Source organism: Ectothiorhodospira sp. PHS-1 (assembly GCF_000225005.1).
In the GTDB taxonomy this organism is placed as follows: domain Bacteria; phylum Pseudomonadota; class Gammaproteobacteria; order Ectothiorhodospirales; family Ectothiorhodospiraceae; genus Ectothiorhodospira.
In genome coordinates this window covers 1-56,289 of record NZ_AGBG01000001.1, presented here as the reverse complement: position 1 = coordinate 56,289, position 56,289 = coordinate 1, and the positions used below count along the sequence as shown (strand labels likewise).

Annotated in this window: 56 protein-coding genes (1 of these 56 only partly in view); 29 read left to right on the top strand and 27 right to left on the bottom strand. The window is 64.0% G+C overall.

The features are described 5' to 3' along the window. Positions 1-134 carry the start of an acetyl-CoA C-acetyltransferase gene (locus ECTPHS_RS00280; protein ID WP_008930659.1) on the bottom strand. The gene continues 1,051 nt to the left of window position 1, outside the view, so 134 of the gene's 1,185 nt are visible here — the first part of the coding sequence; it begins with the start codon at positions 132-134; the stop codon falls past the left edge of the window. A 422-nt stretch (positions 135-556) separates the two neighbouring features. Here ECTPHS_RS00280 and phaE point away from each other — a divergent pair, with 422 nt between their 5' ends. Further along, positions 557-1,675 carry a class III poly(R)-hydroxyalkanoic acid synthase subunit PhaE gene (gene phaE, locus ECTPHS_RS00275; RefSeq protein WP_008930658.1) on the top strand — a complete coding sequence of 373 codons (1,119 nt, stop codon included), beginning with the start codon at positions 557-559 and terminating at the stop codon, positions 1,673-1,675. 15 nt (positions 1,676-1,690) lie between these two features. Then, complete coding sequence (locus ECTPHS_RS00270; protein ID WP_008930657.1) at positions 1,691-2,758, top strand: class III poly(R)-hydroxyalkanoic acid synthase subunit PhaC; 1,068 nt, start codon at positions 1,691-1,693, stop codon at positions 2,756-2,758. On the opposite strand, the gene ECTPHS_RS00265 is transcribed toward ECTPHS_RS00270, so the two are convergent. Together ECTPHS_RS00265 and ECTPHS_RS00260 are read right to left on the bottom strand one after the other, a co-directional pair. Then, complete coding sequence (locus ECTPHS_RS00265) at positions 2,755-3,222, bottom strand: NUDIX hydrolase (protein ID WP_050814171.1); 468 nt, start codon at positions 3,220-3,222, stop codon at positions 2,755-2,757. The genes ECTPHS_RS00270 and ECTPHS_RS00265 overlap by 4 nt on opposite strands. A gap of 4 nt (positions 3,223-3,226) precedes the next feature. Further along, complete coding sequence (locus ECTPHS_RS00260; RefSeq protein WP_008930655.1) at positions 3,227-3,619, bottom strand: RNA-binding S4 domain-containing protein; 393 nt, start codon at positions 3,617-3,619, stop codon at positions 3,227-3,229. A gap of 63 nt (positions 3,620-3,682) precedes the next feature. Here ECTPHS_RS00260 and ECTPHS_RS00255 point away from each other — a divergent pair, with 63 nt between their 5' ends. Further along, positions 3,683-4,354 carry a glutathione S-transferase family protein gene (locus tag ECTPHS_RS00255; RefSeq protein WP_008930654.1) on the top strand — a complete coding sequence of 224 codons (672 nt, stop codon included), beginning with the start codon at positions 3,683-3,685 and terminating at the stop codon, positions 4,352-4,354. Positions 4,355-4,362: 8 nt separating this feature from the next. Here ECTPHS_RS00255 and ECTPHS_RS00250 read toward each other — a convergent pair whose 3' ends face one another. Both ECTPHS_RS00250 and ECTPHS_RS00245 read right to left on the bottom strand, forming a co-directional pair. Then, positions 4,363-4,830 carry a YcgN family cysteine cluster protein gene (locus tag ECTPHS_RS00250; RefSeq protein ID WP_008930653.1) on the bottom strand — a complete coding sequence of 156 codons (468 nt, stop codon included), beginning with the start codon at positions 4,828-4,830 and terminating at the stop codon, positions 4,363-4,365. Continuing rightward, entirely contained in the window at positions 4,827-5,507 is a 681-nt protein-coding gene (locus tag ECTPHS_RS00245; RefSeq protein WP_008930652.1) for a hypothetical protein, read from the bottom strand. The genes ECTPHS_RS00250 and ECTPHS_RS00245 overlap by 4 nt, the downstream gene beginning before the upstream one ends. Positions 5,508-5,665: 158 nt before the next feature. Here ECTPHS_RS00245 and ECTPHS_RS00240 point away from each other — a divergent pair, with 158 nt between their 5' ends. The 3 genes from ECTPHS_RS00240 to ECTPHS_RS00230 all read left to right on the top strand — a co-directional run bounded on the left by ECTPHS_RS00240 (position 5,666) and on the right by ECTPHS_RS00230 (position 8,264). Further along, positions 5,666-5,902, top strand: coding sequence for a hypothetical protein (locus tag ECTPHS_RS00240; protein ID WP_008930651.1), 237 nt, complete (start codon positions 5,666-5,668; stop codon positions 5,900-5,902). Positions 5,903-5,920: 18 nt separating this feature from the next. After that, positions 5,921-6,421 carry a hypothetical protein gene (locus ECTPHS_RS00235; RefSeq protein WP_008930650.1) on the top strand — a complete coding sequence of 167 codons (501 nt, stop codon included), beginning with the start codon at positions 5,921-5,923 and terminating at the stop codon, positions 6,419-6,421. A gap of 163 nt (positions 6,422-6,584) precedes the next feature. Beyond that, positions 6,585-8,264 (top strand): glutamine--tRNA ligase/YqeY domain fusion protein, encoded by a 1,680-nt coding sequence (locus ECTPHS_RS00230; protein ID WP_008930649.1) that lies wholly within the window; start codon positions 6,585-6,587, stop codon positions 8,262-8,264. A gap of 106 nt (positions 8,265-8,370) precedes the next feature. Here the strand turns inward: ECTPHS_RS00230 and ECTPHS_RS00225 are convergent, their stop codons facing one another. The 14 genes from ECTPHS_RS00225 to ECTPHS_RS00160 all read right to left on the bottom strand — a co-directional run bounded on the left by ECTPHS_RS00225 (position 8,371) and on the right by ECTPHS_RS00160 (position 24,239). Then, positions 8,371-9,117, bottom strand: a complete 747-nt coding sequence (locus ECTPHS_RS00225; protein WP_008930648.1) for a hypothetical protein — start codon at positions 9,115-9,117, stop codon at positions 8,371-8,373. 14 nt (positions 9,118-9,131) lie between these two features. Next, positions 9,132-12,767 carry an LAGLIDADG family homing endonuclease gene (locus ECTPHS_RS14130; RefSeq protein ID WP_008930647.1) on the bottom strand — a complete coding sequence of 1,212 codons (3,636 nt, stop codon included), beginning with the start codon at positions 12,765-12,767 and terminating at the stop codon, positions 9,132-9,134. Positions 12,768-12,960: 193 nt separating this feature from the next. Further along, positions 12,961-14,847, bottom strand: a complete 1,887-nt coding sequence (gene htpG, locus ECTPHS_RS00215; protein ID WP_008930646.1) for a molecular chaperone HtpG — start codon at positions 14,845-14,847, stop codon at positions 12,961-12,963. Between the two features lie 79 nt (positions 14,848-14,926). After that, entirely contained in the window at positions 14,927-15,781 is an 855-nt protein-coding gene (locus ECTPHS_RS00210) for a 23S rRNA (adenine(2030)-N(6))-methyltransferase RlmJ (RefSeq protein ID WP_008930645.1), read from the bottom strand. A gap of 166 nt (positions 15,782-15,947) precedes the next feature. Next, positions 15,948-16,661 carry a sulfur oxidation c-type cytochrome SoxX gene (gene soxX / locus ECTPHS_RS00205; protein WP_008930644.1) on the bottom strand — a complete coding sequence of 238 codons (714 nt, stop codon included), beginning with the start codon at positions 16,659-16,661 and terminating at the stop codon, positions 15,948-15,950. 20 nt (positions 16,662-16,681) lie between these two features. Beyond that, positions 16,682-17,485 carry a sulfur oxidation c-type cytochrome SoxA gene (gene soxA, locus ECTPHS_RS00200; protein ID WP_008930643.1) on the bottom strand — a complete coding sequence of 268 codons (804 nt, stop codon included), beginning with the start codon at positions 17,483-17,485 and terminating at the stop codon, positions 16,682-16,684. 136 nt (positions 17,486-17,621) lie between these two features. Further along, on the bottom strand, positions 17,622-18,137 hold the full coding sequence (locus ECTPHS_RS00195; protein WP_040404587.1) for a methylated-DNA--[protein]-cysteine S-methyltransferase: 516 nt from the start codon (positions 18,135-18,137) through the stop codon (positions 17,622-17,624). A gap of 22 nt (positions 18,138-18,159) precedes the next feature. Continuing rightward, on the bottom strand, positions 18,160-19,914 hold the full coding sequence (locus tag ECTPHS_RS00190; protein ID WP_141565200.1) for a tol-pal system YbgF family protein: 1,755 nt from the start codon (positions 19,912-19,914) through the stop codon (positions 18,160-18,162). A 121-nt stretch (positions 19,915-20,035) separates the two neighbouring features. Further along, positions 20,036-20,383 (bottom strand): 50S ribosomal protein L19, encoded by a 348-nt coding sequence (rplS, locus tag ECTPHS_RS00185; RefSeq protein ID WP_008930640.1) that lies wholly within the window; start codon positions 20,381-20,383, stop codon positions 20,036-20,038. Between the two features lie 13 nt (positions 20,384-20,396). Next, positions 20,397-21,161, bottom strand: a complete 765-nt coding sequence (gene trmD, locus ECTPHS_RS00180) for a tRNA (guanosine(37)-N1)-methyltransferase TrmD (RefSeq protein WP_008930639.1) — start codon at positions 21,159-21,161, stop codon at positions 20,397-20,399. Positions 21,162-21,171: 10 nt separating this feature from the next. Then, positions 21,172-21,678, bottom strand: coding sequence for a ribosome maturation factor RimM (rimM, locus tag ECTPHS_RS00175; protein WP_008930638.1), 507 nt, complete (start codon positions 21,676-21,678; stop codon positions 21,172-21,174). A 29-nt stretch (positions 21,679-21,707) separates the two neighbouring features. After that, on the bottom strand, positions 21,708-21,968 hold the full coding sequence (rpsP, locus tag ECTPHS_RS00170) for a 30S ribosomal protein S16 (RefSeq protein ID WP_008930637.1): 261 nt from the start codon (positions 21,966-21,968) through the stop codon (positions 21,708-21,710). Between the two features lie 90 nt (positions 21,969-22,058). Continuing rightward, the gene (gene ffh / locus ECTPHS_RS00165) at positions 22,059-23,420 is read right to left on the bottom strand and encodes a signal recognition particle protein (protein ID WP_008930636.1); all 1,362 of its coding nucleotides are present in this window, start codon (positions 23,418-23,420) and stop codon (positions 22,059-22,061) included. Between the two features lie 51 nt (positions 23,421-23,471). Continuing rightward, complete coding sequence (locus tag ECTPHS_RS00160) at positions 23,472-24,239, bottom strand: 3',5'-cyclic-nucleotide phosphodiesterase (RefSeq protein WP_008930635.1); 768 nt, start codon at positions 24,237-24,239, stop codon at positions 23,472-23,474. A gap of 145 nt (positions 24,240-24,384) precedes the next feature. Between ECTPHS_RS00160 and ECTPHS_RS00155 the strand changes: the two genes are divergently transcribed. From ECTPHS_RS00155 to folE2, 8 genes are all read left to right on the top strand, one after another. After that, positions 24,385-25,203, top strand: coding sequence for an inner membrane protein YpjD (locus ECTPHS_RS00155; RefSeq protein WP_008930633.1), 819 nt, complete (start codon positions 24,385-24,387; stop codon positions 25,201-25,203). Positions 25,204-25,344: 141 nt separating this feature from the next. After that, positions 25,345-26,625 (top strand): HlyC/CorC family transporter, encoded by a 1,281-nt coding sequence (locus tag ECTPHS_RS00150; protein ID WP_040404585.1) that lies wholly within the window; start codon positions 25,345-25,347, stop codon positions 26,623-26,625. 6 nt (positions 26,626-26,631) lie between these two features. After that, positions 26,632-27,990 (top strand): DNA repair protein RadA, encoded by a 1,359-nt coding sequence (radA, locus tag ECTPHS_RS00145; protein ID WP_040404583.1) that lies wholly within the window; start codon positions 26,632-26,634, stop codon positions 27,988-27,990. Between the two features lie 104 nt (positions 27,991-28,094). Further along, positions 28,095-28,361: an exodeoxyribonuclease VII small subunit gene (locus ECTPHS_RS00140; RefSeq protein ID WP_008930630.1), complete on the top strand. Its 267-nt coding sequence runs from the start codon at positions 28,095-28,097 to the stop codon at positions 28,359-28,361. Beyond that, the gene (gene ispA, locus ECTPHS_RS00135) at positions 28,362-29,246 is read left to right on the top strand and encodes a (2E,6E)-farnesyl diphosphate synthase (protein ID WP_008930629.1); all 885 of its coding nucleotides are present in this window, start codon (positions 28,362-28,364) and stop codon (positions 29,244-29,246) included. A gap of 91 nt (positions 29,247-29,337) precedes the next feature. After that, positions 29,338-31,194, top strand: coding sequence for a 1-deoxy-D-xylulose-5-phosphate synthase (gene dxs / locus ECTPHS_RS00130; protein ID WP_040404582.1), 1,857 nt, complete (start codon positions 29,338-29,340; stop codon positions 31,192-31,194). A gap of 67 nt (positions 31,195-31,261) precedes the next feature. Then, the gene (gene queD / locus ECTPHS_RS00125) at positions 31,262-31,639 is read left to right on the top strand and encodes a 6-carboxytetrahydropterin synthase QueD (protein WP_008930627.1); all 378 of its coding nucleotides are present in this window, start codon (positions 31,262-31,264) and stop codon (positions 31,637-31,639) included. Between the two features lie 15 nt (positions 31,640-31,654). Beyond that, positions 31,655-32,470 carry a GTP cyclohydrolase FolE2 gene (gene folE2 / locus ECTPHS_RS00120; RefSeq protein WP_008930626.1) on the top strand — a complete coding sequence of 272 codons (816 nt, stop codon included), beginning with the start codon at positions 31,655-31,657 and terminating at the stop codon, positions 32,468-32,470. A gap of 53 nt (positions 32,471-32,523) precedes the next feature. Here the strand turns inward: folE2 and bamC are convergent, their stop codons facing one another. Then, positions 32,524-33,672, bottom strand: coding sequence for an outer membrane protein assembly factor BamC (bamC, locus tag ECTPHS_RS00115; RefSeq protein WP_083838719.1), 1,149 nt, complete (start codon positions 33,670-33,672; stop codon positions 32,524-32,526). Beyond that, positions 33,669-34,562, bottom strand: coding sequence for a 4-hydroxy-tetrahydrodipicolinate synthase (gene dapA, locus ECTPHS_RS00110; protein WP_008930624.1), 894 nt, complete (start codon positions 34,560-34,562; stop codon positions 33,669-33,671). Before dapA ends, bamC begins: the two co-directional genes overlap by 4 nt. A gap of 186 nt (positions 34,563-34,748) precedes the next feature. Between dapA and ECTPHS_RS00105 the strand changes: the two genes are divergently transcribed. From ECTPHS_RS00105 to ECTPHS_RS00095, 3 genes are all read left to right on the top strand, one after another. Further along, positions 34,749-35,306, top strand: a complete 558-nt coding sequence (locus ECTPHS_RS00105) for a glycine cleavage system protein R (protein ID WP_040404581.1) — start codon at positions 34,749-34,751, stop codon at positions 35,304-35,306. Between the two features lie 68 nt (positions 35,307-35,374). Then, on the top strand, positions 35,375-35,851 hold the full coding sequence (locus ECTPHS_RS00100; RefSeq protein WP_008930622.1) for a peroxiredoxin: 477 nt from the start codon (positions 35,375-35,377) through the stop codon (positions 35,849-35,851). Between the two features lie 31 nt (positions 35,852-35,882). Beyond that, on the top strand, positions 35,883-37,295 hold the full coding sequence (locus tag ECTPHS_RS00095; RefSeq protein WP_008930621.1) for a PhoH family protein: 1,413 nt from the start codon (positions 35,883-35,885) through the stop codon (positions 37,293-37,295). Between the two features lie 10 nt (positions 37,296-37,305). Here the strand turns inward: ECTPHS_RS00095 and ECTPHS_RS00090 are convergent, their stop codons facing one another. From ECTPHS_RS00090 to ECTPHS_RS00075, 4 genes are read right to left on the bottom strand one after another with little or no spacing between them, the layout of a single operon-like run. Beyond that, complete coding sequence (locus ECTPHS_RS00090; protein ID WP_008930620.1) at positions 37,306-38,403, bottom strand: AI-2E family transporter; 1,098 nt, start codon at positions 38,401-38,403, stop codon at positions 37,306-37,308. Next, complete coding sequence (locus ECTPHS_RS00085) at positions 38,400-38,765, bottom strand: Crp/Fnr family transcriptional regulator (protein ID WP_371200049.1); 366 nt, start codon at positions 38,763-38,765, stop codon at positions 38,400-38,402. Before ECTPHS_RS00085 ends, ECTPHS_RS00090 begins: the two co-directional genes overlap by 4 nt. 2 nt (positions 38,766-38,767) lie before the next feature. Next, on the bottom strand, positions 38,768-39,511 hold the full coding sequence (locus ECTPHS_RS00080; RefSeq protein WP_008930618.1) for a type 1 glutamine amidotransferase: 744 nt from the start codon (positions 39,509-39,511) through the stop codon (positions 38,768-38,770). Positions 39,512-39,568: 57 nt separating this feature from the next. After that, positions 39,569-40,498, bottom strand: a complete 930-nt coding sequence (locus ECTPHS_RS00075; RefSeq protein ID WP_008930617.1) for a selenium metabolism-associated LysR family transcriptional regulator — start codon at positions 40,496-40,498, stop codon at positions 39,569-39,571. 69 nt (positions 40,499-40,567) lie between these two features. Between ECTPHS_RS00075 and ECTPHS_RS00070 the strand changes: the two genes are divergently transcribed. Continuing rightward, positions 40,568-41,062, top strand: a complete 495-nt coding sequence (locus tag ECTPHS_RS00070) for a hypothetical protein (protein ID WP_008930616.1) — start codon at positions 40,568-40,570, stop codon at positions 41,060-41,062. A gap of 19 nt (positions 41,063-41,081) precedes the next feature. Here ECTPHS_RS00070 and ECTPHS_RS00065 read toward each other — a convergent pair whose 3' ends face one another. Beyond that, positions 41,082-41,381 (bottom strand): hypothetical protein, encoded by a 300-nt coding sequence (locus ECTPHS_RS00065; protein WP_008930615.1) that lies wholly within the window; start codon positions 41,379-41,381, stop codon positions 41,082-41,084. Continuing rightward, positions 41,378-43,972 (bottom strand): ATP-dependent chaperone ClpB, encoded by a 2,595-nt coding sequence (gene clpB, locus ECTPHS_RS00060; protein WP_008930614.1) that lies wholly within the window; start codon positions 43,970-43,972, stop codon positions 41,378-41,380. The genes ECTPHS_RS00065 and clpB overlap by 4 nt, the downstream gene beginning before the upstream one ends. Before the next feature lie 276 nt (positions 43,973-44,248). Here clpB and ECTPHS_RS00055 point away from each other — a divergent pair, with 276 nt between their 5' ends. From ECTPHS_RS00055 to hemG, 11 genes are all read left to right on the top strand, one after another. Further along, positions 44,249-45,697, top strand: a complete 1,449-nt coding sequence (locus ECTPHS_RS00055; RefSeq protein ID WP_246828281.1) for an isochorismate synthase MenF — start codon at positions 44,249-44,251, stop codon at positions 45,695-45,697. Positions 45,698-45,706: 9 nt separating this feature from the next. Further along, a complete protein-coding gene (gene menD, locus ECTPHS_RS00050) occupies positions 45,707-47,398 on the top strand; it encodes a 2-succinyl-5-enolpyruvyl-6-hydroxy-3-cyclohexene-1-carboxylic-acid synthase (protein ID WP_008930612.1) in 1,692 nt (563 codons plus the stop codon). Further along, positions 47,395-48,207, top strand: coding sequence for a 2-succinyl-6-hydroxy-2,4-cyclohexadiene-1-carboxylate synthase (gene menH, locus ECTPHS_RS00045; RefSeq protein ID WP_008930611.1), 813 nt, complete (start codon positions 47,395-47,397; stop codon positions 48,205-48,207). Before menD ends, menH begins: the two co-directional genes overlap by 4 nt. Then, positions 48,204-49,052 (top strand): 1,4-dihydroxy-2-naphthoyl-CoA synthase, encoded by an 849-nt coding sequence (gene menB, locus ECTPHS_RS00040; RefSeq protein ID WP_008930610.1) that lies wholly within the window; start codon positions 48,204-48,206, stop codon positions 49,050-49,052. Before menH ends, menB begins: the two co-directional genes overlap by 4 nt. A gap of 4 nt (positions 49,053-49,056) precedes the next feature. Next, positions 49,057-50,085, top strand: coding sequence for an o-succinylbenzoate synthase (gene menC, locus ECTPHS_RS00035; protein WP_256364665.1), 1,029 nt, complete (start codon positions 49,057-49,059; stop codon positions 50,083-50,085). Then, the gene (menE, locus tag ECTPHS_RS00030; RefSeq protein ID WP_040404613.1) at positions 50,082-51,488 is read left to right on the top strand and encodes an o-succinylbenzoate--CoA ligase; all 1,407 of its coding nucleotides are present in this window, start codon (positions 50,082-50,084) and stop codon (positions 51,486-51,488) included. The genes menC and menE overlap by 4 nt, the downstream gene beginning before the upstream one ends. A gap of 2 nt (positions 51,489-51,490) precedes the next feature. Next, positions 51,491-51,919: a hotdog fold thioesterase gene (locus ECTPHS_RS00025; protein ID WP_008930607.1), complete on the top strand. Its 429-nt coding sequence runs from the start codon at positions 51,491-51,493 to the stop codon at positions 51,917-51,919. 30 nt (positions 51,920-51,949) lie between these two features. Continuing rightward, on the top strand, positions 51,950-53,425 hold the full coding sequence (locus ECTPHS_RS00020; protein ID WP_008930606.1) for an SDR family oxidoreductase: 1,476 nt from the start codon (positions 51,950-51,952) through the stop codon (positions 53,423-53,425). 72 nt (positions 53,426-53,497) lie between these two features. Beyond that, positions 53,498-53,959, top strand: a complete 462-nt coding sequence (locus ECTPHS_RS00015; RefSeq protein WP_008930605.1) for an SRPBCC family protein — start codon at positions 53,498-53,500, stop codon at positions 53,957-53,959. Between the two features lie 31 nt (positions 53,960-53,990). After that, entirely contained in the window at positions 53,991-54,716 is a 726-nt protein-coding gene (gene ubiE / locus ECTPHS_RS00010; RefSeq protein ID WP_008930604.1) for a bifunctional demethylmenaquinone methyltransferase/2-methoxy-6-polyprenyl-1,4-benzoquinol methylase UbiE, read from the top strand. A 100-nt stretch (positions 54,717-54,816) separates the two neighbouring features. Beyond that, positions 54,817-56,160 carry a protoporphyrinogen oxidase gene (gene hemG, locus ECTPHS_RS00005; protein WP_008930603.1) on the top strand — a complete coding sequence of 448 codons (1,344 nt, stop codon included), beginning with the start codon at positions 54,817-54,819 and terminating at the stop codon, positions 56,158-56,160. The last annotated feature ends 129 nt before the right edge of the window (positions 56,161-56,289 follow it).

Genomic DNA, 56,289 nt, shown 5'->3' with positions numbered 1-56,289 from the left:
GCCAGACCGGTACGGGCCAGCAGGGCCTTCATGACCATGGCCCCCAGGGTCGAGGCCGGAATCTGTGACAGAGAACCGTTGAAGGTACCGACCGGGGTGCGCGCCGCATCGACGATGACAATAGATTCAGCCATGTAAATCCTCCTGATCAGGGGCGTTTTTCTCAATTAGGATATGCCTGTGGCCACCCCTTCACCGGGTTTTCGGGCCGGACACCGGGGTGTGATTCACACTTTCAGGGCACTGTGGTCTTGCTTTACTGGCATATTTGATCCAAAAGGAATGACAGCCTCAAGGATCAAGGCATTGCTCCGGCAGTTTATACCAGATGCGCCGCCTGCCTGACCAACATGAAGCATCACCCCGGCAGAATTGTTGCACCGCACAAAATCTATGCTAACCTTATCCTCACGATGCTGTACCCTGTAGGATCGTCCCAAGCACCGACCGCCCAGGCCCGGGAATGCCCGTTGGCCCGGGTGATTGACTGGGCGGTCATGACGGCGATCCCGGCTGATAAACACCTGGCCCAGAATGGACCCAAAGGAGATGATTGATGGCTGACTCAAACCCCTTCAACCCAGAAGACTGGATGGAAGCCCAGCGCAAGTACTGGTCTGCCTGGATGGACATGAGCCGCAAGGCCATGGGCGGCAACGAAGGCACCACCCACTGGGGGGATGGCCTGGACCAGTGGTGGAAGACCGTATCCAGCGGCATGCCCCTGTCCGGCAATGACGCCATGGACCAGATGATGAAGATCGGCCGCAATTACTTTTCCATGGCGGAAAACCTCTATCGTGGCGCGGAAGGCAACAATGCCGCCGAGGCCGTGAACAAGTGGCTCGACCAGATGAGCAATGCCTTCCAGGGCTTCACCAACATGCCCGGTGCCAGCCGGGATGCCAATGCCTTCTGGCAGATGCCCCTGGACACCTGGCGTCGCGCCACGTCGTCCTTCATGCCCATGCCGGGCGACTACATGCAGGCCTTGCGGCCGCCGGCCCGCGCGCCCTACGGTGATGCCGTGCAGGAACAGCTGGACCGTTTCCTGTCCGTGCCCGGCGTCGGTTACACCCGCGAATCCCAGGAGCAGTACCAGAACCTGGCCAAGCTGATGGTCAATTACCAGCAGGCCATGCAGAACTATCAGGCCGCCTTCAACAAGGTGGGCATGGACTCCATCGACCGCTTCCGCGCCCGTCTGGACGACGCCGGTCGTCAGGACAAGCCCATCACCTCCATGCGCGCCCTCTACGATGAGTGGGTGGACGTCTGCGAAGAGGTCTACGGCGAATTCGTCATGTCCGAGGAGTACGCCAAGATCTACGGCGAGATGGTCAACAGCCTGATGGCGGTAAAGCACCAGGGCACCCGCCTCATGGACGAGGTCACCGAAAGCCTGAACATGCCCACCCGCCGGGAAGTCAACACCCTGCACCGCCGCCTGCAGGAAAGCCGCCGTGAACTGCAGGCCCTCAAGGCCGCAGTACGCAAGCTGACCGACCAGGTGAATGACCAGCCCGCGCCGGCAAAGGTGGAAGCCCCGGTGGAAAGCAAGGCCGAAGGCAAGGACAGCGCCAGCGCTTCCCGCGCCGCCACCGGCACCCGCAGTCGCGCCACGGCCACAAAACGCCAGACCGCAACCACCACCAAGGCCAAGCAGAGCGATTAAAAGGAGATCCGGCCAATGATTCCGATTCAGATCAGACCCGATCAGGTCATGGACGAACTGACCACCTTCCAGAACAAGCTCACCCAGGGCCTGCAGAACCTGGCCGATGCCGGTGACATCCCCGCCGGCGTGACGCCCAAGGAAGCGGTTTACAAGGAAGACAAGCTCACCCTTTACCGCTTCCAGGCACCGGCCTCCGTGGTCCAGCACCCGATACCGGTACTGATCGTCTACGCCCTGGTGAACCGCCCCTACATGACGGACCTGCAGGATGACCGTTCCACGGTCAAGGGCCTGCTGGAAGCCGGCATGGATGTCTACCTGATCGACTGGGGCTACCCTGACCGGGCCGACCGTTTCCTGACCATGGACGATTACCTCAACGGTTACGTGGACCGTTGCGTGGACGAGATCTGCCGTCGCCACAACCTGGACAAGATCAACCTGCTGGGCATCTGCCAGGGCGGCACCTTCAGCCTGTGCTACAGCGCCATGCATCCGGAAAAGGTACAGAACCTGATCACCATGGTGACCCCGGTGGACTTCCATACTCCGGGCAACATCCTCTCCCACTGGGTCAAGCACGTGGACATCGACACCCTGGTGGACACCATGGGCAATATCCCGGGCGAACTGCTCAACTGGACCTTCCTCAACCTCAAGCCCTACCAGCTCATGGGCCAGAAGTATCTGGACATGGTGGAAGTGCTGCAGGACAAGGACAAGCTGGACAACTTCCTGCGCATGGAGAAGTGGATCTTCGACAGCCCGGACCAGGCCGGCGAGACCTACCGCCAGTTCATCAAGGATTTCTACCAGCAGAACAAGCTGATGAACGGCGACCTGCACATCGGCGAGTACGAGGTGAATCTGGCCAACGTGACCATGCCGGTACTGAACATCTTTGCCGAGCAGGATCACCTGGTACCGCCGGACGCCTCCAAGGCCCTGGCCGGCAAGGTGGGCACCAAGGACTACACCGAACTGTCCTTCCCCGGCGGCCACATCGGCATCTATGTGAGCGGCAAGGCACAAAAGACCGTGCCGCCGGCCATCGGCAAGTGGGTCAAGGAACGGGGTTAATCAATCCCCTGTCGTCCCTCTCCCCCATCGGGGGGAGGGAGCGGCGCCGCCCGGCCCGTGCGCCGGAACTCCAGATAGTCATCCAGTATCCGGCGATGATCGAAGGCCAGGGGCCGGTCCACTTGGTCCGCGGCCACGACCCAGACCGCCTTGGCATCATCCGCCGCCACCGGCATCCCCCGGGCCACCGCCGCATAGACGGCACTCACCGTATGCCCCCGTTCATCCCGACCGGGATCCGAATAGCAACCCAGCAAGGCTTCCAGTCGCACTGCAAGCCCGGTTTCCTCTTGGGCCTCGCGGATCGCCGCCTGCTCCAGTGACTCCCCCACGTCCATGAAGCCACCGGGCAAGGCCCAGCCATGGGGCGGATTGAGGCGCTCGATCAGCACGATGCGATCAGCCTGATCCTCCAGGCGGATGATCACGTCGGCGGCGATGAGCGGTGTCACGGGTCTGGGCACGGGGCTACTCCTTGCCGATGAAGCGACGGATATGACGCCGGTCACGGCGATCCGGGCGATGTTCGGTATGGGGCACCGCCAGGCGGGCCAGACGCCGTGCTTCGGCCTCCTCGGTACGGCGAACCTGACTCTGTTCCGACTCCCGGTACAGGGCCTGAGCCTCGACGGCGGGCCGACGCCGATCATTCAGCCCCACGACCTCCACCTCCCAGGCCTCGGCATTGCGGGTGATGCGAAGCCGGTCCCCCACCTTGACGGCCCGGGCCGGCTTGACCCGCTGCCCGTTCACATGGACGTGTCCCCCGCTCACCGCCTCGGCGGCCAAGGCGCGGGTCTTGAAGAAACGGGCGGCCCAGAGCCATTTGTCGATTCGCACAACATCCAGTGGGTCACTCATGAATCCTGCCTGCGTGGGTTGATACACTGTCCAGCTTACCAAACCAAGGAGCCGCCTCTCCCCATGCATCTGAGACTTATCAGCTTCGAACTGTGCCCCTTCGTCCAGCGCAGCGTCATCACCCTGCGCTACAAGCAGGCCCCCTACGAGATCGACTATATCGATCTGGAACACCCGCCGGAATGGTTTCTTGCCCTCTCCCCCACCGGCAAGGTCCCGGTGCTGCAAGTGGATCGACAGACGGTTCTGTTCGAATCCGCCGTCATCAACGAATTCATCGACGACATCACCCCGCCCAGCCTCAAGCCCAGCGACCCGCTGACCCTGGCCCTGAACCGGGCCTGGATCGAATTCGGCAGCCAGGCGATCATCGACCAGTACCGGCTCATGATGTCGGAAACCGAGCATGACCTGGAACACCACCTGGCCGCCGCCATCGCCGGCCTGCGCCGCCTGGAGGCCAGCCTGGGAGAAGGCCCCTGGTTCAATGGCGAGGCCTTCTCCCTGGTGGATGGCGCCTACGCCCCCCTGTTCATGCGCTATGCCCTGCTGAACCAGGCCATGCCCCTATTCGACGGGGCCGATTTCCCCCGCATCCAGGCCTGGGCGGACCGGCTCAATGCTCTGGAGGCGGTCAAGGGATCCGTGGTGCCGGATTTTGCCGCCCGTCTCAAGGCCTATCTGCAAGCCAGGGAGGGGTACGGTCCCCGGCAATTCGCCGGGATTCCGGGCTAAGGCACGGATCAGTCCGGCCCGTCCCGGCAGGGCCAGAGGACGATCCGGGACTCCCAGTCATCCCCCATCTTCTGCTCGCAGAGGATGCGGCCGCGCACGGACACGCCCGCCCGGTGCACGCTCTCCGGGTCATGGGTGAGCAGGGGATGCCACGAGGGCAGCCCCCTGCCCTCGTGCAACCGCCGATAGGCACAGGTGGGCGGTAGCCACGCCACCTGGCTCACCTCATCCGGACTCAGCCGGACACAATCCGGCACCTGGGACAGACGATCCTCATAATGGCTGCAGCGACAGGTCAGAGGGTCCAACAGGCGGCAGGCCACGTCGGTGTAGTAGATCTCGTCGGTATCCTCGTCCTGCAGCTTGTGCAGGCAGCAGCGTCCGCAGCCGTCGCAGAGGGCTTCCCATTCATGAGCGTCCAGGTCGGCCAGCGGCCGCCCCTCCCAGAAACCGGGCCTGCACCATGCCCCGGTCATGGCTGCAACCGGTCCAGACCCTCGCCGGCCAGGATGCGGCCCTGGGCCTCGTCGAAACGGGCCGGCGCGACATAGTACAGCACATCCCGCCCCCGGCGATTGAACATCAGCACCAGTCCCTGCTCCGGATAGAGCCAGTAGCGGCGGCCGTCATCCATGGGCAGGCGCCGCACAGGCTCACCGAAACGGGCCAGCACGGAATCCTCGTCATACCGGGCCCTGGGGACATAGGTGATTTCCACCACCGGCAGGGCCAGCGCGGCCCGGGTGTCGTTTTCCGACAGTTCGAGGCGGCGCGCGCCGCTGGGGGTGGCCTTGCCATGGACCGCGCGCTCGGCAAACCCGGCCAGGGTCTGCTCATCCGCCGCCAGCACCGCCAGGAAGTTGGCCTCGAAAGGCCCCAGTTTCACCGGCCCGAAATAGGCTTCCAGGCTCTGCCCGTCCTCCCGGCTCTGAAACAGGGCCAAGCTGGGAAACACCATGAACCGATCACGCAGTTCCGACAGGGGCGTCTGTTCCAGATGGATACCGAAGACACTGGAGGTCCCATCGGCATGGACTTCCACATCCCAGGGCAGATTGTCGTAATGGGTCCGGGGTGGCGAGCCGGTCAGCAGAAAGGCCAGCCCGAAAAAGGGGATGGCAACGGTCAAAGTCAGCAGGATCTTTTTGAACATGATGGGGTCACACAGGGAAACGCCGTGGGATGGACAAGATTAACATTCCCCGAGCAGCCGGGCGCGGCCGCCGGACGGCACGAAGCATCCGCCCGATGGGAAGACAATCACCCATCATTCAACTAAACTCTTAGTAAGCCTCAATCCAAGACAAGCCGATGGTCATCACAACCGCAAGCCAGAGTGCACTGTCCGGCATCCATGCCGGCATGCAGGGGCTGCGCAAGAACGCGGCGGAAATCGCCAGTGCCGGACAGATGGACGGCACGGCACGGCGAGGTCTGACGGCACCCCTGGTCGAGCAGGTTCAGCACGCCAACCAGGTGGAAGCCGCCGTCAAGGTCCTGCAGACGGAAGACCGGATGCTGGGCGCACTCATCAACGTGAAGGCCTAACGGCGAGGAGTCCAAGCCATGATGGTCACGACCCCAGTCATGAACCCGGTTCAGCCGGTGATTCCCAACCCGGTGGTCCCCGCGCCCGTGGAACGCGAAGGCGGCGGCGGCACGGTAACCGCCACCGAAATCGACCGGGCCGTGCTCAACAGCGAGGAGGTCGAACAGGGACGTCCCGACGCGGCGCGTTCACAGGAAGAAGCCATCGCCCGTCAGCAGGGCGGCAGTGAGCTGGCGGCTCAGGCCCGACTGCAGGCGGCCCGCGAAGCGGAAACCGCACCGGCCGGCTTCGGTGTCGATCCCGCCCGGCAGGCAGTGGCCGGCCCCGAACAACAGGCACCCGCTGCTGCCGACACGAACGATAGCCGCGGGCCGATGTCCGGCACCGTGCCCGGCAACGACACCGGCCCGCAGACCGTGACCCAGATGCAGGAACAGCTGGAATCACGCATCGTCCGTGACATGTTCCCCGACCCCAACCGGCCGGCGGAATCCAATCGGTTCTTCGACGTCACCTGAGGTCGGTCGAGGTCGCTCGTGTTCCTGCCCCAAGCCCCCTGATTCAGGGGGCTTTTTGTTTGATCCTGCCGACCCCCGCATCCCTCTCCCATCATGACCCATATTGGCGCCGCACCGACCTCCCCCGTATACTGAGCGGCTTATCCCAAGCACGCATCAGGCAATGACCGAACCGGACACCCAGGGCCCCACCCATTTCATCCGCAACCGCATCCGCAAGGAACTGGAAGCGGGCCAGTATCAGCAGATCATCACCCGTTTTCCGCCGGAGCCCAACGGCTACCTGCACCTGGGTCATGCCAAGTCCATCGCCTTGAACTTCAGTGTGGCCGAGGAGTTCGGCGGCTATACCAATCTGCGTTTCGACGACACCAACCCGGCCAAGGAAGAGCAGCGTTACATCGATGCCATCAAGGAGGATGTGCACTGGCTGGGCTATGCCTGGAAGCATGAGCGCCATGCCTCCGACTACTTCGAGCAGCTCTACGAGTGGGCCCTGCACCTGATCGACCACGGTCTGGCCTATGTGGACAGTCAGGACGCGGACACCATCCGCGCCCAGCGCGGCACCCTCACCGAACCCGGCGTGGAAAGTCCTTTCCGCAACCGCCCCAGGGAAGAGAGCCGTGATCTGTTCCAGCGCATGCGGGCTGGCGAGTTCGCGGACGGCGCCCATGTGCTGCGGGCGAAGATCGACATGGCCTCCGGCAACATCAACCTGCGGGACCCGGTCATTTACCGCATCCGCCACCTGACCCACCCGCGTACCGGCAACCAGTGGTGCATCTACCCCAGTTACGACTACGCCCACGGCCAGAGCGATGCCATCGAGCACATCACCCACTCTCTGTGCACCCTGGAATTCGAGGATCACCGCCCCCTGTATGACTGGCTACTGGCACACCTGCCGGTGCCGTCCCACCCGGTACAGATCGAGTTTTCCCGGCTGAACCTGGACTACACCGTCCTCTCCAAGCGCCGCCTCACCCGCCTGGTGGATGAAGGCCATGTGAGCGGCTGGGACGATCCCCGCATGCCCACCCTGGCCGGGGTCCGTCGCCGGGGCTTCACCCCCGAGGCCATCCGTGCCTTCTGTGCCGAGATCGGCGTCACCAAGTCCGACTCCATCATCCCCTTCGGCGTGCTGGAAAACGCCCTGCGCAATGACCTGAACGAACGCGCCCCCCGTACCATGGCCGTCCTGCGCCCCCTCAAGCTGGTGCTGACCAACTTCCCGGAAGGCGAGACGGAGTGGCTGGAAGCGGCGGTCCATCCCCAGAAGCCGGACATGGGAACCCGCCGGGTCGCCATGTCCCGGGAAATCTTCATCGAGGCCGACGACTTCATGGAAGAAGCGCCGAAGAAGTTCTTCCGTCTCAAGCCCGGCGGCGAAGTACGCCTGCGCAATGCCTTCATCATCCGCTGCGACGAAGTGATCAAGGACGCGGACGGCCAGGTGGTGGAACTGCGCTGCACCCTGGACCCGGACACCCGCTCCGGCCAGCCCGGCGCCAACCGCAAGGTCAAGGGCACCATCCACTGGGTCTCCGCCGTCCACTCAGTACAGGCCGAAGTCCGGCTTTACGACCGTCTGTTCCAGACGCCCGACCCCGCCGGCGACAAGGCCGTGGACTTCATCGAACATCTGAACCCGGAATCCCTGGTGGTGATCCCGGATGCCCGCCTCGAACCGGAGACGGCCCAGGCACGTCCGGGCGAGTCCTTCCAGTTCGAGCGCCTGGGGTATTTCGCCGCCGACCCGGACGGCACCCCGGAGCGCCCGGTATTCAACCGGGCCGTCACCCTGCGGGATACCTGGGCAAAGATCGAGAGTCAGGCCTGATCCGCCCCCCGAGGGAGTCAAGCCGCCAGGCGCACCTAAAAAAAGCCCCCGCCGATGATCCATCGGCGGGGGCTTTTTTCATGTCACATCATTATTTCATTTCCCATCAGCCGCACTTGCTGTCGCCGCAGTTCAGGCAGGTGAGGCAGTTGTCCATCACCACCACCGCCTTGGTGTGGCACTTGCCGCAGAGCTGGGCACCGGGAGGAAAGCTTTCCCGGGCCTGGGGATCGTCGCTGGCCTGGTGCACGCTGGCCTCGTACTGGGCGCGCTTTTCCTCCACCAGGCGGCGCTGGTGCTCGTCCAGGCCCTCGTCCTTGATCAGGCCGATCATCCGCATGTGGCTCTCGATGGCATCGCCGATCTCGGCCACCAGCGAGGGCATGTACTTGCCGCCCTTCTTGAAATAGCCACCCCGGGGATCGAACACCGAGCGCAACTCCTCCACCAGGAAGGTGACGTCACCGCCCTTTCTGAACACCGCCGAGATGATGCGGGTCAGGGCCACGATCCACTGGAAGTGATCCATGTTCTTGGAGTTGATGAAGATCTCGAAGGGGCGCCGCAGTTCGTGCTCGGTGCCCGGGTTCAGGATCACATCGTTGATGGTCACGTACAGGGCATGCTCGGAGAGCGGGGTCTTCAGCTTGTAGGTGGACCCCAGCAACATCTCCGGCCGTTCCAGCTTCTCGTGCATGTGCACCACCTTGGGGGCCTTGTCGGCCTTGTCCGCGGCCGGCGCCGCCACGGGCGCCGGTTCCTGGGGCATTGCCGGCGGCTGGCTCTCACCATCGGGGTGAGGCTCGCGACTGATGCCGAAATCCACGATCTTACTGCTGATCTTGATGGTCATGATGATGCCCCTGTTCAGAATTTACCGTAATACCCTTCCTTCAGGGCATCGTAAAGATTGGCGGCGTTGTGGGTCTCGCCGTCGTATTCGATTTCTTCGTTGCCCTTGGCCAGCACCACGCTGCCGTCTTCCAGCACGAAGCGATAGGTGGTGTTCTCCAGATCCTTTTCCTTCACCAGCACGCCCTGGAAGGCCTCCGGGTTGAAGCGGAAGGTGGTGCAGCCCTTGAGCCCCTGCTCATAGGCGTACATGTAGATGTCCTTGAAGTCGTCGAACAGATGGGCCGTGGGCACGTTGATGGTCTTGGAAATGGACGAGTCGATCCACCGCTGTGCCGCCGCCTGCACATCCACATGGGCCTTGGGATCGATCTCGTCGGCGGTGATGAAATACTCGGGCAGCTGGGCCTTGGGGTCTTCCGCATAGGGCATGGCCTCGGGATTGACCAGGTGCCGGTAGGCCAGCAGCTCGAAGGAGTACACATCCACCTTTTCCTTGGTCTTCTTGCCGGAGCGGATCACATTGCGGGCATAGTGATGGGCGAACGAGGGCTCGATCCCGTTGCTGGCATTGTTGGCCAGAGACAGGGAGATGGTCCCCGTGGGCGCGATGGAGGTGTGGTGGGTAAAGCGGCAGCCCTGGGCCGCCAGGGACTTCACCAGCTCAGGGTCCACCTGAGCCACCTGCTGCATGTAACGGCTGTAACGGGCATGCAGCACCTTGCCCTTGATCCTGTCGCCCACCTTGATGCCGTCCTGCTCCATTTCCGGGCGCAGGCGCAGCAGGGTGGGGGTCACCTCGAATTCTTCTTCCATGATGGGCGCCGGCCCCTTCTCCCGAGCCAGGGACAGACCGGTGCGCCAGCCCGACAGGGCCATCTCCCGGGTGACGTCCTCGGTGAAGCGCAGGGATCTTTCCTCGCCGTACTTCATGCCCATCATGGTGATGGCGGAACCCAGCCCCAGGTAGCCCATGCCGTGGCGGCGCTTGCGGATGATCTCCTCCCGCTGCTGGGGCAGTGGCAGGCCGTTGATCTCCACCACGTTGTCCAGCATGCGGGTAAAGACGGCGACGGTCTCCCGGAACTGTTCCCAGTCGAACCGGGCCTTGGCGGTGAAGGGCTCGCGCACGAACTTGGTGAGGTTGATGGAGCCGAGCAGGCAGTTATGAACAACCACGCCGTTCACCACCAGCGTATGGGTGGAATATTCCTCGATGTCATACACCGTTTGCTCACCCATGGCGGTGATGGCCTCAATTCGGGCGACATGGTCTTCCTTGGGTGCCCGCCACCGCTCCTTGCCAGCCAGCAGGGATTCCAGCTTTTCCTGCTTGGTGGTGTTGAAAAGGAATCCGATATACCGATAAAAACGATAAGCATCCTGATGCTGCAGGCAAAGTATGTAGAAGGCGTTGCCTCTGGAAACGGACGCCATGATGGTCCCGTGAATCCCGAAATTCAGCAACAGAAGCTGGATATCCTGCAACCACTCCCGAGAGGCAGAAGTCAGACGGATATTGAGCTTTTCAGTGTCGATGCTGCCATCGGCGCAGAACACGGCCGTCAAAAATGATGCCTGCTTGGCAGAGTCCGCACGCCAGATCCGCTCCGGCACCCGCACTTGGCGAGAGCGATAATCCTCCAGGCCCAGATTCGATTTCAGGTTCTCAACAGCGGAAGCACGATAGCAAGCCAGAGAGTACACATTGCGTACCTGCCCCGTATACGCCTGACGCAGCGTACCTGAAGTCCCTGTCATGGCAGCAAACTGCGGCGCAATTGTCTCCATGGCCACATCGTCCTGATCGCTGAACAACACGCCTGCCGAATGGGTAAGCCATCTATCGGCCAGTAACCAGCCGTAGGTTGCATACTCCAGATCCAGGGCATAACGATCCATGGTCGGCATCTGCAGGGCCAGATCGGGTAGCAGCACCCGGTACGTCTCCTTACGGTGACGACTGATGCGCACAGGCTCATGGGTCAGGCGCTTGATGGCCTCGGCAAGCGCCTCACAAACGACCCGCTCACCATATGCCGCCGGCTTGTCCTTGTAGCGGCCGGCGGTCAACTGAGCGGCATGGACGTAACCTTCCACCGCCCGCAAGGGGGCCAGAGACAGATCCAGACGATCAATCTCTTCCATCAGTGGGTGGTAGCGCGATAGCTGAAGCCCCTTGGGACTTTCCTGATAATTCACCTTGAGCTGATCCAGCAAGGTGCGTAACAAAGCCCGCCGGGACTGACGGGTCACCATCAACTGATCGCCGGTGTAAGTCTGCAGGAGGTATTTCAGGGCGCCCAGGTAAAAGGGGTCCGCCAAGGAGAGATGGGACAGTTCCCGGGCCTGCACGTGGACAAGACTGCCCACATCAAGTTGGTCCACCCGACGCCAGCCATCTGGTGTGTATACCTGATGATCCGCGGTCAGTTCGATACGCTGACCATTGTCGAAGCGAACCTCGAACACCTCGCGGGTTCCGTTTTCAACCAAGGTACAGGGCCTCAGGTCCGTCTTCTGCCCGGAAAACACATCATCCACGGCCACTTTCAACGCCTCGCCTTGCTGCACCAAGGCAAAGGCATCCTCGGTGCGAATGAGACCGAAATTGGTATTCAAACGCATATCGCCAGTCCAGCATGCCCCATAAGGAGGTAACGGCTGCTCGCCGCATGGGTTCGTCGCCCGGATCTGCTCGCACCACCAGTTGTTGTTCATCTCGTTGACCTTGTCGATGAGCACGAAGCCCGGCTCGGCATAGTCATAGGTGGAGGTCATGACCACGTTCCACAGCTTGCGGGCCGGCAGGCGTCGGTAGATGCGGCAGGCCACCAGGCCGTCATTATTGGTGATGTAGTCGGCGGGATCGGGCCAGTCGCGCCACAGCACCTGCGCCGGATCATCCAGGTCGATGCCGTCCTGCTCCGCCTCCTGCAGGGTCATGGGGAAGGCCAGGGGCCATTCGGCGTCATCCTTCACCGCCTGCATGAAATCGGCGGTGATGAGCAGGGAGAGGTTGAACTGGCGCAGGCTGCCGTCCGCGCGCTTGGCGCGGATGAAGTCCACCACGTCCGGGTGCCCGATATCGAAGGTGCCCATCTGCGCCCCCCGGCGCCCCCCGGCAGAGGACACGGTGAAGCACATCTTGTCGTAGATATCCATGAACGACAAAGGCCCGGAGGTATAGGCACCGGCACCGGAGACATAAGCCCCACGGGGACGCAGGGTGGAAAAGTCATAGCCGATGCCGCTGCCCGCCTTCAGGGTCAGGCCCGCCTCGTGGAGCTTCTGCAGGATGTCGTCCATGGAGTCATGGATGGTGCCCGACACGGTGCAGTTGATGGTGGAAGTAGCGGGCTTGTGCTCCCAGGCACCGGCATTGGCGATGATGCGGCCGGCCGGGATCGCCCCCTGGCGCAGGGCCCAGAGGAACTTGCCGTACCATTTCTCCCGCAGCTCGGGGGTGGCCTCCACATCGGCCAGGGCTCGGGCGATGCGCTTCCAGGTATCATCCAGGGCCTGATCCAGAACCTCTTCGGTGCGGGTCTTGAGACGGTACTTCTTGTCCCAGATGTCCAGGGAGGCCGGCTGCATCGGCACTTCCCGTGAAGACGGATTCGCAAGGGCTTGTTCGGCCTGGGATTTCATCGGGGGATTCCTTTTTGAGATACAACTTGTTGTGCTCTGCAGAATGCATTAGCACAACATAGGGGAATTTCGTGGGGCAAGACTAGCCCCTGGACGGGAGAAATTCAAGCTGGAAAATCGGTGGGAAATGGGCTATGGCGCACAAAAAAATGCCCCTCTCCCCGACCGGGGAGAGGGGCACCGGGCATCACCCTCAGCCGCTGGTGATCAGGGCGTTCAAACGCCGCACGAAGCCGGCGGGATCTTCCAGCTGGCCGCCTTCAGCCAGGATCGCCTGATCCATCAGCAGGCTGGCCCAGTCGGCAAAACGGGCATCGTCGGTCTCCTCCCCCATGCGCTCGATGAGGCGATGGGCCGGGTTGACCTCCAGCACCGGGCGGGTATCCGGCAGGTTCTGACCCGCCTGCTTGAGCAGCTGCTGCATGTACAGGGCCATGTCGTGCTCGGAGAGGACGATACAGGCCGGTGAGTCGGTGAGCCGGTGGGAGAACCGCACGTCTTCCACCCGTTCCTCCAGAGCCGCCTTGATGCGCGGCAACAGATCCCTGACCTTCTCCTCGGCAGCCTGCTGAGCCTGCTTTTCTTCCTCGGTCTCGGTGTCGCCCAGGTCCAGTTCGCCCTTGGCCACGGACTTGAGGGACTTGCCGTCGAACTCGTGCAGGTGGGACACCAGCCACTCGTCCACCCGGTCGGACAGCAGCAGCACCTCGATGCCCCGCTTGCGGAAGACCTCCAGATGGGGGCTGTGCAGGGCCGCCGTATGGCTGTCGGCGGTGATGTAGTAGATGTGCTGCTGACCTTCCTTCATCCTCGCCACATAGTCCGCCAGGGAGACGGTCTGGGCGGACTCACCGGTGTGGGTGCTGGCAAAGCGCAGCAGACGGGCGATCTGTTCCCGGTTGGCATAGTCCTCGCCGGGGCCTTCCTTCATCACCCGACCAAAGGCATCCCAGAAGCCCTGGTACTTCTCGGGCTCGTTGGCGGCCATGTCCTCCAGCAGTCCCAGCACCTTCTTCACCGAACCAGAGCGCATGCCGTCGATGAGCTTGTTGCTTTGCAGGATCTCGCGGGAGATGTTCAGAGGCAGGTCGCTGGAGTCCACCACGCCGCGCACGAAGCGCAGATAGGTGGGCATCAGGTGTTCGGCGTCGTCCATGATGAAGACCCGCTGCACATACAATTTGATCCCGTGGCGACGGTCCCGGTCCCACAGATCGAAGGGCGCGCGGGTGGGGATGTACAGCAGGGAGGTGTATTCCTGGCGCCCCTCGACCCGGTTGTGGGTCCAGGCCAGGGGGTCCTCGAAGTCGTGGCCCACGTGCTTGTAGAAGGCCTTGTACTCATCGTCGGTGATCTCCGACTTGGGACGGGTCCACAGGGCATTGGCCCGGTTCACCGTTTCCCATTCGCCGTTGGACTCACCCTGGTCGTCGGTGCCGGGCATGGCGATGGGCAGGGGGATGTGGTCGGAATAGCGGGTGATGATGTGACGCAGCCGCCACTGATCCAGGAACTCGTCCTCGTCCGCCTTCAGGTGCAGCACCACTTCGGTGCCCCGCTCAGCCTTTTCCACGGTTTCCACGGAGAATTCGCCGCTGCCGTCGGAGACCCAGCGCACGCCGTGCTCCGGGGTCATGCCGGCACGGCGGGTGGTGAGGGTCACCCGGTCGGCGACGATGAAGGCGGAATAGAAGCCGACGCCGAACTGGCCGATGAGATGGGCATCCTTCTTCTGGTCGCCGGTGAGTTTGCCGATGAATTCCCGGGTGCCGGAACGGGCGATGGTGCCGATGTTCTGGATCACCTCCTCCCGGCTCATGCCAATACCGTTGTCACGCACGGTGATGGTACGGGCCTCTTTGTCAAAGCTCACCTGGATCTGCAGCTCCCTCTGTCCTTCCATCAGGGCGTCATCGGACAAGGCCTCGAAGCGCAGCTTGTCGCAGGCGTCGGCGGCATTGGAGATGAGTTCGCGCAGGAAGATCTCCTTGTTGGAGTACAGCGCATTGATCATCAGGTGCAGCAGCTGGCTGACCTCGGTCTGGAACTGTCGGGTTTCCTTGTGGGTATCAACGCTCATGGATGCTCCGCGATTGAGAATTGGCTCTGATCAGGTGAGAGGTACTTGGGGATGATCAGTCGGGTTTCAAGGGGGGGACTCAATCCCCTTGCGGAGGTACCCGCCATTCCAGCGTGCTGCCCCCCTGCCCCTGGGGGTCAAGGCAGGCGTACAACCAGGCCTGTACGTCGGCCAGAGTCCGATCAAGCTGCCAGGGCGTATTGAGGATGGCCATGCCCGATCCATTGAGCCCCATGGGGGTCTGCGGCGGGGCAATGCACAGCTCGCTCACCAGCAGGTCCTTGACGCCGCCCCGCGCCAGGCCCTGGACCAGGCCCCGGTGCCGCCCGGCGGACAGGATGGGATACCAGACCATGACGACCGCGGTCGGCCAGCGACGATGGGCCTCCAATATCAGATCCAGGGTCTCCCGGTACTCCCGGTCCCGCTCATAGGGCGGGTCCACCAGGACCAGTCCGCGACGGATCACCGGCGGTAGCAGGGCCTTGGGGAGTTCACGGGCGTCCCGCTGATGCACCGCCACCCGCGGATCGCCGGAGAAGTTGGCCCGCAGCACCCCATGATCCGCCGGGTGCAGTTCATTGAGGATCAGTCGATCCTGATCCCGCGTCAGCATCCGGGAGACGGTGGGGGATCCGGGATACAGGGTCAAGGCGCCATCCGCCGCGTTCAGGGTGCGGATCATCTCCAGATAGGGTGACAGGGCCTCGGGTGGATTGGGTGCAGACCAGACCCGCATCACGCCATCCCGGTATTCGGCGGTCTTGAGCGCCAGCGGGTCATGCAGGTCATAAAGACCGGCCCCGGCATGGGTATCCACCACCGCCAGCGGCTTGTCCTTGCGGGTCAGGGCCGCCAGCACACAGGCCAGCAGCGCGTGCTTGTGCACGTCGGCAAAATTGCCGGCGTGAAAGCCGTGACGGTAACTCAACATGTAAGGATTCTCTCGGGACTCAAGACAAGGGCGATGCCGGGGAAGAAAAACGGCGGACGGGCACGGGCCGTCCGCCCGGAAGTCCCCAATGGACTCCGCGGAGATGATAGAGGTTTTACGTCACTCAGGGAAAAGATTCGGGACATCCCTGTCCCGGGCGTGACCGTCATCTGGCGTGGCGGGAGTTCACCGGCGATTCCGGGTCCAGCAGGTAGGCCATGATGTGAGCAATGCTTTCCTGACTCAGGAACTGATTGACACCAAAGCGAGGCATCTGGGTGCAGGGGAAGAAGCTATGAGGATTGTAGATCATATCGTAGACGAATTTGCGCACCGCCTCGCTGTCACCGCGCAGGGCACCATAGGCGGCCAGGCTGGGCCCCAGATTGCCGAAACCCAGTTCATCCGGGTCCAGCTGGTGGCAGGCATAGCAGTTCCCGCCCACGGGCCGGCTATGGTCATCCACATTATGCCCGATGCGAAAACCCGTCCCGCTGCGGGCCAGCTCGGCTCCCTGGCGCCAGTCGCCCAGCTGGATGCCGCCGTCGGGATAGACGATGCTGTCCCGGGCCGCGCCGACGATGCGGACAGCCATCTCGGGCTGAGGGCGGTTGCGGGCCTCGCTGCACATGCGCTGCAGGGGGTCCTGCACCATGCGGTCCGCCGCCGTGCGGCCTTCCTGGGTTTCCTGGTCAAGGTTGAAACTGCCCGAGCGGAAGATCAGGTATTCAGCGTAGGCTTCCGGAGACATGCGACTGAAATCCCGCTCCGCCTGGGTATCCGGCCGTGGCTGGGCACAACCGGCAATCAGGACCGCCGAGGCCACGGCCACGCCGATGGCGATAAAGACATACCCGACAATGCTTTTTTGTTGGTTCATGGTCTGCGCTCCCCCCGGTATCAGCGCTTGAGATCAGGCAGCGTGGCCACGCCACCCCGGGCCTGATGGGTCCAGTAGGAAATGATGGCAACAGAGGCATCCGACCCGAACTGGATACCGGCCTGGCGCATCTGGTAATAGCAGCCCCGGACCCGGTGCTGGGAAGTCCTCACCACCCCGTGACCGATGCGGTAGGCGGGCCAGGAGATGGCCTTGGACCATTCCTCAACATTGGATTCCACCGGCAGGAAGGACAGTCGGATACGCTTGCGGGGCGTGGTGTGGCAGGTGGCGCAGGCAAAGTCCATGCTGCCGGCGCGACGATGGAACAGGACCTCCCCGGCGTTGCGGGTCAGCCGTTCCATGGGATGATTCATGGGCGGATTCCACTTCATGCCGTTGGACTGGCTGGCCACGTAGGTATAAATGGCCACCAGATCCGCCTCACGGGTGTCGCTGGAGTGCTTGCGGGCAATGGGATCATCCTGGTCAGTGAACCCCTGGAGGGTCTTCATGCAGTGGATGATCCGGGACTCCAGATCCATGACCCGACCGGCATCCTCGAACCAGCGCGGCATCTGCACGTAGGCCCCTTTCAAGACGCCGGGTCCAAGCCCGAAGTCACAGCGCTCCAAGGATGCATTCTTCGGTCCCCGGACCTCATGAAACAGATCCTCGCCACGCCACATGGTCAGTTCCGCGGGATTGTCATCGGCCAGCATGAGCAACTGTTCACGCCCGGTCAGATACGGTGAATCGGAAGCCATGGCACCACCCACCAAGCTTCCGGCCAGCGCCACGCAGGCCAAGATGTTCTTCAGCATACCCCTGTCCTCCACACGTTTTTGCAACGCCGTTGTTGTCTTTGCAGCCCCCGAAAAGCACGCAGACGGGCGCCCCGAGCCCTTTTGCGTAAGACTGAGCGCAATATAGACAAATGTCAATACACAAGGGAATATCCTAAGAACCCATAGGAATAATTCGCCATGACGGGGGTACCAACACGCCTTCGTGCGCCAGCAACCAGGACTTGATCTCAAGACCGGCGCCACGGGTCTCGCCCCCATAGCCGCACAGACTGCCGTCGGCCGCGATCACCCGGTGACAGGGAACGATCACCGGCAGTGGGTTGGCCCGGCAGGCACCACCGACCGCCCGGGGACCAGACCCCTGCCGACGGGCAAGCCCTCCATAGCTGAGAACCTCACCACTGGGAATTCGGCACAGCGCCGACCAGATGCGCTGCTGAAACGGAGTCCCTCCCAGATCCAGGGGCAGGTCGAAAATGAAGGCGGGATCATTGAAATAGTGCCGCAGCTGTGTCGCGGCCCGGGACGAAAGGGGATTGCGGGGATCGCGCAGGGGGACTTCGCCGGTGACATAATCCAGCGCCATCAGCCCCCGATCGGAGCAACGCAGGGCCAGTCGCCCCAGGGGCGAGTCCATGACCAGATCGTAATCGGGACTGCAAGGCATGGATGAAACCATGCCCGCCAGCCTACTGCTGCAACTGCAACTGCTGCAAGCGCTGTCTGAGCACCACCCGGCGCTCCGCCTCCGGGGTGCGGCGGATCAGGTCTTCGTAGATGACCCTGGCATCCCGGACCAGCCCCGCCTCCCCAAGCGCCTCGGCCGCCTGGAACCGGGCACTGAGCGCCCACATGTCGGTACTGTCTCCCAGCAGGGCGGAGCGCAGATACAACCGGGCGGCCTGCTCATGCTCGCCCAGGGCACGGTGGGAGTCGGCCTGCCAGAACATCAGCTCCCGCAATCTGCGCCGCTCCGTCAATCGGGGAGCAATCACCTGAAACAGGTTCAACGCGTCCTGATGACGGCGGACCGACTGTAGATCGAACAATACCTGCATGAAACGGTCCGCCGCCTCGCCCTCCAGTTGACGAACCCCGGACAGCACCTGGTAAAGACCATCGATACCCGCCTCCTCCTGGCCGCCCAGGATCAGGGTACGCGCCCGGCGCAATCCCCACAGGAACGGGTCCACCCCCTCCGGCGCCCGCTCCAGACCCGCCATCAGACGGGAAGCGGTATCGAGATCTCCCTGTCCCAGGGCGGTTTCCGCCAGTAGATGACGCACCGGAGCCGGGACCCGGTCGGCCGCTCCGAACGGGCCGTCGCCAAGATAGAGGGCCTGCAGCAATGACGCACCCAGACCTTCGATGGTCGCCAGCTGCTCACTCAGACGCCGATGGGCCTGGGCCTGCCCCTGCGGCATGGGGCTTCTCAGGGCAACGACCGCCAGCAGCCCACGGGCAGCCAGGGGCTGCCGGGCCTGCAGACTGTCCACCAGCGCGAACCAGGCCTCGTCGTCACCGATCAGAAGCTGACGCTCGTTGGCCAGACGCTCCCCCAGGCGCAGATAGCTCTGCCAGAGCGGCTCCGCCGTCAGTCGATACAGGTCATCCCCGCTACCCAGCCGGGACTGGGCCACCAGGGCGGATTCCAGCACCGGAATCTGCTGCACCGGGTCCTGCAACGACCGGGCGGCCACGGCCGCAACCGCCAGATAGCGCGCCGCCGCCACCGAGTCCCGGTCCTGTCCGCGGGCGGCCCGACCGGCCTGGCTGACCGCCTCCTCGGCGGCAAGCGCGCCGGCCCGGAACCGGGCCAGGATGCGCAGGGCACCGGCCTCGTGACCGTCCACGCCGGTCAGGGTGTTGACCGCTTCCTCATGCCGCCCCACCGAGAGCAGGATGCGCGCTTCCAGCAGTGCGGCATCCCCGGCCTCGCTGCCGTAATCCAGACGGTAACGACGCAACGCGATCAGGGCGTCTTCCGGCCGACCATCCAGGCTGTAGGATTCCGCCAGCATGCGGCGCCAGGCCCGAAACCAGGAGTCCGTGGCGTTCGAGGCACCAAACCAGATCAGGGGCCTGAGCACATCCCGTGCTTCCCGCCCCCGCTCCAGGGCGATGAGGGCATGGGCCTGCCGGGTACGGGTCCAGATCACGAAATCCACCGGCAGTTCCACCGGTACTCCCTGAGTCCGTTCCACCACCTGCTCCCAACGCTCGCTGGTTCCCAGGATCTCGATACGCGCCTGCTCCCGGGCCATCCAGCGCCCCGGCTGGGCCTGGTAATCCACCGGCTGCCTCGCCAGCACCCCCAGGGCCAGATCGGTGGCACCCAGGCGCGACAGGGCCATGGCCTCATCCACCACCGGGTCGGCAAGGACCCGCGGCATCCCGCCCAGCACCAGGCTTATCAGGAAAAAGACCAGGAAAACCTTAGGCATCCGTAAACCAGGCATGACGATACTCCTTGACCACATCCTCCGGCGGCCCATCAACGCAGGCGAAAAAAAAGCGCCCCGGTTTCCCGAAGCGCTTTCTTCATGACTCTCAAGACCACCGCTATTACTTGATGTCTTCCTTGATGCGGGCAGCCTTGCCGGTGCGACCACGCAGGTAGTACAGCTTGGCGCGGCGCACGGCGCCACGACGCTTCACCTGAATCTCCGCCACGGTGGGGCTATAGGTCTGGAACACGCGCTCCACACCTTCGCCATGGGAGATCTTGCGCACCGTGAAGGCGGAGTTGAGGCCGCGGTTGCGCTTGGCGATGACCACGCCTTCAAAGGCCTGCAGACGCTCACGGTTGCCTTCCTTCACCTTTACCTGGACGACAACGGTGTCGCCTGGCGTGAAATCGGGCACCTCGCGGTTCATCTGCTCGGCTTCCAGTTGCTGGATGATGTTGCTCATGTTTCGACCCCTGTCAGTCACTGCTCGGCGCGGCCTGCGCGTCCGCCAGCTCGCGTTGATATTCTTCCAGCAGGCGGCAGTCCGCCTCGCTTAATTCCTGTTGTGCCAATAGATCGGGCCGCCGTTCCCAGGTTCGACCCAGCGCCTGCTTGCGACGCCAACGCTCAATGCGGCCGTGGTCACCGCAACGCAGCACTTCCGGCACGCCCAACCCGTCCACCACTTCCGGCCGGGTGTAATGAGGACAATCCAGCAGCCCCTGGCTGAAAGAATCCTGCGTGGCGGACAGTTCATCCCCCAGGGCCCCGGGCAAGAGCCGGGCGCAGGCATCGATCACCACCATGGCTGCCAACTCGCCACCGGACAGCACGTAGTCGCCGATGGACCATTCCTCGTCCACTTCCAGCTGAATCAGCCGCTCGTCGATACCTTCGTAACGGCCTGCCAGCAGTATGACCCTGGGCAGGGCTGCCAGGTGGTGAACACCTGCCTGGTCAAGCCTTTGCCCCTGGGGGCTCATGTAGATCACTCGGGCCGGTGTTTCGTCGTCGGCCCTGGCTGCCTGAATGGCCTGGCGCAGGGGATCCACCTTCATCACCATGCCGGGCCCCCCCCCGTAGGGACGGTCATCCACGGTGCGATGCCGGTCGCGGGTGAAGTCCCGCGGGTCCCAGCAATGGACGGACATCAGCCCGCGCTCGCGGGCACGCCCCGTGACACCCCAGTCGGCGACCGAGGCCACCCAGTCGGGGAACAGGCTGACGACATCGAATCTCACCGTGGCGGACCTAGAAATCCGGGTCCCAGTCCACGCGAATGATGCCTGCCTCCAGGTCAATCTCCTGGATCACCTGATCCCTGACATAGGGAATCAGACGCTCACGATCTCCGCTCACCACCAGTACGTCGTTGGCGCCGGTTTCCATGAGATGGTCGACCCAGCCCAGACTGACGGCCTCGAGGTTGATCACTTCCAGTCCGACCAGATCGGCCCAGTAATACTCGCCCTCCGGCAAGGGTTCCAGTTGCTCCCGGCGAATGCCGATGGACGCGCCAATCAGTGCCGCCGCGGCATCGCGATCATCGATGCCCTCCAGCTTTGCCACCACGCCCTTGCCATGGGCCCGACCGGTTTCCACCTTCAGAACCTTCCACTCGCCGCCGATCTGAATGGAGAGCGGATCATAGTCCACGATGCCTTCGCGGGGCTCAGTCTCGGAAAACAGCTTGACCCAGCCTTTGACGCCGTACACCCCGGCAATGCGACCCAGTATGATCCAGTCCGGACGGTTCATCGGCGGGGTGACTCGAACGGGCCGTCGCCTCAGGCGGCGGCAGCGTTCTGCTTGGTGAATTCCTTGATCAGCCTCGCGGCACGGTCGGAAGCCGCGGCGCCCTTGGACAGCCAGTGCTCCACGCGCTGGGCATCCAGGTGCAGACGCACCTCCTGACCACGGGCCACGGGGTTGAAATAGCCCACGCGCTCAATGTAGCCGCTGTCGCGGCGGCTGCGGGAATCGGTCACCACGATGTGGTAGAAAGGCGCCTTCTTGGCGCCGCCGCGAGCCAGTCGAATCGTTACCATCTGCTGTTAGCCCTGCTTGTCTGGTATCGTTTGGGGGACATGCCCCGGAAAAACGCGCCATTATACACGCGCTTCGGCAAGGTACAAGCTTCAGAAGGGCAAACGCCCTCCCGGCATGCGGCCCTTGAGGGATTTCATCATCTTGCTCATGCCGCCCTTGGAGAACTGCTTCACCATCTTGCTCATCTGCATGTGCTGCTTGAGCAGGCGGTTCACGTCCTGCACCTGGGTGCCGGACCCGGCCGCAATGCGCCGCTTGCGTGATCCCTTGATGATGTCCGGATGACGACGTTCCTTGGGAGTCATGGAGTTGATGATGGCCACCATGCGCTGCAGATCCTTGTCATGGGACTTGTTCTTGATGGCATCGGGCAGATCCCCCGCCCCGGGCAGCTTCTCCAACAGGGAACTCACCCCGCCCATCTTGGACATCTGCCCGAGCTGGTCACGCAGGTCCTCCAGATCAAAGGTCTTGCCCTTCTTGATCTTGCGGGCCAGCTTCTCGGCCTTGTCCTGGTCCACCTGGCGGGAAGCCTCTTCCACCAGGCTGAGAACATCCCCCATGCCCAGGATGCGGGAGGCCAGGCGGTCGGGATGAAACGGCTCCAGGGCGGCGGTTTTCTCGCCCATGCCCAGGAACTTGATGGGCTTGCCGGTGATGTGACGCACCGACAGGGCCGCCCCACCCCGGGCGTCACCATCGGCCTTAGTGAGGACCACGCCGGTGAGCGGCAAGGCGTCGTTGAAGGCCTTGGCGGTATTGGCGGCGTCCTGGCCGGTCATGCTGTCCACCACGAACAGGGTCTCGGCGGGATCCAGACGCGCATGCAGGCGCCGGATCTCGTCCATCATCTCCCCGTCGATGTGCAAACGCCCGGCGGTGTCCACGATCAGCACGTCCTGGTACTGCTTGCGGGCCTGCTCCAGGGCGGCGGCGGCAATGTCCAGGGGGTCCTGACCGGACTCGCTGGGGAAGAAGTTCACACCCACTTCGCCCGCCAGGGTCTGCAGCTGCCGGATGGCGGCGGGACGGTAGACGTCACAGCTGGCCACCATCACCTTCTTGTCCTGACGCTCCTTGAGCCAGCGCGCCAGCTTGGCCACGGTGGTGGTCTTGCCCGCCCCCTGCAAGCCGGCCATGAGGATCACCGCCGGCGGCTGTACGTTGAGCTTGAGGCCGTCATTGGCCTCGCCCATGACCTTGATCAGCTCATCGTTCACCACCTTGACCAGGGCCTGGCCCGGAGTCAGGCTGGCCAGCACTTCCTGACCCACCGCCCGCTCCTTCACCCGGGCGATGAACTCGCGCACCACCGGTAGGGCCACGTCCGCTTCCAGCAGGGCCTTGCGGACCTCGCGGATAGTGTCCTGGATGTTCTCCTCGGTCAGGCGGGCCTGGCCGCGAAGGCGCTTGATAGTGCCCTGAAGGCGTTCTGAAAGGCTGTCGAACATAGGCTTTGAGGCGCCGCGGCGCTGCATGCAACCGGTTGGAGGGGTGGGGGATTATATCGTGAAAACATCACCACTGCAGAGCTGCAGCAGCTCCCGCCTGGGAACCCGGGCCCGTAGCGAGGCAAACACGCTGTCTTCCTCCCCGGATTTGAGATGGGTGATGCCGACCCGGGGAGCATGACGCAGCTTGGCAAGATCCCTGGCCAGTAGCGAGGGGCAGTAATGTCCCGCCCGCTGGCCCAGGGCCTGCTCCCGGTCTGGAAAGGCGCACTCCACGAACAAAAGGTCCAGGGTCTCATGGGCGTTGAGGGCCTCCCAGAAGCCGTCATTGCTGGTGGTGTCGCCACTGAAGGCAAAGGCCGCCCCGTCCCGCTCCACCCGATACCCCACTGCCGGTACCGAGTGGGCCACCGGCAGCATGTCGATGCGACGCCCGTCCAGGTGAATGGGAACATCGGGCTCCATGGCATGAAACCGCACCACCGGCCGCTCCCGTTCCGGCAACTCGAAGAAATCCGGCCAGATCTGCCAATTAAAAATGTGATCATGGATAATATGCATGCAATCCGCACGGGCATGGATCACCAGGGGCCGGGATTGCAAACGGCTGAACAGGGTGTCCAGCAGCAGCGGAAGACAGGCTATATGATCCAGATGGGTATGGGTGATCAGCAGATGCCTTATCCTGGCCATGGCATCCAGGGACAGGTCGCCCACCCCGGTGCCGCAGTCGATGAGGATGTCGTCATCAATCAGGAAGGCGGTGGTGCGGCGGCCGGCGCCGATACCGCCGCTGCAACCCAGGACCGTGATCTGCATGCTCCTTGCACACCTTGCTGGACCAGAATATTGAGCTTGATCCTAACACGCTGTCCGCCGTGACCGATATGATGTTCGTTCCCTTCTCCGAGAAGGGAATTTATGCAATGATTCTCAATTGAAATCTAAGGTTTGGTGCTCATAAATGCTCGTAGCCGCCATCGGATTCATCACCACCGTGCTCTACTTCACAGGGGGCGCCCTGCTCATGCAGCGGTTGCGCAAGGGCTCGGGCGGTGCCACGCCGCCTGCCCGGGGCAAGATGCTCCTGTTCTCCGTCTGGGGAGGCGCGGTCGCCCTGCACGCCCTGCTGCTCTACCTCCACGTCTTCAGTGCCAACGGCGCCGGAATGGGGGTCTTCAGCGTGATTTCCATGGTGGCCTGGCTCATCGCCTTCTTCCTGCTGATAGCCTCCATCCGCTACCCCATCCATATCCTCGGCATCCTCCTGCTCCCCTTCGCCGGAGTCACGGTGTCCCTGGAACTGGCCCTGGCGGGTGACCTTCATACTTCCACCGTCGCCGATCCAGGGTTGCGCGCCCACATGCTGCTGGCGATGATCGCCTTCAGCCTGCTGACCATCGCCGCCATCCAGGCCGCGCTACTGGCCCTGCAGAACTACAGCCTGCACAACCACCGCCCCGGCGGCCTGATCCGTGCCCTGCCGCCGCTGTCCACTATGGATTCCATGCTGTTCCATGTCATCGGCTGGGGTTTCATCTTCCTGACCGCGGCTCTGGTGACCGGCCTGTTCGTGCTGGAAGACCTGTTCGCCCAGCACCTGGCCCACAAGGTGGTATTCGCCATCATCGCCTGGATGATCTTCGCCACCCTGCTGATCGGTCGTTTCCGCTTCGGCTGGCGCGGCCGACTGGCCGCCCGCTGGACCCTGATCGGATTCGCCCTGCTGTTCCTGGCCTATGTGGGCAGCAAGATGGTCCTGGAGATGATCCTGGGCGTCTGACGGCAAACCGCGCCGGATGGCGGGACGGGGCCGGCTTCCACGACGGCCCCGTCCCGCATCGCGGCACTCCCCTTGACAGAGACATGATCCGGCCCGTGTAATTCCACGGGTGTTCAACCGCCCCGTGGTACCGGACCCACCTTGGAACAAATACCCCTGAGTGTACTGGCGGCATTGCTGGTCACACTGTTTTTCTGCTCCGCCTTCTTCTCCGGCTCCGAAACCGCGCTGATGGCGCTCAACCGCTACCGCATGCGCCACCTGGCCCAGGCCGGGCACGGGGGCGCCGGTCGGGCCCAGCGGCTGCTGGACAAGCCGGACCGGCTGATCGGCCTGATCCTGCTGGGCAACAACTTCGTCAACATCATCATCACCCAGCTGGCCACCTATATTGGCTTCCGGCTCTACGGGGATGCGGGCATCGCCATCGCCACCGGCCTGCTGACCCTGGCCCTGCTGGTCTTCGCCGAGGTGGCTCCCAAGACCCTGGCGGCCCTGCACTCGGAGAAGGTGGCCTACCCGGCCGCCTACGTCTACACCCCCCTCATGGTCGTCGCATACCCCCTGGTGTGGACGGTCAACCTGCTGGCCAACACCGTTCTGCGATTGCTGGGCGTGCGCGCCCAGACCCGTGCCCAGCACGCCCTCTCCAGCGAGGAGCTGAGGGTGGCCGTGAACGAGGCCGGCGCCCTGATCCCGGCCCGCCATCAGCGCATGCTGGTCAACTTGCTGGATCTGGAAAAGGCCACCGTGGAAGACATCATGGTGCCCCGCAACGAGATCGTGGGTATTGACCTGGAAGATGACTGGGACGAAATCACCCAGCAGCTCATTCACAGCCAGTACACACGACTGCCGGTGTTCGAGGGCAACGTGGACAACATCCTGGGCTTCATCCACCTTCGCCGGGTTCTGCCCATGGTCTACCGCAACGAACTGTCTCCGGGGCAGCTACGCGAATCCCTGCGTGATCCCTACTTCATTCCCGAAGGCACCAACCTCAATCGCCAGCTCCTCAACTTCCAGCGGGAGAAGCGGCGTATCGGTCTGGTGGTGGATGAATACGGCGACATTCAGGGGCTGGTCACCCTGGAGGATCTGCTGGAGGAGGTGGTGGGCGAGTTCACCTCGGACCCGGGCGCCATCACCCCGGAAATCCTCCCCCAGGCCGACGGCAGCTACCTGGTGGATGCCACCATCCATCTGCGCGAACTCAACCGCCTGCTGGGCTCCCACTTCCCCCTGGACGGCCCCCGCACCCTCAACGGACTGCTGCTGGAACATCTGGAAACCATTCCCGATGCCAATATCAGTGTGCTCATACAGGGGTATCCCATGGAAATCGTGCAGGTGAAGAACAACGCCATCCGCACCGTGCGCGTCAGCCCTCGCCTGCCGCCACGCCCGACGGCACAGGAGTAAGCCGTCGTGGCCAAACCAAAGACCCAGTACCAATGCACCGCCTGCGGGGCGCTGACCCCGAAGTGGAGCGGCCAGTGCCCGGACTGCGGCGCGTGGAACGCCATGGAGACGGTGGTCTCGGCACCGACCACACCCGCCGCCGGCCGTTTTGCCGGTTATGCCGGCACCACCGCTCCCCAGGTGCGCCGCCTGGGCGATGTCAGCGGCGGCGAACAGGCCCGTACCGGCACCGGCATTTCCGAATTGGACCGGGTCCTGGGTGGCGGGCTGGTACAGGGCTCGGTGGTGCTGATCGGCGGCGACCCGGGCATCGGCAAGTCCACCCTGCTACTGCAGACCCTGGCCACCCTGCCGGACCTGCGCAGCCTGTATGTCACCGGCGAGGAATCTCCGGAACAGGTCTCCCTGCGAGGGCGCCGCCTGGGCCTGCCCTGCGACGACCTGCGCCTGCTCACCGAAACCTGTGTCGAACGGATCACCGCCCACGCGGAACGGGAACGACCCCAGGTGATGGTGGTGGATTCCATCCAGACCATCTACTCCGAACAGCTGCAGTCCGCCCCCGGCTCGGTGGCCCAGGTACGGGAAAGTGCCGCCGTCCTGGTGCGCTACGCCAAACAGACGGGGACTGCCCTGTTCATCGTCGGCCATGTCACCAAGGAAGGTCAGATCGCCGGCCCCCGGGTACTGGAGCACATGGTAGATACCGTTCTCTATTTCGAGGGGGATCCCGGGGGACGCTACCGGGTCCTGCGAGCGGTGAAAAACCGCTTCGGCGCGGTCAACGAACTGGGCGTGTTCGCCATGCTGGAAACCGGTCTCAAGCCGGTCACCAACCCCTCGGCCATCTTTTTGTCCCGCCATGAAGCCCCCGTCTCCGGCAGCGTCATCATGGTTACCCGCGAGGGAACCCGACCGCTGATGGTTGAGGTGCAGGCCCTGGTGGCCGAAAGCCATGCCCCGCAGCCGCGCCGCATCACCGTGGGGCTGGAACAGAACCGCCTCACCATGTTGCTGGCGGTACTCCACCGCCATGGCGGCCTGGCCCTGTATGACCAGGATGTCTTCGTCAACGTGGTGGGCGGGGTCCGGGTCACCGAGACGGCAGCGGACCTGCCCATGCTGCTGGCGGCCCTGTCCAGCTTCCGCGACCGCCCCCTGCCCCATGAACTGGTGAGCTTCGGCGAGGTGGGTCTGGCAGGGGAGATCCGCCCCGTGCCCAACGGCGAGGAACGCCTGCGGGAAGCCGTCAAGCATGGCTTCACCCGCGCCATCGTGCCCGCCGGCAACGCCCCCAGAAAGCCCATCGACGGCATGGATGTGATGGCGGCCAGACGCCTGAGCGACGTCCTGGAGTGGATCTGACCCGATCCAGGACAGGCAAACTCGCCGTTGGACTTTCCCGTCCCGCCGGATTCCTATAAGTTAGCAGCCTTTCAGATACATCCCCGATCAAGGATCAGGTAGTGATGGTGAAGAAGACGCTCCCGCCCGCCGAGCCCGCCACCTTCGAGCAGGACCTGGAGGCACTGGAGGCGCTGGTCGCCCGCATGGAGCAAGGGGAACTGAGCCTGGAAGTCTCACTCAAGGAGTTCGAGCGCGGCATCGCCCTCACCCGTCGGTGCCAGCAGGCCCTGACCCAGGCTGAACAAAAGGTCCGCCAACTCACCGAAAGCGGCACCGACATCGATTTTGACACGCCGGACCACGAGTCCGACGAGGAAGGAGAACGCTGAGTGGAGCCCCGCATTTCCGAACTGCAGCAACGGTTTGAGAACGCCCTGGCCGGCTGGCTGCCGGGGGAAAACATCCTGCCGATGCGTCTGCATGAAGCCATGCGCTACTCGGCACTCAACGGCGGCAAGCGCATTCGGCCCGTCCTGACCTATGCCACCGGCATGGCCCTGGGCGTTCCGCTGGAACGCCTGGATGGTCCCGCCTGCGCGGTCGAGCTGATCCATGTCTACTCCCTCATCCATGACGATCTGCCGGCCATGGACGATGACGACCTTCGCCGCGGCAAACCCACCTGTCACAAGGCCTATGACGAGGCCACGGCGATCCTGGCCGGAGACGCCATGCAGACTCTGGCTTTCCAGATCCTGGCCTGCGATCCGGCCATGGTGGACGATCCCCGAGCCCGACTGCGCATGATCGAACACCTTGCCCGGGCATCCGGCTCCCGAGGCATGGTGGGTGGACAGGCCATCGACCTGAGCTTCGAGGGCCAGACACCGGACATCGCCCAGCTGGAAAACATGCACATCCACAAGACCGGCGCCCTGATCCGGGCCGCCGTGATGCTGGGCTTCAACAGCTGCCCGGATGTGGACGAGCCGCTCACGGCCAAACTGGACTGCTTTGCCAAGTCCATCGGTCTGGCCTTCCAGATCCGTGACGACATTCTTGATGTTGAAGGTGATACCCAGACCCTGGGCAAGACCCAGGGCGCGGACCAAGCCCTGGGCAAGGCCACCTATCCGGCCATCATCGGCCTGGAGGCCTCCAAGCAGCAGGCCCGGGAGTTGGTGGATCGCGCCCTGGACAGCCTCAAGGAGCTGGACGAAGGCGCCGACCTGCTGCGCTGGATCGCACGCTACATCATCGAACGCATCCATTGAGCCACCGCCGCGGCACCCGGCCCATGCAGGTTTCGGCTTGCGCGGCCGGGCGCCCCTCCGGATAATGCACTTTTCGCCGAACGACAGTGAAATGACACACACCGTTTCGTACCCCCTGCTGTCTCGCATCCATTCACCGGAAGACGTGCGCAAGTGCTCTCTCAATGAGCTCCCCGTACTGGCGGACGAGATGCGCGCCTTCCTGCTGGAATCGGTTTCCCGCACCGGCGGTCATCTGGCGGCCAATCTGGGCACCGTGGAACTGACCATCGCCCTGCACTATACCTTCGCCACCCCGGAAGACCGCCTGGTCTGGGACGTGGGCCATCAGAGCTACACCCACAAGATCCTCAGCGGCCGCCGGGATGCCATGCACACCCTGCGCAAGAAGGACGGCCTCGCCGGCTTCCCCAAGCGAGAGGAGAGCCCCTATGACGCCTTCGGCGTCGGCCACTCCAGCACCTCCATCGGCGCAGCACTGGGCATGGCCCTGGCGGCCCGCCAGAAAGGGGAAAAACGCAAGTCCATCGCCATCATCGGCGACGGCGCCATGACCGCCGGCATGGCCTTCGAGGCCCTCAATCACGCCGGCGACGAGAAGGCCGATCTGCTGGTCATCCTCAACGACAACAACATGTCCATTTCGCCCAACGTAGGCGCGATGAACCGCTATCTGGCCCGCCTGTTGTCCGGCCCCATCTACTCCACCATGCGGGAAGGCAGCAAGAAGGTCCTGGAGCACATGCCCCCCATGCGCGAATTCATGCGTCGCGCCGAAGAACACGTCAAGGGCATGATCATTCCAGGCACCCTGTTCGAGGAACTGGGCCTGAACTACTACGGCCCCGTCGATGGCCATGACATGGTCGGACTGGTCAAGATGCTGCGCAACCTGCAGGCCATGGACGGGCCGCTGCTGCTCCACGTGGTCACCCATAAGGGCCGCGGCTACGCCCCGGCGGAGGAAGACCCCTGCACCTACCATGGCGTGGGCAGCTTCGATCCGGAACAGGGTATCCAGAACGGCAAGAGCGGCGGCACGCCCACCTATACCCAGGTGTTCGGCGACTGGCTGTGCGACCAGGCCGCCGCCGACGAGCGCATGGTGGCCATCACACCGGCCATGTGCGAGGGTTCCGGCATGCGGGCCTTTGCCTGCAAGTACCCGGAGCGTTACCACGATGTGGGCATTGCCGAGCAGCACGCCCTCACCCTGGCCGCCGGCATGGCCTGCGAGGGCTTGAAGCCGGTGGTGGCCATTTACTCCACCTTCCTGCAGCGCGCCTATGACCAGCTGATCCACGACGTGGTGCTGCAGGATCTGCCGGTGCTGCTGGCCATCGATCGCGCCGGTGTGGTGGGTCCCGACGGCCCCACCCATGCGGGCAGCTTCGATCTGTCCTTCCTGCGCTGCATCCCCGGCATGGTCATCATGACCCCCGCCGACGAAAACGAATGCCGCCGCATGCTGTCCACCGGCTATCTGCTGGATCAGCCGGCAGCGGTGCGTTACCCCCGCAGCAAGGGCACCGGCGTGACCATCGACGAAGGCCTGCTGCCCCTGCCCGTGGGCGAGGCCGACATCCGCCGCAAGGGCAAGGGCGTGGCCATCCTGGCCTTCGGCACCCTGCTCACCCAGGCTCTGGAAGTGGCCGACACCCTGGATGCGACCGTGATCAACATGCGTTTTGTCCGCCCCCTGGACGAAACCCGGGTGCTGGAAGCCGCTCGTACCCATGACCTCATCGTCACCATCGAGGACAATGTGGTCGCCGGCGGGGCCGGTAGCGCCGTGGCCGAGTGCCTGGCACGCCATGACGTGACCGCCCGCCTGCTCCACCTGGGCCTCCCCGACCGTTTCCAGAGCCACGGCACCCGCGAGGAACTCCTCGCCGATGCGGGGCTGGACACGGCCGGCATCGAGGCCGCCATCAAGGCCCGCCTGTGATCAGCAGGCTTGTGCCGCTCATGACAGTCGCGTAATATCCGACAAAACTGGTAAACAATAGCCCGCCGTGCCCAAATACACCCTCAAGGTGCTGACCGATTTCGCGTCGGCACATACGCTCCGTGATTACCCGGGGAACTGTTCCCGCCTGCATGGTCATAACTGGAAGGTCGAAGCCGAAGTGGAGGCCACGGTGCTGGATTCCCTGGGCATGGCCGTGGACTTCAAGACCATCAAGTCGCTGGCGAGAGACATCGCCGGCGAGCTGGATCACACCTATCTCAACGATCTGGCACCCTTCCGGGACGTGAACCCCACGGCCGAGAACATCGCGGCCTGGTTCTTCCGGGAGATGGCTGCCCGCCTGAACGCACCGGGCGTCCGGGTCAGCGCCATCACCCTGTGGGAGACCGAGCGGGCCTGTGTCCGCTATACGGAAGAGTAGCCAAAGGACACCGTCATGAGCACAACCGCCTCCCCGGCCCGCGCCTCGGCCATCCCCGATGTGCAGTCCAGCGCCGATACCCGGCGCATCCCCATCAACAAGGTGGGCATCAAGGACATCCGCCATCCGGTACGGGTGCGGGATCGCACCGGCAAGGACCAGCACACGGTAGCCTCCTTCAACATGTATGTGAACCTGCCCCAGGACTTCAAGGGCACCCACATGTCCCGCTTCGTGGAGATCCTCAACACCCACGAATACGAGATCACCGTGGACTCGTTCAAGACCATGCTGCACGAGATGGCGGAGCGCCTGGAAGCCGCCACCGGGCACATTGAGATGCGCTTCCCCTTCTTCGTCAACAAGGCGGCGCCGGTATCCGGCGTGCAGAGCCTGATGGACTACGAAGTCACCTTCATCGGCGAGATCAGTGACGGCAGACCGAGCATGAACATTCAGGTGGTGGTGCCGGTCACCAGCCTCTGCCCCTGCTCCAAGGGCATCTCCGAGTACGGCGCCCACAATCAGCGTTCCCACGTCACCGTCAATGCCCGGGTGGAACAGTTCGTCTGGGTGGAGGAACTCATCGATCTGGTGGAATCCCAAGCCTCCTGCGAGCTCTACGGTCTGCTCAAGCGGCCGGACGAGAAGTATGTGACGGAGCGGGCCTACGACAATCCCAAGTTCGTGGAAGACCTGGTTCGCGACATCGCCATCCGCCTGAACGGGGATGCACGGATCAGTGCCTATTCCGTATCCTCGGAGAACTTCGAGTCCATTCACAACCATTCCGCCTATGCCCTCATCGAAAAGGACAAGACGGCAGGTTGACGCCAGGGACCCGGGCAGGGGTGCCATGCCCCTGCCCGTGAAGCCGATGGGCCCTACCCCTGATTGCCGCCGGGATTGAGCTCCTGCTCGATCCGCTCCAGTACCGCGGCGGCCTCACCGCCTGACAGGGCTTCCCCGGCCTGGGAGCGGGGAATCACCTGCACCCAATCCCCTGCCTGCCGCAAATGAATCTGGTACTGGGTATCGGGTCGCAGCCTGGCACTCTCACCGGTACTGAACAGGCGACTGAAGAAACCGCCCCGGCGCTCATGGGCCTCGGGCCGGAAGGTCACGTAATACACCCCTTCACTGCGGTCCTGGTCATCCACCAGCAGAGCGGCCCGATCCAGCAACACCCCCATGCGGCGCCAAAGCCCGGTGAACTCACCCCGAACCTCCAGGGCGGTTTCACCATTCGCCTCGCTCAGGCGCAGCCCCGGGGTGAGATCGGGGGCCTGCCCCAGGGCTTGGGCGGCCTGCTCGGGCTCCAGACCCAGATGCACCATCAGGCGCACCAGCATCTCGGCCTCGGCTTCCGGATCGGAGGGACGCATGCGCCAGCGGACAATATCCTCCCGCTCGGCCACTTCCTCGACACTGCGATGGCTGACAAAGACGGCCGTGCCGGAGTCCCCCTGGGGCTCCAGCCGCACACGATACTGGTCCCGGGTACTGGCATCGTAGAAATCGCCGAACAGCCTGCCCAGCAAACCTCGGATACCGCCCTCCATGGGCACCTGGGCACGGGCCTGGAACCACTCGGTTTCCAGAATGCCCAACGCCGGCGCTTCCCGGTTCAGGGGCAGCGACTGGGCCTGGAAGAAGGCCCTCAGCTGGGGCCAGAGATCCGCCGGCGGCGTATCCTCCACCTCCAGCCAGCGCACATTGCCTTCGCGACGAAGCTGCAGCGTGCTCGCATCCACCAGGACCGGCACCCGGGCCTGGGTGCCGGAAGAGATCTCTCCCGGCACTGCCCGGCGATCCTCCAGGGCGCTGGCCCGGGCCGTGGTCTGCTCGGGGATGCGGAAACTCGGGTCCACGTTCGGGGCCACCAGGTCGGGGGGGACTTCCAGGGCCCGGGTTTCGCGACTGTCGGCGTGACCATCACGGGAGCCGAGGCTCCCGCAGGCGGTCAGCACCATGACGGCAGTCAGGCCCGGCAGCAGTATCCAGGCCCTGGCCATATTGAGAGATGTCTTCATGCAGGATAGGTACTCAAGGGTATGCCGGCGGCCCGCAGGGCTTCACGCAGGGGCTCGCACAGGGGTTCGGACAGGGGCGTCAGCGGCAGGCGGATCCCGGGCGGGATCAGGCCCATCTCGTGCAGGGCCCACTTGACCGGAATGGGGTTCGACTCCAGGAACAGGGCCTTGTGCAGCCCCTTGACGGGGGTATCGGCGGCCACGGCGGCCTCCCTGTCGCCGGCCAGTGCCGCGGCGCACATGTCATGCATGGCGCGCGGTGCCACGTTGGCCGTGACCGAGATGATGCCCTTGCCGCCGGCCAGCATGAATTCCAGGCTGGTGGCATCGTCACCGCTGTAGAGATCCAGACGGTCGCCGCATCGCTCCATCAGGAGGCGGGCCCGGTCCAGATCCCCCGTGGCTTCCTTGAGACCGACGATGTTGGAAATGTCCGCCAGGCGTTCCACGGTCTCGGGCAGCAGGTCCACGGCGGTCCGTCCGGGGACATTGTAAAGGATCTGGGGAATGGGCACGGCATCGGCGATGGCCCGATAATGACGGTACAGCCCCTCCTGGGTGGGCTTGTTGTAGTAGGGCGTCACCAGCAGGCAGGCATCGACCCCCATCTTCATGGCCACCCGGGTCAGGTCGATGGCCTCCGCCGTGGAATTGGCCCCGGTCCCGGCAATCACGGGAACGCGTCCGGCGGCGAACTCCACCACAAGGCGGAGCACCCGGCAGTGCTCGTCCACATCCAGGGTGGCGGACTCCCCGGTGGTGCCCACCGCAACGATGGCGTCGGTCCCCTGGTCGATATGAAACTCCACCAGCCGCTCCAGCGCCGATTCGGAGATGAAGCCATCCTCCTCCATGGGTGTGACCAGTGCCACCATGCTGCCGTGAAACATCGAAACCTCCGCGCTGAATGCAAGCGGACATAGTAATGTCCGCCCTCTTCACCATCAAGCCATGACGCGGGTGCGTGCGGGATTGTTTCCATGCCGCCGCGGACGCCTCGCCACCGCCGCTGCCTCGATAGGCGAGGCAGGCGGAAACTGATACCCTTTGCCCATCATCATTACCTGTCCGTGACCATGCCCCAGCCCACCAAACATCCCCGCACAACTCATCTGGTCATTTCCACCATGGGGGAGGACCGCCCGGGACTGGCGGAGCAATTGTCACGGGTGATCCTGGAAAGCGGCTGCAGCATCCAGGACAGTCACATGTCGGCCCTGGGGGGCACCTTTGCCGCCCTCATGCTGGTATCGGGCAACTGGAACACCCTGAGCAAGCTGGACGGTGCGTTGGCGGCCCTGGGACGACAGGCGGACCTGGAAATCCTGTCCCGGCGCACGGGTCCGCGCCAGGATACGGTGGTGCCGAGCCTGCCCTACTCCGTGGATGTGATTTCCCTGGATCAGCCGGGGATCGTGCATCAGCTGGTGGGCTTCTTCACTGCCCGCGGGGTGGGCATCCGTGAACTCAACAGCCATGCCTATGTGGCCGTTCACTCCGGCACCCCCATGTTCAATGCCCACCTGTCGGTGGAGATCCCCACCACGGAACATATCGCCTCCCTGCGGGAGGACTTTCTGGATTTTTGTGATGAACTGAATCTGGATGGTGTCATCGAACCCATCAAGGGGTAGGTCAGCGATACATGAGGCCACCCCGCCAGGCTGATTTGCAGTGATTTCAGGCTCAGGAGACCAGGCCCATGACGGACAACACGATCGAAATCGGCGGGAGCGTGCCCGATTTTGAACTCCCCGCCACCGGCGGCGCCCCCATCCGACTCTCGACACTGCTGGCGCAAGGCCCGGTGGTGATCTACTTCTACCCCAAGGACGATACCGCCGGCTGCACCACGGAAGGCAAGGACTTCACCGCCCGCCACAATGAGTTTCGCGCCGCCGGCGTCACAGTGATCGGCATTTCCCGCGACAGCCTCAAGTCCCACGAGAAGTTCAAGGCCAAGCACGGCTTTCCCTTCGAACTGCTGGCCGATGAATCCGAAACGGTCTGCGAGCCGTTCGGGGTCATGAAGCTGAAAAACATGTACGGTAAACAGGTGCGAGGCATCGAGCGCAGCACCTTCCTCATCGACCGGGACGGCGTCCTCCGCCGGGAATGGCGCAAGGTGAAGGTGGCCGGCCATGTGGACGAAGTGCTCAAGGCCGTCGACGCACTCTGACACCTCCATTCCCGCCCCCCGGAGCTCGTCCATGGTCAAGAAGGACATCCACGGCAAGCGCCTGTTCGTGCTGGACACTAATGTGCTCATGCACGATCCAGCGGCGCTGTTCCGCTTCAAGGAACATGATGTGTTCCTCCCCATGGTGGTCCTGGAGGAACTGGACAAGGCCAAGAAGGGCGTTTCCGAGGTCGCCCGCAACGTACGCCAGGCCAGCCGGTTCATCGATGAACTGATGGCGGACGTGAGCCACGCCCAGATTGCCCAGGGGCTGCCCCTGACCGGCGCGCGCCTGGGCGACTCGGATGCCGCGGGTACCGGCCGGCTGTTCTTCCAGACCCGCGTGCTGTCCTCCCATCTGCCGGACAGCCTGCCTGGGCGCACCCCGGATCACACCATCCTGAGCACGGCCCTGGCGCTGCAGGGAGAACGGCCGGACGAAGCCGTCACCCTGGTCTCCAAGGACATCAACCTGCGCATCAAGGCGGCGGTACTGGGCATCCATGCGGAGGACTACTACAACGATCAGGTTCTGGACGACGTGGACCTGCTCTACCGGGGCACCTGCGAGCTGCCGGCGGATTTTTGGGACAGCCACGGCAAATCCATGGATTCCTGGCAGGAGAGCGGTCGCACGTTCTATCGCCTCACCGGCCCGCTGGTGACCCAGTGGCACCCCAACCAGTGTCTCTACCGGGAAGACGATCCTGCGTTCACCGCCTTGGTAAGACGCCGGGAAGGTGACTCCGCGGTGGTGGAACTGGCCCGGGATTACACCGGCGCACGACACACGGTCTGGGGCATTCACGCCCGCAACCGGGAACAGAACTTTGCCCTGAACCTGCTGATGGATCCGGAGGTGGACTTTGTCTCGCTGGTGGGCACGGCGGGCACCGGCAAGACCCTGCTCACCCTGGCGGCGGGCCTGGCCCAGACCCTGGAGGACAACCGCTACCGGGAAATCATCATGACCCGGGTGACGGTGCCGGTCGGCGAGGACATCGGCTTTCTGCCCGGCACCGAGGAAGAGAAGATGACCCCGTGGATGGGGGCCCTGATGGACAACCTGGAAGTGCTCACCCGCTCCGAGACCGGGGGCGACTGGGGTCGGGCGGCGACTCAGGATCTGATCGGCAGCCGAATCAAGATCCGCTCCCTGAACTTCATGCGCGGGCGCACCTTCCTCAATCGTTTCATCATTCTGGACGAGGCCCAGAATCTCACGTCCAAGCAGATGAAGACCCTGATCACCCGGGCCGGCCCGGGGACCAAGGTGGTCTGCCTGGGAAACGTGGGGCAGATCGATACCCCCTACCTGACGGAAACCACCTCGGGCCTGACCTACGTGGTCGATCGCTTCAAGGACTGGGACCATGCCGGCCACGTACTGCTGCAGCGGGGCGAACGCTCACGACTGGCGGATTTTGCCTCCGAGCATCTCTGAAAACCCGCGCTCAGGCCGCCTCGTTGTCGTAACGTGCCTGTTCCTCATGATCGGGCATGTTGCCATGGCGGGGCCAGGAACGGATCACCGCCTGGATCAGGGTGGCCAGCGGGATGGCAAAGAAGACCCCCCACAACCCCCACAACCCGCCGAACAGGATCACCGCGGTGATGATGGCCACCGGATGCAGGTTCACCACCTCGGAGAACAGCAGGGGCACCAGCACGTTGCCGTCCAGGAACTGGATCACCGCATAGGCAATCAGCACATAGGTGAACTCGCTGCTCACCCCGAACTGGAAATAGGCCACCACCGCCACTGGAATGGTCACCAGGGCCGCACCGATGTAGGGGATGATCACCGACAGCCCCACCATGAATGACAGTAGCAGGGCGTAGTTGAGATTGAAGTAGATGAAGGTCAGGTAGCTGGCGGCCCAGACGATGAGGATCTCCACGAACTTGCCGCGGACGTAGCTGGCGATCTTGATGTTCACCTCAGCCCAGACCTCGTTGGCCAGGCCCCGGTCCCGGGGCAGGAAACCGGTGATCCAGCCCAGGATGGCATCCTTGTCCTTGAGCAGGAAAAACACCATGATGGGCACGATGACCAGGTAGACCATGATGGTGACCGCGTGCATGGCCGAGGCCAGGGTCAGGTTCACCACCCGCTGCCCCAGGGCGATGGATTCGGCCCGGATGGCGCCCATGATCTCGCGCACCTGCTCCTCGGTGATGAACTGGGGATAGCGCTCGGGCAATTGCAGCAGGATGTTCTGTCCCTGCACCACCATGCTGGGCAGTTCCCGCACCAGTTGGGTGATCTGCTGACTCATGACCGGCACCACCACCAGCAGGGTGGCCACCAGCACCGCCATGAACACCAGGAAGACCAGGGTCACCGCCGCCATGCGCGGGATGCGCCAGTTCTGCAGGCGACGTACGGCCCCCTCCAGCAGGTAGGCGATGATGATGCTGGCCAGCAACGGCGCCAGCAACCGGCCGGCAAACAGCACCACGGCAAATCCCAACAGCAGAAGGAATGCCAGGATCACCACCTGGGGATCGGAAAAATGGCGTTCGTACCAGCGACGCAGGACCGGGATCATTCGGGGGCCTCGCACAGACGCTGATAATGGCGGGCAAACACCGCCTCCAGTTCATCGATCACTTCCACCGCCGCCCGCCCCTGCATCACATGTTGGGTCATCAGCTGTGAAGTCTCGTTGAGCAGACACGCCTTGTCCAGCATCGGATAGGTGGCGGACAGGCGTTTCATGGCCCGGATCACGCTCTCCTCCTCGGGACGGGGAATGGGTTCGGGAGCGGGAACGGATGTGGGTGCCGCCGCGGCGCGGCCGGCAAGGAACTCGGCAAAGGCCAGCAGGGTCTCCCGATCAGCGGCCGACAGGCCACGATACAGGCTCCGCAGGCGTCGCTCGGGGGAGGCATGGGCGGAATGGGGCGGCAGACTCACTTGGGCTCCAGTTTGAGATTGAACACGGGCATCTTGCGGCGCTCCTGCATCAGGCCCAGCGCCGTCACCAGGGCCACCACCACCCGGGCCGTCAGATCCTGCATATGCGGCCAGCGGTCCCGGGCCTGCACCAGCAGTGCCGTGATGTCGGGGGGCGGATTGTGTCCAGGCTCCATGATGATGTCTTCCAACATGCCCGGCTTGAGCTCGGGCCGGAACAACAGGCCGTAGGTCAGGGGATCGGGCCGCACCGCCAGCCAGCGCCCCGACTCGTCCACCAGGATGGGCTCCAACCCCTCGGGCAGGATGACACCGCCATGGTACATGACCAGCACCGGCTGCCCGTCCACGGCCTCCGCCAGCGGATCACCCTCCCCTGCCGCCGTCTTGCGGGCGGTGACGAAGCCCGCGGTGCACTCAGGCGACAGGGTCGCCTCGCCGCCGGCGGCCTGCGCCACCAGCAGCCCCCCCATGCCAAGCCCCACCACCGGACGCCGGGCCTTGCGGAAAATGTCGATCAGGCGCAACTCATCGGGCACCTGGGGATTGCGGGCCTCATCGGCGGTGGGCCAAGCGCCCCCCAGCAGCCAGAGGCCATCGAACTGGGCGGCTGATCCCGGCAGTCCCTGTCCGACAAAGGGACGGAAATAACTGAAGCCGATATCCCGGCGCTCCAGATGACTCTCGATCAGGCCGAGAAACTCCGCATAGCTGTGCTGTACAACCGCGTAATTCTTCACGGCGGACTCCCTTGCAGGGTCCGCGGCCTTGAAGCACCGGGTCCTGGATCGGACCGGTCAGGAAGAGGAACAGCACTCCCCCTCGGCAGCGGACTGGGTTTCGCAGTAATCACGGGCGAAGGACAAGAGTTCCTCCATGGCCCGCAAGCGGAACTTCTGGCGCTGATGCACGAACGAAAACTGTCGCGTCAGGGGCGGCTCCAGCGGAATGCCCACCAGACGTTCCAGAGCCAGTTCCTTGTCGATGGTGGAACGGGAGAGGATGGAGATCCCCATGCCGGCCTCGACAGCGCCTTTGATCGCCTCGGGGCTGCCCAGTTCCAGACAGATGGCCAGGCCGTTGCGATCCACGTCCTGGGCGACCAGATAATCCATGATCACCTCGCGGGTGCCCGAACCCTCTTCCCGACAAATGAAGGGGAACGGCAGGATCTCTTCGATGCTCAGGCAGCCCTTCTTCGCCAGGGGGTGGGAGGGTGGGACAATGACCACCAGTTGATCCAGTCGGCACATCTCCACCTGCAGGTTGCGGTTGGACACGGGGCCTTCCACCACGCCAAGGTCGATGATGTTGTTCTCCACCATGGAGACGATCCCCTCGGAATTGGACACCTTCAGGCGCAGGTTCACTTCCGGATACTTCTTCTTGAAGTTACCCAGCAAGGCTGGAAGCATGTACTCGGCGATGGTAGTGCTGGCCCCCAGGGTCAGTGCGCCGGTGACATCGCCGGTGATCTCCCGAATGGCGTTGTCCATCTCCGTGTAGGCCTCGAAGATGCGCTCGGCATACCCGTAGGCAGTGCGTCCCGCCTCGGTGAGGCTGACCCGGTTATGGGTACGATCGAACAGCCGCGTATTGAAGTGTTCCTCCAGCTGGCGGACCTGAAAGGTGACTGCCGGCTGGGTCATGTGAAGGGCTTCCGCCGCCTTGGTGAACGACAAAAGTCGCGCCACCGTATAGAACACCTGAAGTCGTCGATCCGCCATGATGGGATATCCCTGATTTCGTCCTACACTCTGATGATTGGGTATGGTGACTGCAACGGGAGGGTATGCATGAGCAAGGCCTGGAGGCAGCTGGACCTCAAGGGGGCCGGTCTGCAGCAGATGAATGCCGAATACATCCGCGACATGCGCCGCCCTGTCGTTGCCTATGCCCTGATGGCCGCTTTCCCGCTGGGCCTGCATCGATTCTATCTGAAGGAACCCCTCGGCGGGATTGCCTACCTGATCCTGAGTCTGAGCCTGCTGTTGGGCGTTCCCATCGGTGCCGGAATCTGGCTGCTGCTACCGGCCCTGGGTCTGCTGGGCGGCGCGATTTTCGACCTGTTCTGGATCGACCGCCGCGTCACGCACCTCAACAAGACCCTGCGCATGCGCCATTTCCTGCGGCCGGATCATCGGCCGCCGCCGGGTTACCAAGGTCGAGGAGAAGAACCGGGTCCGCGAGAAGCGCGGAGCACCGGGGCGCAACCGGCCTCCTTCAATCAGCAGGAAGCCATGCTCCGGGCGCTGATGAAAGCCAACAAGGGCCGCCGGACGCCGCCCTGAGGCAAGGGTCGTCCGGCATTCACGGATCGCCCGGGCGCCAGATACCGAAGGCCTCCTGGGGGGCGTGGGCGGGCTCCGGCGGCACCTGACGCTGCTGTGCCACCACGTCCTCGAACACGCTTCCCATGAAAGCCTGCAACTGCTCCAGGAACTCCCGGCGCCGATCGTCCGGCACGTGCTGGCAGGCCAGCAGATAGCCGGTGACGGCGGCCATGTACTGGACCGCCACCAGAGGATCCCCGCAACGGGGATCGTGAGTCGCCAGCACTTCCTGCAGCTGCTGGACCAGTTCACCTGATAATTGCAGTGTTTCGCTCATGGGCGAAGCATATCGCGATCATTGCCGAAGGTCAGCCCCTCCCCGGCACAATCCACCGCCACCACATCCCCGGGGCCGTACTCGCCCCGCAGGATACGCTGGGCCAGCGGATTTTCCAGCTGCTGCTGAATCGCCCGCTTCAAGGGGCGGGCACCGTAGACCGGGTCGAACCCGGCTTCGCCCAGGCGATCCAGGGCCGCCTCGGATACCGTCAGTCGCAGGTCGCGATCCGCCAGGCGACGACGCAGATAATCCAGCTGAATGGTGGTGATGGCCCGGATCTGATCCCGACCCAGGGGATGGAAGACCACCACCTCGTCCACCCGATTGATGAACTCGGGACGGAAATGGGTGCCGACCACCTCCATCACCGCCGCCTTCATCTGGTCATAGTGTTCCTCGCCGGCCATTTCCTGGATCAACTGGGAGCCCAGATTGGAGGTCATCACGATCACGCTGTTGCGAAAATCCACCGTGCGGCCCTGGCCATCGGTGAGACGGCCGTCATCCAGCACCTGCAACAGCACGTTGAAGACATCCGGATGGGCCTTTTCCACCTCGTCCAGCAGGATCACCGAGTAGGGCTTGCGCCTGACTGCCTCGGTCAGATAGCCGCCTTCCTCGTAGCCCACATAGCCCGGAGGGGCGCCGATGAGCCGGGCCACGGAATGTTTCTCCATGAACTCCGACATGTCGATGCGCACCATGGCCTCGTCGGTGTCGAACAGGAAGGCGGCCAGGGCCTTGGTCAGCTCGGTCTTGCCCACCCCGGTGGGCCCCAGGAACAGGAAGGAGCCATTGGGGCGGTTGGGATCGGAAAGCCCCGCCCGTGCCCTGCGGATGGCATCGGCCACGGCCCTCACTGCCTCGTCCTGCCCCACCACGCGCCGGGTGAGGGCCTCCTCCATGCGCAGCAGCTTCTCCCGCTCCCCTTCCAGCATCTTGGCAACGGGGATGCCGGTCCAGCGGGAAACCACCTCGGCAATCTCCTCGTCGGTCACCTTGTTGCGCAACAACCGCATCTCGTGCATTTCCGCCTGGGCGGCCATGTCCAGTTGCCGTTCCAGCTCGGGAATACGGCCGTATTGCAACTCGGACATGCGCCCCAGGTCGCCGGCCCGGCGCGCGGTCTCCAGTTCCAACCGGGCCCGCTCCAGTTCTTCCTTGATGGAGGCGGTGCCGGACAGGGCGGCCTTTTCCGCCTTCCAGATCTCGTCCAGGTCCGAATACTCCCGCTCCAGGCGATCGATCTCCCCCTCCAGGGCCTCCAGGCGCTTGAGCGAAGCCTCGTCGGATTCCTTTCTCAGGGCTTCGCGCTCGATCTTGAGCTGAATCAGACGCCGCTCCAGGCGATCCATGCTCTCGGGCTTGGAGTCGATCTCCATGCGGATGCGGCTGGCCGCCTCGTCCACCAGATCGATGGCCTTGTCCGGCAGCTGGCGATCCGTGATGTAGCGATGAGACAGGGTCGCGGCGGCGACAATGGCCGGATCGGTGATCTCCACCCCGTGATGGACCTCATAACGCTCCTTGAGGCCACGCAGGATGGCGATGGTGTCCTCCACGTTGGGTTCGTTCACCAGCACCTTCTGGAAGCGCCGCTCCAGGGCGGCGTCCTTCTCCACATACTTGCGATACTCGTCCAGGGTGGTGGCGCCGATGCAGTGGAGCTCTCCCCGCGCCAGGGCCGGCTTGAGCATGTTGCCCGCGTCCATGGATCCCTCCGCCTTGCCGGCGCCCACCATGGTGTGCAGCTCGTCGATGAACAGGATCACCCGTCCCTCCTGCTTGGCCAGGTCACTGAGCACCGCCTTGAGCCGCTCCTCGAAGTCACCACGGAACTTGGCCCCGGCGATGAGCGCCCCCATGTCCAGGGACAGCAACCGCCGGTCCTTCAGACCCTCGGGCACTTCGCCGTCCACGATACGCTGGGCCAGCCCCTCGACGATGGCGGTCTTGCCCACGCCGGGCTCGCCGATGAGGACGGGGTTGTTCTTGGTGCGCCGCTGCAGCACCTGAATGGCGCGGCGGATCTCCTCGTCGCGACCGATCACCGGGTCCAGCTTGCCCTGTTCGGCCCGCTCGGTGAGATCGATGGTGTATTTTTCCAGGGCCTTGCGCTGCTCCTCCGCATTGGGGTCATCCACCCGCTGCCCCCCGCGCAAGTCATGAATGGCCTTGTCGATGGCCCCCTTGGTGGCGCCGGTCTTGCGGAGCAGCTCGCCCAGTTGCCCCTGATGCTCCAGGGCAGCCAGCACGAACAGCTCGGAAGAGATGAACTGATCCTTGCGGTCCTGGGCCAGCTTGTCGCACAGGTTCAGCAACCGGCCGAGGTCGTTGGAAATGTGCAGGTCACCGGCCGCCCCCTCCACGCTGGGCAGACGCTCCAGGGCCTCCCCCAGCTGGGACCTCAGCAGGTTCACATTGACGCCGCTCTGAGCCAGCAGGGGCCGCACCGATCCCCCCGCCTGGTCCAGCAGGGCGATCATCAGGTGGACCGGTTCGATCATCTGATGATCACGACCCACGGCCAGGGACTGGGCATCGGCCAGTGCCAGCTGGAACTTGCTGGTGAATTTATCCATGCGCATGGTGGCAAAACCCCTTGAGACTATGTCAGATTAATCCTGGATATTGGGCTGGAGCGGCGTGCTTTCAAGCAGGACTGATCGGCAACCCATTTTTATTAACATATACCTGAACCGGTGATTCATGATGTCGCCATCACGGCATTTCGGAACGTCGCGCCTGTGGCACAATCCAAAGTGATATAAGTCATATCCGCCCCCATTCACCGGTTTTTATAATTTTCGGCGGGCGGCCCGGAACGGGAGCGCGAGGCCGGCCACTTGTTCAGAGGATGTACCGTGTCATCAGTCAGTCAATATCCGGTATCACTCGACCAGCCTCTGGGCGCCGGTACCCCGGGCGTGGGCCGAGATGCCGGAGGCGGCTGTCTGGATACCAGCAATCCCCTGCATGGGGCGGTGGAAACCCTGCTGGGCCGGATCAAGAACTGGTCCTTCCGCAGCGACCATCTGCTGCACCTGAGCGTACCTGTCCCGAGGACCAATCCCTTCCGCTGGCTGCAGGCCGCGCCAGCCGGCGAGCGTAGCCTGTGGCAGAACCGGGAAGGGGACGAAAGCATCGCCGGCATCGGCATTGCCGCGGCGTTGAGCGCACGGGAAGCCGCTGCCTACCCTGCCCTGCTGCGCCGGATCCGCGACATCCTCGGCGGACAGGCCACGGCATTCATCGGCGGCTTTTCCTTCGACGGCCAGGCCGGGAAAGACGACTGGGAAGGGTTTCCGGCGGCCCGTTTCGTGCTGCCGGCCGTCGAGCTGCGACGACAGGGAGGCCAGTGCCGCCTGGGCGTGAATCTGCTGGCGGACTCACGACGGGATTTCATGACCCGCAAGACCCGGCTCATCGCGGCCCTGTGCCGACTGCGTCAGACTCCGGCAGACGGCCTCCCCCGGGCAAGCGTGCGCATCACCCGGCGCGTCGACCACATGGACTTCGACACCTGCAGCCGCCACATCGGTAACATCCTTAACCACATCGCCCAGGGTCCCATCCGCAAGGTGGTGCTGGCCCGGCGGGTGGACCTGCAACTGAACGAATCCCCGCCAGCCTTTCTGACCCTGGAACGCTGGCATCGCAGCAATCCCGGCAGCTTCTGCTTTGCCATTGAAAATGGGGAACGGCTGTTCATGGGATGCTCCCCGGAGCGCCTGTTCAGTCGTTCCGGCCGACATGTATTCACCGAATCCCTGGCCGGCACCGTGCGCCGCGGCGGCACGGCGCAGGAAGACGCGGCCCTGGAACGCGTCCTGCTGCAAGATCCCAAGCTGATCCATGAGCATGAGCTGGTCACCCGCTATGTACGTGAACAGATCGCGCCCTGGATCACCCAGATCGAAGGCCCCGCCCAGGCCCAGGCCGGTGTCTTCAAGCTGGATCGCATCCAGCACCGCTACCTGCCCATCCATGCCACCCTCAGGGAGGACGTGCGTGACGAGCAGTTGCTGGCGGCCCTGCACCCCACTCCGGCGGTCTGCGGCTTTCCCCGCGGCGAGGCCCGGGACCTGATCAGCCGTCAGGAGACCGCTCACCGAGGCTGGTACAGCGGCGTGATCGGCAGGATCTGCCCGCAACGCTCGGAATTCGCCGTGGCCATCCGCTCCACCCTGCTCCATCGCAATCAGGCGTTGTGCTACTCCGGCGTCGGTATCGTGGAAGGCTCCGACCCCGCCGCGGAATGGAACGAACTGGAAGCCAAGATCGAGTCCTTCCTCGCCGTGCTGGAATCCTGAGGGGCGGTCATGGGGGCACCGTTCACCCACATCAATGAGGCATGGGCGCATCTGCTGATAGAGCGTCTTTATCAGCATGGGATACGGGATATCTGCCTGGCCCCGGGCAGTCGCAGTGCCCCCCTGGCTCTGGCTGCGGCCCGTTATCGGGACGACCATCCCGAGCTACGGTTGCATACCCACTTCGATGAACGTGGCCTGGCCTTCCTGGGCCTGGGGCTGTGCAAGGCCAAGCGACGCCCGGTCGCCCTGATCACCACCTCGGGCACCGCCGTGCCCAACCTGCATCCGGCCCTGGTGGAGGCCTTCCAGACCCATCAGCCCCTGGTGGCGATCACCGCCGATCGTCCCGAGGAACTGGTGGGCTGCGGCGCCAACCAGGCCATCGTCCAACCGGGCATCTTCCAGCACCATGTGCGTGCAGCCCTGAATCTGCCGGCCCCCGACGCGGCCCTGACCGGCGGCTGGCTGGCCCAGCAGCTGGATACGGTCCTCGCCCGGCTCCAGGGACCCGGACGCGGTCCCGTGCATGTCAATGTCCCGTTCCGGGAACCACTCTACGGCACCGAAGCGCCCGTCGACTTCGGCCCCTGGCTGTCCGACGTGGTACCGGTGGCATCCTCCCCGCCGCCATTGCCCGGCTTCAGCCTGCATCGGCTCAGGGAGCCGGTGATATTCGTCGCCGGGCAACTGGATACCGACGAGGCCGCGGCGGTCCTGGCCCTGGCCGAACGGTCCTCGGTACCCATCCTGGCCGACATCGGCAGCCAGCTGCGGCTCACGGAACATCCCTGCGTCCTGGCCCATCCGGATCTGCTGCTGGCGATCACCCATGTCAGACGCCGCTTCAAGGCCATGCATCAGGTGATCCAGTTCGGCGGCCGCATCACCAGCAAGCGGATCAATCAATGGCTGGCAGGCTTCCAGGGTCAGTACTGGTTAGTGAGTCCCCATGAGGACAGTCTGGACCCGGAGCACCGGGCCACCCAGATCCAGGCCTCGATTCCCGAGTTCTGCGGCCAGATCCAGATCCCGCCCCAGCGAGGGCTGGGCATCGACGCCCTGCAGTCCCAGCTCGGCGAGCATCTGACGTTGGCACTGACCTATCCGTTCTCGGAGCCGGCCGCGGCCCGCATCATCACCGAGACGATCCCGGAGGACATGCTGCTGCTGCCCGGCAACAGCCTGAGCATCCGACTGCTGGACATGGTCGCCCGTCCCGGACGCGGCAATCGCTGCATCACCAACCGGGGGGCCAGCGGCATCGACGGACTGGTGGCCACGGCCATGGGACTGGCCATGGGGCATCCGGCCGGGGCCACCCTGCTGATCGGGGATCTGTCCCTGCTCCATGACCTGAACAGCCTGGCACTGGCGAAACAGTGTTTCCACCCGCTGATCATCGTGGTCCTGAACAATGACGGTGGGGGCATCTTCAACCTGCTGCCCGCCGCCGAACAAAAGTCGCATTTCCAGACCCTGTTCCAGCTGCCCCACGGCCTTACGTTCCGCAATGCGGCAGCCCTGTTCGGCCTGGCCTACGCCAACCCGGATTCGGCCGCCGGCTTCGAAAAGGCCTATACCGACGCCTGCCGCAAGGGCGGCGTCACCCTGATCGAACTGAACTTCCCCCCCAACCAGAGTAGCCGGATCATCAAGGGCCTGATCGGCGCCCTGGTGGATGTCCGCTACGAGACATGACCCGGCCAGCCCCCATCCGCTCACTGGGTGCCGCCCATCTCCCCACCCTGGTCCTGCTCCACGGTTTCATGGGTTGCGGTGATGACTGGCGACGGACGGCCCGCCTGCTGTCGGACCGTTACCACTGCCTGCTGCCGGACCTGCCGGGGCACGGAAGTCAGCCCCTGCCGGCAGATCTGGACTTCGAGGGGTACTGTGAGTGGTTCTGGCGGCAGCTGGCACCGGTGCTGCCGGCCCGCATCGCCCTGGCGGGCTATTCCATGGGCGGGCGAATCGCCGCCTGGCTGGCAACCCGTCATCCCGAATCCATCGCCGCCCTCGTCCTGGAGGGCGCCCATCCGGGGCTGGAAACCGAGGCAGAGCGCCGGGCACGCCGCCGCCATGACGAAAACTGGGCCACGCGGCTGGCGCGTGAGCCCTGGCCGCGGGTCCTGGAAGACTGGTATCGACAGCCGGTGTTTGCCGACCTGGCACCCGCTCGCCGGGAAGCCTTCATCCGGGTTCGGTCCGCCCAGGACCCCGCCACCCTGGCCCGGGTGTTGCGGGCCACCAGTCTGAGTGGCCAGCCGGACCTGCGCCCCGGTCTGGCCGGACTGACCTGTCCCCGGGTTTTCATCGCGGGCGCACAGGACACCAAGTTCAGTGCCTTGGGACAGGCACTGGCCGACACCTGCACCGGGCTTGAACTTGTCAAACTGGACGGCCTGGGGCATAACTGCCACGCTCAGGACCCCGGGCAGGTGGCCGCCGTCATGGAACGGGTCTGCCACCCCATGCATTTCACCCAAACGAGTACAGCATCCTCATGAGCACAGCAGCGTCTTCCATCATCCCGGCACTGGACTGGCAGGACCACTCGGCCCCTTATGAAGATATCCTCTATCACAAGGCCGAAGACATCGCGAAGATCACCATCAACCGGCCGGAAGTCCGCAATGCCTTCCGCCCGCGCACGGTCAAGGAGCTGCGCCAGGCCCTGTCCGATGCCCGCTTTGACGAGGGGATCGGTGTCATCATCCTCACCGGCCAGGGGGATCTGGCCTTTTGCTCCGGAGGTGACCAGCGGGTCCGGGGGGATTCCGGTTACAAGGATGAACAGGGCGTGCATCATCTGAACGTGCTGGATCTGCAAAAGGAAATCCGCTCCTGCCCCAAGCCGGTGATCGCCATGGTGGCCGGCTATGCCATCGGCGGCGGCCACGTGCTGCATCTGATCTGCGACCTGAGCATCGCCGCGGACAATGCCCGCTTCGGCCAGACCGGCCCCAAGGTGGGTTCCTTTGACGGCGGCTTCGGCGCCAGTTACATGGCCAGCGTGGTGGGTCAGAAAAAGGCCCGGGAGATCTGGTTCCTGTGCCGGCAGTACGATGCCCGGGAAGCACTGGACATGGGGCTGGTCAACACCGTGGTGCCGCTGGCGCAACTGGAGCAGGAAACCGTGGCCTGGTGCCGCCGGATCCTGGAGCACTCCCCCATCGCCCTGCGCATGCTCAAGTCCGCCTTCAATGCCGGGGTCGATGGCCAGGCGGGCATCCAGGAACTGGCCGGCAACGCCACCATGCTCTTCTACATGACCGAAGAGGGGCAGGAAGGCCGCAACGCCTACCTGGAGAAACGCAAGCCCGACTTCCGCAAATTCAGACGTCAGCCCTGAAGTCGTGCCGCCGACGGGAACGGAAAACCCATGGCAGCAGGGATGCCCGCCCCATGAAATCCGGCTTTGGCGTTTCTCCCTGCCCCTCCGTCAGGCGTTATCCATGCCGGGGCACACCCTGACACGACGGGAGGGACTGCTGCTGGAATGGTGTCGGCCCCGCGCGGACAGCCTCTGGTCCGAGATCAGTCCCCTGCCCGGCTTCAGCCGGGCAACGCTGGCCCGATGTCATCAGCAGGTCCGGCAGATCCTTGAACAGGACGGCCCCCTGCCCGACCGTCTCCTGCGTCTGCCGATGGAAACCGCCCCGGAGGTGTGTTTCGGCCTGGAAGCCGGACGGCTGCAATGGAGCGGACAATTGCCACCGGCGGCTCCGGTCCCCCGCTGCCGTCTGATCCGCCATGACGATGCCCTGGACATTGCCGCGGATCGGGCATCCCCCTGTTTCAAGCTCAAGGTGGGGCGCGACGCCCTGGCGACGGACATCGACAGGATCCGCCGGGTCACGGCACGGCTCACGGAAGGGCAGCAGCTACGCCTGGATGCCAATCGCGCCTGGACCCTGGAACAGGCCGAGACACTCTGTCGCGCCATCGACCCCCGACGGATCCAGTTCATCGAGGAACCCCTGCCGGCAGGCAGTGACTACCTGTCATGGTGGTCCCGCACCGGCATCCCCTTTGCCTGGGATGAAACCCTCAGAGAAACCATGGTCCCCGATCTGCGGACACCGGGCCTGGGTGCCCTGGTCGTCAAGCCCATGCTCACCGGCTTGAACCGCGCCGGCATGCTGATACAGCAAGCCCGCCAGCTTGGCATTCCCGTCGTTCTGAGCGCGGCCTATGAAAGCAACCTCACCCTGGACTTCCATGCGCGTCTGGTCCATCACTGGGATCTGCCGGGTCCACAGGGCCTGGATACCTTCGGTATATTTGCCCGGGCACTGCTGATGCCCATCCTCAGTCAACCGGAACAGGCCGGGCTATTGATCACACAACAATCCGAACTGGAATATCTTGGATGCTGGACATGAAACACACCCCGCCCCATGCCGACATGCCCTGCCTGCTACGGCAGGCCGGCAGGCGTCATGCCGGGGCCCTCGCCATCATCACCCCGGAAGACAGCCTGAGCTTCGCCGAACTGGAGACACGGGTGGATCATCGGGCCAAGACCTTTCTGGCCCGGGGCGTGCGACAGGGAGACTGGATCGCCCTGCGCACCCGGACCACGATTGACGGCATCATCGACCTGCTGGCCGTTCTGCGTAGCGGCGCCTGTCTGTTGCCGGTCAATCCGGCCATGCCGGACACCCCGTTGCATGCCCTGCTGCGGCAACAGGGTGTTCACTGGCTGGTACGGGAACCAGGGCAGCCCCTGCAACCGACCGATACGACCGAACGGGATGTGATCGTCCCGTCCCCGGCATCCCCTCCCCCGGAACTGCGCCGTCAATTTCAGCCGCACACCCCCTGCACCGGCATTCTGACCTCCGGCTCCACCGGGCAACCGAAGCTGGCCGTCCACAGCTACGCCAACCATGCACTCAGCGCCGCGGGGGCCGCGACACGCATTCCCCTGCGGCCGGGAGACCGATACCTGCTGTCCCTGCCCACCCACCATGTGGGTGGACTGGCCATCGTGTTTCGCTGTCTGATGGGGGGGGCCGCCCTGGTGCTGGACGGGCGCGCCGAGGATACCGGTTTCCTGATGCACATGGGCGTGACCCATGTCTCCATGGTGGAAACCCAGTTGCACCGCCTGCTGCAACAAAGCGGCCCGTCTCCCTCCAGCCTGCGGTACCTGCTCCTGGGGGGCGGGCCGGTCCGTGACTCATTGCTGGAGCAGGCACGCCGGCAGAACCTGCCCTGCTGGACCAGCTACGGCCTGACCGAGATGAGTTCCCAGGTGATCACCCAACCCCCGGAGGGACCGGCCCGCATCCTGCCTCATCGGGAATGCCGCCTGGCCGAAACCGGCGAGATCCTGGTCCGCGGTGACACCCTGTTCCTCGGGTATCGGGACGCGGGACGCATCCTCCCCGCGACCGATGAAGAGGGCTGGTTCCATACCCGCGACCTGGGTCGCTGGGAAAACGGCCGTTTCCATGTAGTGGGGCGGCTCGACAACCAGTTCATCAGCGGCGGGGAAAACATCCAGCCGGAAGCCATCGAGCAACTGCTGCATACCCATCCCGACATCCTCCGTGCAGTGGTGGTGCCGCGACAGGACGTGGAATTCGGCCAGCGTCCGGTGGCCTTCATCCAGTCCGGCACGGAACTGGATGCCCATGCCCTGCGCACCTGGATGCGGGAACGGCTCAAGCCCTTCATGGTGCCGGTGGCCTTCCTGCCCATGCCTCCCACCAGCGGACTCAAGATTCAACGCCGCGACCTGATCCGGCTGGCCAATGTCATGCATCCCCGGGAAATCTGATCATGTCCCTCTGGCAACGCCCCATCGATCTGCAGGCCATCAATGCCACCCACAAGGGGACCCTCATGGAAGCCCTGGGGATCGAGATCACCCGGATCACGGACACGGCCCTGTTCGGCACGCTGCCGGTGGATGCACGCACCCGACAACCCCATGGCCTGCTCCATGGCGGCGCCTCCGTGGCCCTGGCCGAAACCCTGGGCAGCGTGGCCTCCAATCTGGCGACCCCGCCAGGCTGGGTGGCCGCCGGCATGGAGATCAGCGCCAGCCACCTCAAGTCCGTCCGCCACGGTCGGGTTCTGGGTTGTGCCCGCCCCCTGCACCGGGGACGCAGTACCCAGGTATGGGACATCCAACTGGAAGACGAGACGGGCGCCCCGGTCTGCGTCTGTCGACTGACAGTGATGCTCAGGGAGAAAAACCCCGTATAGTACAGTGACACCCCTTACCGGAGATCTCCCATGGCGACACCCGGCACCTCGGACACCCCCGCTGACGACACCCTCACTGCCGATGCCCTCACCCTGGTATTCGGCGCCAGCGGCTACATCGGCAGCAACCTGATACCCCGCCTGCTGGCCAGGGGCGTCCGAGTCAGGGCCTGTTCCCGCAACCTGAAGGTGCTGGAGGCCCGGGGCTGGACCGGTGCCGAACTGGTCGCGGCCGATGCCCTCAAGCCCGAGACCCTGGGACCGGCCCTCAAGGATGTGCAGGTGGCTTACTATCTGGTCCACTCCATGGGGGCCGGCAAGTCCTTCGGACGCCTGGACCTGGAAGCGGCGAGACATTTCGCCCGGGCCGCCGCCGAGGCCGGGGTCCGGCGCATCGTCTATCTGGGCGGGCTGGCCCCGGACTCGGCCCGCAGCGAGCATATCGTCTCCCGACGCCTGACTGGTGACGAGCTGCGCAAGGGCAGCGTCCCGGTCACCGAACTGCGGGCCGGGATCATCGTCGGTCCCGGTTCGGCGGCCTTTGAAGTGATGCGCGATCTGGTCCTGCATCTGCCGGTCATGGTCACCCCAAAATGGGTTTCCCGCACCTCACCGCCCATCGCCCTGGAGAATCTGCTCGACTACCTGGAGCGCGCCCCCCAAATTCCGGAAGCCGCCGGCGAGATCCTGGATACCGGCGGTCCCGAATACCTCACCTACGCGGCCATGATGCGCATCCTGGCCGAGGAGGCCGGGCAAAAACCGCCCCGGATCATTCCAGTTCCCCTGCTCTCACCGAAACTCTCCTCTTACTGGCTGCGTCTGGTCACCTCGGTGCCCACCTCCATTGCTCAGGCCCTGATCGAGGGCCTCAAGGAAGACTATGTGGCCGATGATGCACTGACCCGCCGCCTCATGCCCCAGGCGCTGATGGATTTTCGTACCGCGGTGCGCGCCACCTTCGAGGCTGAAAAATCCCACGGAGTCGCCGCCCGCTGGACCGAAGGGGCGTTCATGTTCCGCGACTACCGAGTGGACTACGCCTATTACGCCAAACAGGCTTCCGGCAGTGCCCTGGTGGAGGCCACCCCGGATCAGGTCTGGGAAGTGGTCCGTCGCATCGGCGGGGAAAACCGCTACTTTGCCCATGAACTCCTGTGGAGGATCCGGGAAGGCATCGACTGGCTACTGGGAGGCCCTGGCCGTAACTACGGCCGCCGGCATCCGACCGAGCTGCGCCTCGGCGATATGGTGGATTCCTGGCGGGTGATGGCCATCGAACCGGAACGACGTCTCACCCTGGGATTCGGCATGCGCGCCCCCGGCGCGGGGGTGCTGGAAATCGAATTGTCACCGGAGGCGGCGGGCACCCGGATCACCGTCACCAACTACTGGCACCCGGCCGGCGTGTGGGGGCTGCTGTACTGGTACCTGATGGCACCGGCCCACGCCTTTGTCTTCAAGGGACTGGCCGAGGGAATCGCCCGACAGGTCCGGGCCGCTTGACCCGTCCGATGGTCTTTGACATAACCACGCGGGGTATTTTTCACCCCGCCGTCCATGGGAGCTGATTATCAGATGCCGGTCGTTGATCATGACATGCTGTTTCCCGCCAATCAGGAGGAAGTCTTCGGAATGATCCGGCGGGTGGATGAATTCCCCCGCTATGCCGACGCCGTGGAATCCGTCACTCCGCTGGACGACAAGACCTATCGCTGGCAGGTCCGCGCCAACGGCATGGTCTTTCACTGGGACGTGACCATCGTCGATGAGGACCCGCCCCACATGATCCGCTGGCAGTCCCTGAGCGGCATCCGCAATACCGGACACTATCGGTTCTCCTCCGTCCCCGGCGGCACCCGGGTGCAACTGACCATCGAATATCATCTACCTACCCGACTGTTGGACAAGACCGTGGGCCGGGTGGCCAAACCGATCATCCATCACATCAGTCGTCAGGCCTTCGAGCGTATCCGCCGCTCCCTGATCAATGACCGGGCGCTGGAGTCCCGCAACGGCTCTTCCGACTCGGAGACCTGACATCCCCCCATTCCCTTGACCGGAACCCTGCATGGACAAACAGCAACGCATCATCCAGATGTTCAACGACATCTCTCCCACCTATGACAGGCTGAACCGTATTCTCAGCTTCGGGGTGGACCGGCAGTGGCGCCGCAACGGCTGCCGGGCCGCCATGAAAATTCATGGCGGTCCGGTGCGCCATCTGGTGGATGTGGCCACCGGCACCGGTGACCTGATCCTATTCTGGCGCGAAGCAGCCGCAGCCCAGGGCACCACCATCGAACGGGTCACCGGCGTGGACCCGGCCGTGGGCATGCTGGAACTGGCACGCGGGAAAGTGGATGACGTGACATTCATGGAGGCGCCGGCCACGGCCCTGCCCCTGGAGGACGACAGCGCCGACCTGGTGAGCATCAGCTACGGCATTCGCAACGTGGTGGATGTGGAGGGTGCCCTGCGGGAATTTCACCGGGTACTGGCGCCGGGCGGGCTGGCAGTGATCCTGGAGTTCATGAGCCGTGAAAAACTCACCCTGATGGACCGGATGAATCGTCTCTACATGAGCCAGGTACTGCCCCGTGTCGGCGCCATGATTTCCCGGGACAAGGAAGCCTACACCTATCTGCCGGAGTCCATCCAGGGTTTCATGAGCAGGGAGCAACTTTGTGACAAGCTCACCCAAGCCGGGTTTGAGCTGGTGGAGGTGCAAGATGAATTCCTGGGGATTTCGACCCGGTTCATCGCCCGCAAACCGGCCGCCCCCGCAAGCCAGTGACGGGCCGGGCGTCGCGGCACATGACTTGATCCTCATCAACCCATGCGGACATGACAGCCCGCGTGGCCATTTCGACACAGAATAGAAAAGGGAGACACCCATGCGGGTAGCCATTATCGGGGCCGGTATCAGCGGTCTGGCCACGGCCTTTTATCTGCAACGCGCCCGGAGCGATGCGGATATCGTCATCTATGAAGCCAATCCCCACGTGGGCGGCACCTTGCACACCATCGACATCGAAGGATTTCGCTTCGAGGAAGGCGGCAACGGCTTTTTGAGCAACAAGCCGGACATGCTGCAACTGGTCACGGACTGCGGCGCCGGTGACGTACTCATGCGCAGTCAGGATGCCTCCCGCAGACGCTTCATTTATACCGATCGAATGCACCCCATGCCCGACTCTCCGGGCAAGTTCCTCAAGACCGAACTGCTCAACTGGCCGCAGAAACTGCGGGTGATGGGCGAGGTGTTCATCCGTCCCAAACGGGACGATAGCGACGAGACCCTGCAGTCCTTCGGCTACCGTCGTCTGGGCAAGGCATTCACCGACATCTTTCTGGATGCCATGACCGCCGGCATCTACGGCACCACCGCCGACCGGGTCTCCGTGAAGGCGGCCTTCCCCCTGGTGACGGAGCTGGAACGCAAGCACGGCGGCCTGTTCAAGGGCATGATCGCCCGCCGCAAGCAGAGCGCCGGCCCCGGCGGCGTACTGATGAGCTTCAAGGGCGGCATGAACGCCCTGACCGAACACCTTCACAAGACCATCAAGGCCGAATGGCATCTGGGTACACCGGTGGAAGCCGTGGTTCAGGAAGGCAAGGGGTTCCGGGTCGAGGCCGGCGACAAGTCGAGCACCGTGGACCAAGTGATCCTGGCCGTGCCGGCTTACGCCGCCGCCCGCATCCTGGCCGGACTGGACCGGGAGCTGGAACAGCAGCTGGATGCGGTCAACTATGCCCCCATTGCCGTGGTGGGCTTTGGCTGGAAGCATCTGGACCACCCCCTGGACGGCTTCGGCGTGCTGACCACCGCCGCCGCCCGCATGCCCTTCCTGGGCATCCTCTGGGACAGCTCCATCTTCCCGGACCGGGCGCCGGAAGGCATGAAATGCGTGCGCGTGATGCTGGGTGGACAACGGGATCCACACATGGTGGATCTGGACGACGACGCCCTCATTGCCCACGCCCGGGACGGCGTCACCAAGGCCCTGGGGATCGATGTCACGCCTGACGTGCAGTTCGTGAAGAAGTGGCCGCGGGGCCTGCCTGGCTACCCGGTGGGCCATATCGAGGCCATGGATCGTCTGATGGCCCATGTGGGCCGTTATCCGGGGCTGCACCTGACCGGCAACGCCTACCGGGGTATTGCCATGAACGACTGCGCCCGTAACGGTCGCCTGACCGGCGAGGCTGCCGCCCTGCTGGGAGAGAAAAAGCTGTAGGGAAGACCTTCCGCCTGTGATGGTCCCACCTCTATCGTCATCATTCCTTCGTTATTCCCGCGTTCTTTCTGTCTTGACGAGGGGGGCCGCTTTATTCGTCACTCCCGCGCAAGCGGGAGTTCAGGGTTT

Bases quoted from the DNA above. Each gene is read 5' to 3' on its own strand.
- phaE (WP_008930658.1), top strand. From the start codon at position 557: ATGGCTGACTCAAACCCCTTCAACCCAGAAGACTGGATGGAAGCCCAG.
- ECTPHS_RS00270 (WP_008930657.1), top strand. From the start codon at position 1,691: ATGATTCCGATTCAGATCAGACCCGATCAGGTCATGGACGAACTGACC.
- ECTPHS_RS00260 (WP_008930655.1), bottom strand. From the start codon at position 3,619: ATGAGTGACCCACTGGATGTTGTGCGAATCGACAAATGGCTCTGGGCC.
- ECTPHS_RS00255 (WP_008930654.1), top strand. From the start codon at position 3,683: ATGCATCTGAGACTTATCAGCTTCGAACTGTGCCCCTTCGTCCAGCGC.
- ECTPHS_RS00250 (WP_008930653.1), bottom strand. From the start codon at position 4,830: ATGACCGGGGCATGGTGCAGGCCCGGTTTCTGGGAGGGGCGGCCGCTG.
- ECTPHS_RS00245 (WP_008930652.1), bottom strand. From the start codon at position 5,507: ATGTTCAAAAAGATCCTGCTGACTTTGACCGTTGCCATCCCCTTTTTC.
- ECTPHS_RS00240 (WP_008930651.1), top strand. From the start codon at position 5,666: ATGGTCATCACAACCGCAAGCCAGAGTGCACTGTCCGGCATCCATGCC.
- ECTPHS_RS00235 (WP_008930650.1), top strand. From the start codon at position 5,921: ATGATGGTCACGACCCCAGTCATGAACCCGGTTCAGCCGGTGATTCCC.
- ECTPHS_RS00230 (WP_008930649.1), top strand. From the start codon at position 6,585: ATGACCGAACCGGACACCCAGGGCCCCACCCATTTCATCCGCAACCGC.
- ECTPHS_RS00225 (WP_008930648.1), bottom strand. From the start codon at position 9,117: ATGACCATCAAGATCAGCAGTAAGATCGTGGATTTCGGCATCAGTCGC.
- ECTPHS_RS14130 (WP_008930647.1), bottom strand. From the start codon at position 12,767: ATGAAATCCCAGGCCGAACAAGCCCTTGCGAATCCGTCTTCACGGGAA.
- htpG (WP_008930646.1), bottom strand. From the start codon at position 14,847: ATGAGCGTTGATACCCACAAGGAAACCCGACAGTTCCAGACCGAGGTC.
- ECTPHS_RS00210 (WP_008930645.1), bottom strand. From the start codon at position 15,781: ATGTTGAGTTACCGTCACGGCTTTCACGCCGGCAATTTTGCCGACGTG.
- soxX (WP_008930644.1), bottom strand. From the start codon at position 16,661: ATGAACCAACAAAAAAGCATTGTCGGGTATGTCTTTATCGCCATCGGC.
- soxA (WP_008930643.1), bottom strand. From the start codon at position 17,485: ATGCTGAAGAACATCTTGGCCTGCGTGGCGCTGGCCGGAAGCTTGGTG.
- ECTPHS_RS00195 (WP_040404587.1), bottom strand. From the start codon at position 18,137: ATGCCTTGCAGTCCCGATTACGATCTGGTCATGGACTCGCCCCTGGGG.
- ECTPHS_RS00190 (WP_141565200.1), bottom strand. From the start codon at position 19,914: ATGCCTAAGGTTTTCCTGGTCTTTTTCCTGATAAGCCTGGTGCTGGGC.
- rplS (WP_008930640.1), bottom strand. From the start codon at position 20,383: ATGAGCAACATCATCCAGCAACTGGAAGCCGAGCAGATGAACCGCGAG.
- rimM (WP_008930638.1), bottom strand. From the start codon at position 21,678: ATGAACCGTCCGGACTGGATCATACTGGGTCGCATTGCCGGGGTGTAC.
- rpsP (WP_008930637.1), bottom strand. From the start codon at position 21,968: ATGGTAACGATTCGACTGGCTCGCGGCGGCGCCAAGAAGGCGCCTTTC.
- ffh (WP_008930636.1), bottom strand. From the start codon at position 23,420: ATGTTCGACAGCCTTTCAGAACGCCTTCAGGGCACTATCAAGCGCCTT.
- ECTPHS_RS00160 (WP_008930635.1), bottom strand. From the start codon at position 24,239: ATGCAGATCACGGTCCTGGGTTGCAGCGGCGGTATCGGCGCCGGCCGC.
- ECTPHS_RS00155 (WP_008930633.1), top strand. From the start codon at position 24,385: ATGCTCGTAGCCGCCATCGGATTCATCACCACCGTGCTCTACTTCACA.
- ECTPHS_RS00140 (WP_008930630.1), top strand. From the start codon at position 28,095: ATGGTGAAGAAGACGCTCCCGCCCGCCGAGCCCGCCACCTTCGAGCAG.
- dxs (WP_040404582.1), top strand. From the start codon at position 29,338: ATGACACACACCGTTTCGTACCCCCTGCTGTCTCGCATCCATTCACCG.
- folE2 (WP_008930626.1), top strand. From the start codon at position 31,655: ATGAGCACAACCGCCTCCCCGGCCCGCGCCTCGGCCATCCCCGATGTG.
- bamC (WP_083838719.1), bottom strand. From the start codon at position 33,672: ATGAAGACATCTCTCAATATGGCCAGGGCCTGGATACTGCTGCCGGGC.
- dapA (WP_008930624.1), bottom strand. From the start codon at position 34,562: ATGTTTCACGGCAGCATGGTGGCACTGGTCACACCCATGGAGGAGGAT.
- ECTPHS_RS00105 (WP_040404581.1), top strand. From the start codon at position 34,749: ATGCCCCAGCCCACCAAACATCCCCGCACAACTCATCTGGTCATTTCC.
- ECTPHS_RS00100 (WP_008930622.1), top strand. From the start codon at position 35,375: ATGACGGACAACACGATCGAAATCGGCGGGAGCGTGCCCGATTTTGAA.
- ECTPHS_RS00095 (WP_008930621.1), top strand. From the start codon at position 35,883: ATGGTCAAGAAGGACATCCACGGCAAGCGCCTGTTCGTGCTGGACACT.
- ECTPHS_RS00090 (WP_008930620.1), bottom strand. From the start codon at position 38,403: ATGATCCCGGTCCTGCGTCGCTGGTACGAACGCCATTTTTCCGATCCC.
- ECTPHS_RS00075 (WP_008930617.1), bottom strand. From the start codon at position 40,498: ATGGCGGATCGACGACTTCAGGTGTTCTATACGGTGGCGCGACTTTTG.
- ECTPHS_RS00070 (WP_008930616.1), top strand. From the start codon at position 40,568: ATGAGCAAGGCCTGGAGGCAGCTGGACCTCAAGGGGGCCGGTCTGCAG.
- ECTPHS_RS00065 (WP_008930615.1), bottom strand. From the start codon at position 41,381: ATGAGCGAAACACTGCAATTATCAGGTGAACTGGTCCAGCAGCTGCAG.
- clpB (WP_008930614.1), bottom strand. From the start codon at position 43,972: ATGCGCATGGATAAATTCACCAGCAAGTTCCAGCTGGCACTGGCCGAT.
- menD (WP_008930612.1), top strand. From the start codon at position 45,707: ATGGGGGCACCGTTCACCCACATCAATGAGGCATGGGCGCATCTGCTG.
- menH (WP_008930611.1), top strand. From the start codon at position 47,395: ATGACCCGGCCAGCCCCCATCCGCTCACTGGGTGCCGCCCATCTCCCC.
- menB (WP_008930610.1), top strand. From the start codon at position 48,204: ATGAGCACAGCAGCGTCTTCCATCATCCCGGCACTGGACTGGCAGGAC.
- menE (WP_040404613.1), top strand. From the start codon at position 50,082: ATGAAACACACCCCGCCCCATGCCGACATGCCCTGCCTGCTACGGCAG.
- ECTPHS_RS00025 (WP_008930607.1), top strand. From the start codon at position 51,491: ATGTCCCTCTGGCAACGCCCCATCGATCTGCAGGCCATCAATGCCACC.
- ECTPHS_RS00020 (WP_008930606.1), top strand. From the start codon at position 51,950: ATGGCGACACCCGGCACCTCGGACACCCCCGCTGACGACACCCTCACT.
- ECTPHS_RS00015 (WP_008930605.1), top strand. From the start codon at position 53,498: ATGCCGGTCGTTGATCATGACATGCTGTTTCCCGCCAATCAGGAGGAA.
- ubiE (WP_008930604.1), top strand. From the start codon at position 53,991: ATGGACAAACAGCAACGCATCATCCAGATGTTCAACGACATCTCTCCC.
- hemG (WP_008930603.1), top strand. From the start codon at position 54,817: ATGCGGGTAGCCATTATCGGGGCCGGTATCAGCGGTCTGGCCACGGCC.